Consider the following 57,671-nt stretch of genomic DNA (forward strand, 5'->3'; position numbering starts at 1 on the left):
GGAGGTCTCCACGTTGCCGCCCGCCACCGCGTGCGGCGCCTCGGCATTCACGAGACACCCCTGCGGGGCGGTCACGGAGACGGGCGCGAGGCTCCCTGCATTTCCCGGAATGTCACCCTGGGTGAGGCCCTGCACCACGTAGTAGCAGGCCGATTTCGTGATGGGGAGCACGGCGTTCAGGTTGCCGTCCACTGCGTCGCCGGTGCCGTCGAAGTCGAACGTGATCGCGTCGCCCTGCACCGTCGCGGCCACGCGGATTGTGGCGGGGGCCGCGTCGCCCACCTCCAAGTCGTCGGCAAAGGCGTAGGTGCCCGCGGGCCAGTCGGACAGCGCCGCCCGCGTCCGGCGCTCGCTGTAGGCCTGTAGGTGGCGGGCGTAGGTCGTGACCTCGTTTGCCCCGTGCGTCTCGGCCAGGGCCTGCAGGCGCTTGGCGCCGACCGTGTGGGCCGCCCGCTGCGCCGAAAGGTCGCCCCGCCGCTCCTCGGGGGTGCGCACGTTGCGGAGGAGCATGTGGAGCAGCGCGTCGTTGCGCGTGCCGCCGTCGACCAGCTTGACGGGCGGAATGATGGTGCCCTCCTGGACCAGCTCGGTGGCGAGGGGGAGCGAGCCGGGCGTCATGCCGCCGACGTCGGCGTGGTGGGCCCGGCTCGCCACGAAGAACGAGGGCGCGTCTGCGGTTCCGACGAACACGGGCGAGACCATGGTTACGTCCGGCAGGTGCGTGCCGCCCGCGTACGGGTCGTTCAGGATCACCACGTCGCCTTCGGCCCAGGTGTCCACGGCGGCCCGCGCCGCGTCGACGCTCGCGGGCATGGCGCCGAGGTGGACGGGGATGTGGGCGGCCTGCGCCACGAGGGCGCCGCCCCCGTCGAACACCGCGCAGGAGAAGTCGAGCCGCTCCTTGATGTTGGGCGAGTGGCTCGTGCGCCGGAGTGTCACGCCCATCTCGTCGGCCACCCCCGCAAAGCGGTGGCGGTAGAGCTCCAGCAGGATCGGGTCGGCGTCGGGCATGCGAATGGACCTGTACGCGTGAAAAGCGCCGCGGCGGGGCTGGAGCGCAGGGACGTAGTCTGCTTCTGCTCGTTCCATTGCGTTCCGGAGGGGACTTCTTGGCGCCCAGACACGGATTTTTGAAGAGCCCCCTACGTCACGTGCATGACGCGCCCCTGCCAAAGGGCTGGAGAAATATTCCTGAGGATCGTTCCAGCACCGTCAGCCCCGGGCGTCAGGCGAATGGGGCAGCTCGGTGCTGAAAACTCATCGGATCTGCATCTCGGTCCCTACGACTCCCCCACTCCTCATGGGCTAGAGTCTCCGACTCAAGTTCCGCCGCACGGCTGGCGTTCAGGAGGTGTTGGCGAGGCGGTGTCGGATGCGTGAGGGCGCCCATTGTGCACACGATCCGGCCATGCTCCGACTCTTCTTGGCTTCGGCGTCGGGAGGAGGGCTCGTCGATCATCGAGCCGCGGGGCAGGGAGGAGCGCCAGTCGCAAATTGCTGTAAGCCGATGAGCGTCAACGCGACGCGGGACAGGATAACGCCTGTTGAGAGTGCTTGGCCTCGGTGGGCCGCCGTGTCTCTGCTCGGCGAACCCGCCCCCTTACCCTTTCGGGGCTGTCGGGAGGTGCAGGGGGGATCCGCTTCCGGCAACCCCGCTGGACTCCCTGAACAGGGGCCGCTTGGGCCCCAGGGCGAGGAGACGTGGGGCTTAACTATTGATAAGAGCGGAGTGTTGGGCATCAGAGCATGCCCTGAGCGGCTCAGCGTGCGGAAGGGAGCGTGCATTTCGGGGGCAGATACGAACCCTGGCACAGTTGTTGGGAACCTGGCATGTACGCTCGGCGGCGTGAGGCAAAAGGCAGCTGGGACATGCAGTAGGGCTCTCGTCCTCCTTTGCCTCCGGCCGAGCCCCGTGCAAATTGTGCACGCCCGTCTGCAGGGCCCTAAGGCAACGCCCATGGAGGCCACGTGCGAGGCAGACGGTGCTCTCGCTTCAGTACCCCACCGACAGCCGATTCGACTCTGATGCGTTGCTCCCCAGTGCTGCGCCGCCTCCGAACCGCCGCCGTGCTTCTGGTGGGCATGTTCCTGTGTGCGTCGTGGTCAGGATACGGTCAGGAGACCCCAGAAATCGAAGGCACGATCACCGTGAGCACCGACGCCGGGGGATCCGAGACGCTCCCCCTTGGGATTGACCCAGGCGCGACTGAAGGAGTGGACCCGGCGTTTGGAGAATCGGAACTGCCGCCAGTGCCCCCGTCAGGAGCGTTCAACGCCCGCTGGGTCGACGACGTCGTGGAGGCCTCGTTTGGGCAAGGTCTTCCCGTCGACATCCGGCAGGGGAGCTCGAGCTCCAATGGCACCCGGCAGCATAAACTCCAGTTTCAGGCCGAAGACGCGGCCACCGCGGTCACGATCGAATGGGACCTTCCAGAGGATGTCACCGGCACGATCGAGGTTGGGGATGGACCCGTTGACATGGAGGGGACTGGCTCCGTGACAGTTGGCACGGGAGCTTCGGATGCCCTCCTCACGATCAACTACAACAGCGCGCCGACGCTCGACACGAATGCAGGCACGACGCTGGACGAGGGCGGACAGGTGCCCATTTCAACCGATTTGCTCAGTGCCTCGGACCCGGACCACGACCCCTCGAACATCACCTTCGCCGTCACGAGCGGGCCGACGGAGGGAACCCTTCGGGTCGGCGGGACGGCGGCCACGGAGTTTACGCAGCAGGACCTGATCGACGGGGCCGTCACCTACGACCACACGGCCGACATTCCGCCCGGGGACACGCCGCCGGACGACGCCTTTACGTTCGACCTGAGTGACAGCCAGGGCGAGGGCCCGACGGGCAACGTCTTCTCGGTGTCCGTACTCGCAGCGAACGACCCTCCAACGGCCGCCGCCGACGCCGACACAACGCAGCAGGGCACGCCAATTTCCATTGCTGCGCCAGGGGTGCTCGAAAACGACAGCGACCCCAACGGGGACCCGCTTTCGGTGTCGGCGATCAACGGAAGCCCGTCGGACGTCGGCCAACAGATCTCCTTGGCGTCCGGCGCGCTCCTGACGATCGAGACGAACGGGGCCTACAGCTACGCCCCAAACGGCGCATTCGACAACCTGAGCGACGGGGAGACCGCCTCGGACAGCTTCACCTACACGGCCAGTGACGGGAACGGGGGGACCCACCAGGCCGGTGTGTCCCTCACCATCGAGGGCCTCAACGGTGCGCCCGTCGCGGCGGATGAAAGTTTTGCTACGTACGAGGACAGCACGCTGACCGTCGGTGCGCCCGGGGTTCTCGGCAATGATGATGACCCGGACGGCGACCCGCTGACTCCCACAGTGGGGGCGGCCCCGAGCAACGGAACGCTCACCTTAAGCAATGACGGGTCCTTCGAGTACGTCCCGGCGCCTGGATTCACCGGCACTGACAGCTTCACCTACACCGCCGGTGACGGAAATGGAGGGACCGACCAGGCCACCGTTACGCTCGCGGTAAACGGAACGCAGGCCTTGAACTTAGACAGCGGGTGGAATTTGGTGTCGCTGCCCTACCAGCTGGAGGACCCGACCCTCGGCGCGGTCCTGCCGTCGTGCACGAGCGGATTCGGGTACGACCCGGATTCCGGCAATCAGTCCCTCTCGGGTGGGGACACGCTCACTGTCGGACAGGGGTATTGGGCAAACTGCCCGTCCGGAACGGCGCAGGTGACCGGCGTGACGGCGGACGCGCAGGCCGTCAGCGTCGCCGCGGGGTGGAACCTCGTCGGGCCGTTCGGCGACTCCACCGACACCGGAGCGATCGCGTCCGATCCGCAGGGCATCGTTGCCTCGTCCGTCTACGGCTTCGATTCGTCGGACGGCTACACGCCGGTCTCCACGCTCGCGCCGGGCGAGGGGTACTGGGTCAACGCCAGCGCGTCGGGAACGCTGACGCTAGGGGGGAGCGGGGAGGGCAGCAGCCTCACGGCCGGGACGCGTCTCCAGAACGCGGGCGAGGACGAGAAGACGGCCTCCCTCCACGTGACCGACGACGAGGGGCGCGAGGCGACGCTTTGGCTCCGGCGCGACCGGCCCCCGTCGAGGCAACAGAGGCACATGCTGCCCCCAACTCCTCCCGGGGGCACATTCGACGTCCGGTTTGCCAACGGCGGGGCCCTGGCCCCCGTGGCGTCCGGCGCCGGGCCCCCCTCCGTCCACGACGTGAAGCTGCAGGGCGTGGCGTACCCCCTGACACTCCGCCTGCAGGGCGGCTCGCGGGCCGGCGCCGTCCGCGTCCGGAAAGACCGTGGCCCCGACGCAGGCGTCACGACCTTGACCGCGGAGGCCCCGTCGGTGACCCTGCAGGACGGAGACGGGCAGCTGCAGGTGGGCCTCCAACCCGCCCCCGACCAGTTTTCTCTGCGGAACAGCGCGCCGAATCCCGCCAGCGGGCCGGCCACGATCGCGTTCAGCGTTCCCGAGCAGACACACGTAACGATCGACGTGTTCGATGTGCTGGGCAGGAGGGTCGCAACGCTCGCGGACGGGCAGAGGGCGCCGGGCCGACACGACGTTCGCCTGGATGTTGGGTCGCTTGCCAGTGGCACGTACTTCTACCGCATGTCCGCCGAAGGCTTTTCGAAGACGCGGCGCCTGGAGGTCGTCCGGTAGAAGAAGGGGGGGCTGCCGGGCGGGAAAGCGTACCGGAAAAATCCCACGCCATCCGAAGCTGAGGGCCGGCAAAGAAAAGCCCCGCCGGCCTGGTCTGGTGGAAGGGACGGCCGACGGGGGGCTCACAGCTACCACTGCAAGCGTGACAAGTAACTTTCAAAGAGGACCGTTTCGTTCCGGTATGGAAGACAATCCTTGTTACCAAAAGACTAATATATAGTGAACAGGTCTTCTTTAGGTCGGGTAGGACGTTGGCCATTCCCCGGGCGCGTGTGCTCCGGTCTGGTTCACGCGCCGGGCCTACCGATGATTTGGACCGTCGGGCCCCGTCCCCGACAAGGTGCCCCCGGTGCCGGGGCGCCGTCACTGCCGACAGGTGCAATCTGTGTCCCGGTCCGACTACCAAGGCGTAGACGAACAGACTGGGTGGGGATACGCACCGCCAACTTGCCCCCCGAATCTCATAGGTTGCCCATCGGCTTAGGGGCGCCCTCCCCGCCGCCGATAACAGGGGCGAAGCGGAAGGCACAACCAATCAAGAAACGGTGGTCATTATGTCTGGCAGTGGCTCTTCTTCGCCTGCTCAGTTTGAGTCTAGCCGTCGCCCTCTATCCTGGACAGGGTGCGAGCGGAAGGTCCGAACGCTCCACAGCGACGCGTCGGAAGACCTCGATAGGGAACAGTCCCGTCGGCTCTACTCGCTCGAACTCTCTGCGTCGCGTCATGCTGGCACGTCGCCGCGCCATCTGCTAGAGCAGGCGAAGCAGGTTCTTTAGTAGGGGATTGGTACTGGGGGCGCTTTGGGCCCGACTGGGGCTCAAAACCGGGGATCTCCTCGGCCCGTCCGCCCTTTACGGACGGGCGTGCCCCTGCCCCGGGCCCCGTGTCCGAGGGCGCCCTCACACAAACGCGCTCTGGCCCGTGATGGCGCGGCCCACAATCAGTGCGTTCATCTCGCGGGAGCCCTCGTAGGAGTACACCCCCTCCGCGTCGGCGAAGAGGCGGGCCACGTCGTGGTCCAGCAGGATGCCGTTGCCCCCCATGATGCCCCGGGCGATAGAGACGACCTCGCGCATCGTGTCGCAGGCCCAGACCTTGGCCAGGCTGGACCGCTCGTTGCCGATTGCGCCCGCGCCGGCCTCCAGTCGGCCGAGCTGCATGACGAACGTCTGCAGCGCCGTCACCTTGCCGAGCATCGTCACGAGCTTGTCCTGCACCATTTGGAATGAGGAGGTCGGCTTGCCGAACTGCGTGCGCTCGTTGCAGTAGGCCAGGGCCTTCTCGTAGGCGCCGGTGGCGAGCCCCGCAGCCTCCCAGGCTACGCTGGCGCGGCAGGTCGCGAGCTGCGCGCTCACGTCCCCGAAGTGTGACACCCCGGGCAGCCGGTTGGCCTCCGGAAGCTCGACGCCGTCCAGCTCGATGAGTCCATTCTCCACGCCCCGCTTGGCAATCTTGCCGCCGATCTGCTCGACGTGGTAGCCGGGCCGCTCCTGCTCGACGAGGAACCCCTTGATGCATCCGTCCGCCTCGTCGCGTGCCCACACGACCGTTACGTCGGCAAACGTGGCGTTGCCGGCCCACTTCTTCGCGCCGTCGAGCACCCACGTGTCCCCCTCGCGGCGGGCCGTGGTGGCCAGGCCCTGGGACACGTCGGAGCCGTGGTCCGGCTCAGTGAGCGCCCAGGAGCCGATCATGTCGAACGCCGCCATCGGCTCGAGGAATCGCTCCTTCTGCGCCTCGGAGCCGAAGAGCGCCACCGAGCCCATCGACAGGAGCGTGTGCACGCCCCAGAACGTGCAGAACGACGGCTCGACCCGCGACATCTCAAAGCTGATGAGGTTGGTCCGGATCGGATCGTCGGACGGAAACGTGTAGGCGTCCCGGCCAACGACCTCGTCGAAGAGCGTGCGGGCCTTGGGAATCAGGTCCTTCGGGAAGGTCCCGGCCTCCCACATGTCGTTGGCGACCGGCTCGACCTCCGCCTGCATGAACGACCGGACCGTCTCCCGCGTCGCCTCTTGTGCGTCGGTCAGGCCCTCGAAGACCTCGTACACGTCCGCGTTCACCGGGGGCGTGGGGGATGGACGCTGGGGCTTCTGGGGGCGAGCCCCGTCGGCCAGGCGATCCAACTCGTCTTCGTCGAGGTCGCTCAGCGCGCCGAGGAGCTGGTCGACGTTCGCCTTTTCGGACAGGCGTGCGAGCGCGTCACGGTCAATGTCGGCGGTGGCAAGGTCGTTGGGCATAGGGAGAGAGAGCGGGTGAGAGGCAGCAGTGGTGCGAAGCGCCCCGTGTGCAACGGTGGGCGCAACTCCTTGATTAAAAGAAAACAATCCAGCCTGCACACTCGCCACCGATGTCCCCCATACGATACAGAAACGTTTAGCTATGCCGGGGGGCGTGTCCATTTCCCGGCCTCGGCGCGGGGCTTTGCGGGAATGCCGGCGTGCAGGGGCCGTGCTCGGGGGGAGGGCATGTCGGTCCTCGGTGTGAGCGCGACCCTGGGGGACATAGACCGCGGCTACGTTGCCAACGAACGGGGGTGGAAGGGACGCCGCTTCGCGGCCAACGAAATGCAGGCCTCCACCGTCCGGGCATTTGCACGGCAGCGGGTCCAGTTCGGCACGCGGCGGGCAGCGACGGCGAGCATCAGCGGCATCCTGGCCCGCCACGCGATCGACGAGGCCCTCGCCTCCACGCGCAGCTCACGTACGATCACCCGGTCGGGCCTTCGGTCATGCCGGACCTGGATGCCTCAGCGGACGCCCACCGACCACGCCAACACGATCTACCAGAGCCCCTACGCCCTGCTCGGGACGCGGGCGCACTACGCAGTCGGGCCGGGTGGGTTGGACACGGGGCAGCTTGCGGTCTTCGTTGAGGCGGAGACCCTCACCGGCACAACCTACGCGAGCAGCCAGCTCGTCCGAGATCAGGTGCCCAATCCGTCCCCGGCCCCGCTCACGTCCGCAGACGTCCCCTCGTTCATGCCGGGGCAGGGACGGACGCTCCAGGTTGGGGGGACGGCCGGGGGGTAGACGGTGCGTCCCGTCCCCGTTGGCAAAACGGTTTGTCGCGGGAGCGCAACCCTGACGGTTGTGCGGCGGGAATGGACGGCCCGGAGGGAACAGGACTGACGCCGCTGTGGGAGTCGCGCCGGGCGGGCGACTGAGCAGCGTGGCGGGCCAGAACTTCCCGAAAGCGCCCGGGGCGAGGAGCAGGTGGAAGGCGATGCCTCGTCTCTGCCCATCGGTTGGGCGGCATGCCGTTGGCCCCGGCGTCACCACGAGACGGGCGATGTCCGTCCAGTCCCAGAAGCCCTCGGCCATCCAGGCCCGCTGACGACCGTGCGCCCTGCCCCCGTCGTGGAAGAATACTCCGGGCCAAGGTGGGAAAAATGTAACATTCCATTGATGCCCTGTGCCCCGGCTCTGGGGGGCGGTGGCGTATCGTGCGTACCGTTCATAGGTTAACGATCTATCAATCCCCACGGCCACGTGCAGGGCCCTTCCAGGGGCGGCAGGGCGTGCAGTCGAAAGGACGCAAGCCGGAGGGGCTGTTTGACGCGCCTGGCCGTGGGGCGCCGGTCCGCCGGGGGCCCGCAGGCACCGCCGGTGTTCGTACTGCCGCTCCGATTTGGGGCGACGGCGGGGGGGGACAGGCGCACCATCCACGTGTACCACGAACCCCCGTCGGCAACGGGAACGCAGAAAAGACGGAAGGCTCCAAGTGCCGCGTGTAAGCGCAAGCCGTCGGGCAACCATGCACCGGGACGAGGCGTCGTGTTTGGGGAGGACAGTGACCGGCCCGCTGGGCGTCCGGAACCGGGACCGGCAGCGGGGGAGGACCGTTCTGAATCTGTGTGCGACGGGTTGCGCCGGGCAACGCCACAACTGACAGAACAGACCGATGCTAAGGCAGGAAGTGGATATTGAGTTGGCCGACATGGCCGACCAACTCGGCGTCACGCTCCGCCGGCTAATGGCAGGGCTCCGGGCGGGGCGGTTCGCCGAGCACGTCACCGAGGACGATCTCGTGTACAGCGACAAGGGGGATCCCCTCTTTTTCCGCATCGAACGATCCCGTGGCTACGCAATCTGTGGAGGGGACCTGCCCGATGTGGAACAGGACATGAGCACGGTGGAGCGGATGAGCACGTCCGCGGAGACCGAGGAAGGCACGACAGAAGAGCGCGGCGTGTCAGCGACGGCGGGGTGGCCGGGCATTGGAACGGTCGCAGGGGCTGTGGCGCTCATCAAGACCGCATTCCGCGGCGGGGTTGCCCTTCTCGGCAGGCTCTTCAGCGGGTTTGGCAGGCTGCTTGAGAAATGGCCGTCCAGTGAGCGGCCGTCCAGACGTGAACTACCGGGACGGCGGTTGGGCGCGATCTATCAGGAGGGCTGGAATGCCCGGCTGGAGGGGAATCGGTCCAATCCGTACCTCGACGACCCACCGGCGCGCAACGCCTATCGACAGGGATGGTGGGATGCAGACGAGGAGATGAAACGTCTCTTGGCGTCTCACTTCGAAGTGGAGTGCCGGACGTCCGCTCGCGGATAGGAAAATGGCCGTCCATCGGCCAGACCCTCAACGCGTTGGGGCGGGCCCCGAGGGCCGTTTCATCCAAGGCACGAGTCGGACCCGGCGACCGACCCCATCAGACCTCCAGATTTCATGCTCCCTTTGTTGATCCCCCCAGGGGGAATTTTGTTATACTAGAAGTGGACATATTCCAGAAAACATCAGGGTGCATCCAAAAACCGCTCCGGTTTTTGCTTCGCAACCCAACAGGTTTTGGCCCGTCTCGGAGTTTCCTCCCCCGCCCACACTCTGAGTCGGGCCATTTCTGTGTCTCCGGCCGACATCGAAACGCCTCGGCCGGTAGGGGGGCGACACGGCCGCTGGCACAGCGCCCCTACCCGAGCTTCTCTCTGGCTCTCGCTCGGAGAATGTCCCGCTGACGCGACGGCGAGATTGGCTCCTCGATCGCCACGTCTACGAAAAACACCCTCGGAAGTGCGTGTAGCGCACCGGGAGCGTCGTCCGGCACCCGTCTCAGCTCGGAGTCCAGGATCTGCCGGCCCGCAATGCGGCCGGTGTCCCGTCTCCGGAAGCGGCGTGCCAGATCAGCCCGGCTCTGCACCACCTCGGGATGGATGCGGCCCTCCTTCAGACGACAATGGACCCGAAGCCCGCGCGGCATCTTGTCGCGAGGAACGTAATCGGTGCTCCTGCCCAGCGAACCGGCGCCCCCCGACGGACCCGCATTCTCCGAAGAACGTCCCCGTGTCGGGCGGCGGCGGGCGTAGTGAACGAAGACATCTTCCGGCTTCTCCTGACACAAGAGCCGCCAGCCGCAGCAGGCCGTCTCGGGAACGGAAAACTCCCCGACCGGATCGCGGCCGGTTTCGGCAACCCATTCCCAGTACCGTGCCCATCGCTTCCGTCTTTTCTCGGGGGAAAACCGCTCGCGGACGCTTCTGTGGCGGTCGCTTCCCCACTTTGGGGCGCGCCTCAAGGCCTGTGCCCCGTGCTCATCCACCGTGTAGAAGCGCTCGACGAGCGCCCCGTTCGTCACCGTGACCCGACTTTCGATGGACCGGCGCTCCCAGGTGCCCGACGCCTCGTGGCGCAGCGGCACTGAGATGTTTGCGATCCGGGAGCCCTCCTCGGGCCGCTCCTTCTCCCACGTGTCTCCGTCTTCCAGGGCCCTGACCGCCTTCTGCGGAAGCCTCGAAAGCACAGCCTCTCGGCGTTCAATGTCCACAGGCATGCCGGTCGCGTTCATGGCTCTAGACGGGGCCCCAAGGATTTGCGGGCCCAAGAAGCATTCCAGGGACACAATCCGGCCCCCAGATGATCCGCGAAAAGGGGCTCGTTCAGACTGGGCCGGCCCCAGGAGAGGCCATCTGTTCGCGGACGCACGGAGTAGACCGGAGAGGCGGCCTTCTCGGTGGGACACAGCAGGCCAGGACCTGGTGGGGACTTAGAGCGTGACAGAGATCGCTGATTGATTGCCATTCGAACCCAGGAGTGCCGTTGAAAAAGATCCGTCTTGACCGCACTGGTGGAAGCCGCAGCGGCAGCGTCCGCCATGGTTTGCCTGCATGGTTTGCCTGTCGGAACCCGATTTGACTCCTCTCTGCGCGCAGGGAAAAAAGAGATAACGCCTCCGTCACGCTGAGGGGGTGATCTCCTGGAGGCGTAATTCCGTATAGCATAAAAATACAGTTGCACACAGCTCTTGGCATCTACTCCCTCGTCTCCGTCGCCCCAAGCTCCACTCTCCTGCTGGAAATAGGTCCTGACACGTCTCAGGGGCTTCCCGCCTCTTTTCTGGGGCCCGTCTTTCCTGCAGGAGGGCCCGCCTGCAGTGCAAGGCAAAATGACTCCCAGTGGTTGCATGGTGCTGAACACCGGCACGACCGAGCCGAGAGCCCCCGCACAGCTGCTTCTTGACCTCTTCTCGACGCAAACGGGAACCATGCAACGGCAAACAGGGCCGGTCCAGATCATCCTCGTTTCGCTGCTCCTCCTTGCGGCCCTGCTGGGGGCGTCGGTCCTAGTCGTTTCCCCTGTGACCGAGCCGGTTCAGGCACCGGATCGGGGCGGCAGCGGTGTCGTCCCGGACACAGGATCCACCAGTCAAGAGCCGGTTGAGTCCCCGACGGTGGCACTCGATATCGAGACGCGAGGGGGGACGTCCCTGACAAAAGCGAAGGCAAGCCTCGTCGTCCTCCCGGGGACTACGGAAAGCGGGGGCCCCAAGCTCTCTCTGTTGACGGTGTCGACGTCTCCGGACAGTGCGTTTGACGCCGGGCGGCTCTCTCTCGTCTTCGCCAACGGGGAGCGCGAGACGCAGGATCTGAAGCAGATTGTCGCCAAAAACGAAGGGGGCGCGGCCGTGCGGCTGCACTGGATGGGCCTTTCGGACGAGCGGCTCCGCCGAATTGCGGGTTCCAGGGCGCTTCGCCTGGAGGGTGGGGGAGCCGTGCTCGACCTCTCGGAGAGTTCGATTCCGGCGCAGGCACGGGCCCTGCTGAAAACGCGCTGACCGGCCCCGCTTGTATTCGAGGCGGTCGTTGCCTCCCGGACCCCGAGGCCACAACGGTCGCGGTGCGCCGTCCCGGCGTGGACGCCGACGGCGAGGGGGCGAGCCCTCCCCCTCAACGGTCCCGCGGCTGCACGGAAGACGTCGAGCCGGCCCCCGCACGACCCGGTGCCGAGCCCCCAGTGAAGGGGCGTCGTGGACTGCAAGCGAAGAGCCCCCCTCCGGGCCGGTCCGCGCAGTGCAGGCGGGTGGACATCTGGGGCCGGGACCGAGTATCCAATCCCGTGGCAATGCGTTTCTGTGTCTTCACAGCCTCACACAGCCGATGTTTGACGAAGAGCACTTTCCCCGAGAGTACGAGTGCGAAGGCTGCTCCACAACCGCCACGGTTACGCACGAGGACGTGCAGGACGTGCCGTCCTTCCTTGCGGCCACGACCGTGGCGGAGGCGGTCGAGTACGTGATGACTGAACGCCGTCGGTGGTCGCTCCAGTCGTTCGAAGGGGCGTTCTGCCCCGCCTGTACGGAGGAGACAGACTGAGGCAAACGGACCGGCCTGTCCGGTTCGATCTACTGGGAGAGGCGGAGGCGTTGACCGGGAACGGGGGTTCTGTGCTGGCAGGGGGACTGGGGACCCGAACGGCCAGGGGCTGCTTGCGCCCCCATTTCCCGCTTGTCGCTCCTCCATTCATCGCACAACCCGGCCGGTTCGTCGACGCTTCCTGAACGCTCCGGCGGGCCCTGCGTGCGTCTTCACGTGACGACATGACGTTGGGAACGACATTGAATCGACACTCGCTTTCTGCTCCATGCACCGACGTAGGTCTTCTCGATCCCGTGGCTCACAAATCCGCCTCCTGCTTGCCTCTCTTCTCTTGCTCGGTGCAGGGGCGCTGTTCACTGCCCCGCCCGCAGCTGGGCAGGAGGGGCTGGCCCGCCCGCCCGCGGCCGACTCGGTACCGGCCGTCTCCGGCCAGGTGAATCTACGGGGCACGGTCGGCATTCCGCGGGGAGGCCTCCGCAACAACATTAGCGGTGTGGGCGGGGGACTCCACGGCTACATCGGCGGCTGGATCGGCCGGCGTCCTCTTCTGGTCGGGCTGGACCTCGGCATCCTCAACTATGGGCGCACCACCGATCAGGTGCCGTTCAGCCGCACGGTCGGCCCGCGCGTGCCGGTGGAGGTTTCCACGAACAACAACGTGGTGGAAACGCACCTTTCGCTGCGGCTTCAGCCCCGGACGGGACGCTTTCGGCCCTACGTGGAAGGGCTGGCGGGCTTCAAGTACCTGTTTACCCGCACCACCGTCGGGGACGATGACTTCGGCGATGATGAGCTCGGGGATGACATTGCCGGGTCCACCAACTACGACGACTTCGCCCTCAGCGGCGGGGCCGGGGCCGGAATCGACGTCCGCGTTTACCAGCAGCGGGAGCCGGGGAAAACCCTGAGGGCCGTAGACGTGCACCTCGGCGTGCAGTACCTGCTGGGCCAGGAGGCGGAGTACCTCGCAGAGGGAGAGCTCACCGACGAGAACGAGAATGGCCAGCTCGACCGGAGCGAGCTGGACGTCCGCCGCTCACGGACAACCTTCCTACAGCCCCAGTTCGGCGTGACCTTCCGGCTGGCGGACACCGATTAGGAGTCGCGTCCGGATTGAAGGGAACGACCGGAGTAGGGGGGCCGGGGAGCAAGCCGTCCCCACGTCGAACGTTGCGTCTGCCGCTCCCGCCGGCTTTTACCCCTGTGGGCTCGGCACCCATCGAAGCGACGCCGGGGCCGTGGTGCAACGTCTTCCGTAGACGTGCGGGAGCGGGGGCGGCGACGTTGGGGCATGGCGGGACGACCAAATAAGTCGACAGGCCCAACGAAGACAGCCAGCAGAGCCATGCGTGCAGACGACATGCCGGCAACGTACCGCACCTCAAGGCTTCAGCGAGGTCTTTCCGTCCTGTCCGTTGGGGCCCTCCTCCTTCTCGCGGTGCTGGAGGCAACCGACGGGGGCCCGCTTCTGGAACTCTCCCTGGTCAACGTGATGCTCACGGGCGCTACGCTTCTCGCGGCGGCCGGCTATGGGCTTCGGGCCACCGTCCAGGTATCGGAAACGGCGGTTCGAAAAACACGGCCCCTCTGGACGGACAATGTCCTTCGCTTCGAGGACATCCAACGGCTCCACCTGCCCGTAACCACCGAGGCGCTCTGGCTCTACACCGAGCCGAACGGAAGCCCGGATCTGAGCATCGAGGCGCAGTCGTTTGGGCGGTTCGGGTCCCTGGCCCGCCGGGTGCTCCGGCGGTTGCCCCAGCACACAGAGAGCCAAGATCCGGCCGGTCGAGTCGAGGGGTACCGGCGGGGCGGAGACGCCACAGGGGAAAACCAGACGGACGACGGATAGGCGGGGCGACCGCTAGACGTAGGTGGGGAAGAAGACGCCGACAGGGAAGAGGACGCGGACGGTCTGGTCGGATGGCCTGTCACGCCGGCGTCCTGCGTTCTCGCCCGTTGGTTGTCCCCTTGGAATGCAGACACGTCCGACACGCGCAGTCTCCTTCCCTCGCGGACGGGGCCTCTGTCTCGTCGGGGCCGTCCTGCTCGTGTCCGTCGGCGGACCTGTCCCCGTGGCGGAACGGCCTCCCACAGGCCCGGCGCCCCTTCGGAGAGACGATCCCCGAAGGTGTCGAATCGGCTGAGTCCGAATTCGCCACGCACAGTCAGGGGAAGCCGTTACCGTCCCTCGTGGTCCTCTGCCATCAGGTATCCTTCGAGCCAGGCTTCGATCTCCGCCGGGCCGTCGAATTGGCACTCGTCCGGTGGGGGCTGATCTTCTCGAAACGCGTGCCATCCGCTGTCGAAGGCCTCGCGCAAGTTCGGGCGGTCGTAAGGATTTGACTCTTCGTGGAGGCTTGATTCTTCGATGCGACTGCCTTCAGGCTTGGCGTAGAACGACGCGGATTGCGGTCTCTCCCTGAGCAACCCGGCCACCGGAAAGCAGGGGTGGGAAGGGGAGCAGAGCCGATCTCCCTTCCTGCCGCATGGGCCTCGCCGAGCGTCGCTGCCGGATCAGGAAGCCACTGCATAGACGCGTGTGGGCCAACAGTCTAACGTCTTTTGGGCACGTTCATATTTTCTTTACTTGTAGCGAGTCCCCTCCGGAGTGGTGGGGCATGGGTCGTGTCTAGGGGGGCGATCGGTAGGCCTCTTGAAGCGGGCTGGAGGTCCCCAAGCGCACCGCTCCCGCAGGTCCCCGCAGTGGACGCCGCCCTGCTCCCCCATCGAAATTCGCGCTCAGCGCACGAAGCGCTGCCCCTGCGGGCACGGGGGCGCCTGCACGCGGGGGCCTGCTCACAGCGTGCACTCGCTCTCGCCAGGCCGGGCCGGACCCTGATCCGGCCGAAGGTAGCGCTGGGCTGCCTCCAGCATGAGGGGCACGTCAAAGTAAAAGGGGCTGGAGGACCCGTCCCGTCGACGCTTCAGTTCAGGCACAATTTCCCGGCCCACGAAGTCCTGCAGGAACGCCGCCCCGAGTGAGTCGCGGACCCTCGTCGCCAGCAGCAGAACGAGTGCCTTTTCGCTCAACCCGTACGTCTGCTCCGACGTCTCGGCCAGTGGCGCGATGGCCTCGGAGCGGGGGTTGTAGTAGTAGATGGAGGACACGTCCGGGTGCGACGCACGAACAAACCTGATGACCTCTCGTGCGGGCGCCGGGGTGAATGGCAGCAGCGCCTTGGCAATCTCCAGGGAAGACTGCAGCTTGAGGAGGCCGTTTGGGGAGTAGTACCCGTCGGCCCCGCCGAAGACCGTCTCGATGCCCTTGTCGTACATCTCGCGCGAGAAGCCCTTCTTCAGGTACGCCCCTTCTGCGAACCGGGCCATGGCGTTGGCCCGACGGAACAGCGAGGCGTCCTGGGTGCCGCAGGCAATCTTGCGGACGGTATGCGGCATCTGGTTCAAGACCCACGTGTTTTCGGAGAGCGTCTGGGTGCCGTAGTTGTAGTAGTTCTTGACGACAAATCGGCGGTCGGTTGCCCAGTACCCGTGCCTGAGGTACGCGTCGAGCACTTTGGTGGCCATCCTGCGGTGCTCGGGGTTGCCCCACCGCTCGTACGCCTCCCAGAGCGCGTCGGCGAGGAGGCCCGTCTCTTTCGACCCGGACGCGTCGGGGGCAGTGCCGGGCTTGTAGCGCCACAGGACCGTGTGGCGCGCCCGCGGGTCCCCCGTGTCGACGCGAAGGAAGTGCGCCCGGATCATGCCGTAGGCGCGGTCGAACAACGAGCGATTGCCGAGGGCCACGGCCGCGCCCATCGTGTTGCCCAGGTCCACGGCGTACGCAAAGCCGTCGTCGCGGACCGGCAATCCCGTCTTGAGGCCGTCGGCGAGGCGGGCTTCGTAGCTGCTGACAAGCTGCTCCAGCTCTTCCGAGGCCGTTTCTCCATCCGAAGCGGTAGACGTGCAGCCGCCCAGGAGCCCCGCCGCACACAGCAGGACCGTTGCGGCGAGCGTCGAGGGGGGGCACGGCACGGAGGGGGCAGGCCACATGGGAAGCGAATGGCGTCAGGAAATGAAGTTGGGGGCCGATCGGTGGGGACGGTCCCCGCTGTCAGTGGACTAGACGCCACTCGCACCTGACGACCGGTTTCGTCAAGGGCGTTCGTCAAGGGCGAAGGGGACGGAGGCGGTACTGGCCGCTTGGACGTGTGCCAGCACACGCGGGGCCCCGCCTGGGAAGCGAGGCGATCGGGGTGGTGTGGAAAGAGCGACACCACGCCGCGGCCACTGCCTGCGAGAGCCCCCACTTCACAAACGGGCCCCATCGTCCCCCGGAGGCCATCCAGGCCCGACCGGGAGGGGGATGGGCACTAAAGAGGCGACCGGGCTATTTCTCCGCCGCCGCGTTCGCGTCCTCCTTACGCCCGTCGGCAGGGGCCTCGTGTGCAGTACGGACCGATTGCCTCCGTGCTGGCTTCCACATGTGCCACTGGCTCTTGATGCTGCGCATCTTTCGTAGCTTTGGGGTAAATCGGCTTAGGAATCCGTCCATGGAAGAGTGTAGTTTATGAACAGCTATGTGCCTGAGGGCTCCATCCCGGGAGGGGCCGTTCCGCAGCGCATCGCCGGTTGCGACGGCACTGGGCCCGGGACAAATCGACCCCGCCGAACGCGGGGGCACGACGGGAAGGGCGGAGGGACGGCGTCAGACCACGGCCGCCACGGCCCCCTCCTGCCGCTACGTGGAACTGCCCCGAGCACGCCTCCGCCGCGATGTCGTGTCTCCTCTGCTCTTTTGCGGGGGGGTGATCCCGCCGGACTCTCGTCCGCCCGGCGTTCCTGACCGCCAGCGGCGCTCGATGCTGTGGACCGTTTCTGGGGCAGGGGCGCTTGGCGAGAGGGCCTGTCGTGGCGAAAGGGCCCGCAGCGACCGGGAGAGTCCGCCCAGAAACTCGTTCATGTAGGCGGGCCGAGGGCGAGAAGCCTCGGGCCGCGAAGGCCGGGACGCAGAACGGGGAGACTGTCGGGGCTCGGAAATAGGCACGCGGGAGGGAAGGGAAAAGTGTGAGGAAAGGGTCCCCTGTTGAGGACCGTCGCTTGGTTCCGTCTATGTGACGACAGGCGCCCCTTCACCGTTGTCACCACCTTGTGAGAAAAGGGCTTTCGGGACCGGAGTTACCGCGGGATCCATGCTCTCTTGTTGCGTTCTCCGTCTGCTGCGCGTCCTCGATGGGCGCGTGCGATTCCGGCGGGGGCCGGACGCCCGCGAACCCCTCACGGGGGCTGCCGCTTCAAAGCACCCCGTGCCTGTGTCCGCGCCCACGCTGCCGCCCTCCGATGTCTGACTACCGCCGTGGCTTCGAGAGCCTCCGCCAAGAACTCCACGAGCCGTCCCTGCCGGTGGAGGGGGCGTGGCCGGACTGGCTGGAGGGCACCCTCATCCGCAACGGGCCGGCGCAATTCGAGGTGGGGGACGAGGACTACAACCACTGGTTCGACGGCCACGCAATGCTGCACGCATTTCGGATGCGGGACGGGATCGTGGCGTACCGCAACCGCTTCGTGCGGTCACAGAGCCGCACGGAGGCGCTGGAGCAAGGGCGAATCGCGCGGTCCGAGTTCGCGACGGACCCCTGCATGTCGCTCTTCGGGCGGGTGATGAGCGTATTCAACCCCACCCCCACGGACAACGCCAGCATCAACGTCGCCCGCCTGGACGACCAGTACGTCGCGCTGACGGCCACGCCCCTCCCCGTCGCCTTCGACCCGGAGACGCTAGAGACCGCAGGGGTGGTGGAGTACGACGACGACGTGGACGTGGACATGTCGACGCCGCACCCGCAGGTCGAACCGGACACGGGGCGCATGCTCTTCCACACGTTGTCCTTCGGGCGCCAGTGCCAGTACGGGATCTACGGCACGGCGGCAAAAAGCAAGACACGCCGCCCGGTCGCGACGCTGGACGTGGACCGGCCGAGCTACATGCACAGCTTCGGCATGTCGGAGCGTTACGTCATCCTGTCGGAGTGGCCGCTCGTGGTGAACCCGACGGACCTGCTGCTCCGGGGGCGGCCGTTCATCGAGAACTTTGCGTGGCAGCCGGAGCGGGGGACCCGGTTCCGCGTGCTCCGGAAGGCGGATGGCGCCGAGGTGGCGACCTGTGAGGCGGAGGCGGCGTTTGGCTTCCACCACGTCAATGCCTTCGAGCGGGACGGGGCGGTGGTCTGCGACATCGTCACGTACCCGGACGCGTCGGTCGTTGAGGAGCTCGCCCTCGACCGGCTGCGCAGCGACGCCCCGTCGCGCGGCAGTGGGCACCTGCGCCGTTATCGCCTGCCCCTCGACGGCGGGGCGGCCGCCTCTACGCTCCGAGGGGAGGAGCGCATCGAGCTGCCGCGCATCCACGACGGCCCGGCGACGGGCCGCCCCTACCAGTACGTCTACGGCGTGGGGACGCGGGCGGCGGGGCAGTTTACGGATCAGCTCGTGAAGACCGACGTGCCGGCGGGCACGGCGCAGACCTGGCACGAAGAGGGCACGTACCCCGGCGAGCCGGTCTTTGTAGCCGCGCCGGACGGGGCACGCGAAGACGACGGGGTGGTGCTGTCCGTGGTGCTGGACCCGGACGCCCAGCAGTCGTTCCTGCTCGTCCTCGACGCGTCCTCGTTCACGGAGCGGGCGCGGGCCGCCGTGCCCCACCCCATCCCGTTCGGGTTCCACGGGCAGTTCTTCGACTGAATGGTTTGGGGCCGAGGCCTCCAGGGCATGCGTCGGCGCACCCCTCGGTGGAACAGGCCGCGGGGGCGACGGGGACGGCCGGTCCTCGGAGAACCCCTTCCGGCCCCGTGCAGGTTTCCACCAGTCCACGTGTCCGTTGCGACCAATCTGTCCCCGGCGCCCATGGCCGACCCGCCCGACACCCTGAAGTACTTCCACAAAGAACCGGCGGTCCTGGAGCCCGTCGTGCCGGGCCGCGACCCCGACGCCCGGCGCCGGCAGGAGCGGTCCGACGTCCCGCCCGACGAGGCCATTCTGCACGGCGATCCCTTCGAGACAGAGCGAACCGAAAGCGCGACCGTCTATCGCGGGTACCTGGCGGGCACAAACCACGCGCAGGGCCGGGTCGGCCTCACTGCGCTCCGCCGCCCCGTCGAGGCGTTTGTTGGGCCGATTCTGGAGGCCCTCGGGGGCCCCTGGTGGGGGCGGAGCGGCCCGGACGAGCAGGTGGAGGCCCTCCCCCCCGACAAGGCCCGGCGCGTGCTCCAGGAGCCGGGGGCCACGCGGGTGCTCGTGACGGCGGAGTCGCCAGTGCCGGACGACGTCATCGCCGAGGCGGCCGTGCAGGAGCCGGATCGGGCCCGTCCCGCCCTGTCCGCCCTGCTGGGAGCGGCTCAGGTGGCCCTTTTCCCGGCGCCGGCCCACGACGGGCACGACTGGCGCCTCTGGTCGGCGGCCCCGATGCGCCGGCGGCTCGCGGGCGCATTTCGGAACCGCCCCGTTTCGGGAGCGCGGCGGTTTGTGATCCCCGCCGCGAAGGCGCGGTCCGAGTCCAAGTTTTACTTCGACATGTGGCGCCCCGCCGACGCCAACCTCCCGGGGTACGTCGAGGAGGTCTGAAAACGTGGGGCGAGCGCCTCCGCCCCTCAGCAGGCAGGCGCAAGAAGCGGCAGGACCGAGAGGGAGACGCGAAGGGGCAGGGCGTGAGGACGAACCCCCGTTTTCTTAGGGCACCACCATGCTGTCCCAAACGTCCCGCTCCACTTATGGAAGACGAAACGCCGGCCCCGAGTTCGATCGAGTTTGCACTGACGCTCTTCTTCGCGATCGTGACGGCCGTGGCGATTGGGGTCCAGACCCGTCCCCTTCTTGGTGGGACCGTGACGCAGGACCTCACGCGGATGTGTCTGTCCGGAGTGGCGGGAGGACTGATTGCATGGTTTCTGTGGCGGTACCGGAAGGGGGACTACACGCCGGGCCGTTGACATCTGTCGCCGGGCGCCCGTGGCACGAGAAAGCGTTTCGGGGGGCGAAGTGCGGGCCCTGGTGATCCGTGACTGGAGGGCGAACACCGCATCGGTGTCAGAAGGCCCGCCTACGGAGGCGGCTCAAGACCCGGCCGTGTCAACACCGGTGACCTCGAAGCGGGCGCCCCCGCTCTCGCTCGCAGATACCGACAGGGACCAGCCGTGGGCCTTCGCAACCTCCTGGACGATGACGAGCCCCAGTCCCGTTCCGCCGTCACGGGTGCTGTGCCCCGCTTCGAAAATCGTCTCGCGCCGGTCCGGGGGAATGCCAGGCCCGTCATCCGCGACGAAGAATCCGTCCTCGGTTCTGCCGGCCGTCACGGTCGCCGCCGCCCCGGCGTGATCGATCGCATTGCGGAGGAGGTTCTCCAGAAGCTGCTGCAGGCGGCCCTCGTGGGCCAGGAAGGCTGAAGCGCACCGGGGCGAGGAGCCGGCCTCCGTCTCGGCTGTGTTCGCAATCCTGAGGGTCGCCTCCGCCGTCCCGGCCTGCTCCCACGATGCCCGGACGGCATCCCTAAATCGAATCGCCGTCAGGTCGTCCGGCCCGAGGGTCTGTGCGCCGTGGGCCAAGGCCAGGGTGTCGGTGATGATGCCCTCCATCCGGTCCAGGGCGCGTCTGGAGATCCGCAGGTGCCTTTGCAACTTTTCCGACGTGGGCTTCTCCGGCCCGGCCCCGTCATCACCGGCCTCCTCGTCGCCAGCCTCGGGCGACGCCCCCGCCGCGTGCGCCCCTTCGTCGCCGAGAAGGCGCTGGGCCATGTGCAGGTTCATTTGGGCCGCGTTGAGTGGGTTGCGCAGGTCGTGGGTCACCAGCTCGGCAAACTGCTCGGTCCGCTCCCGAGACCGCTGCCGCTCAAGCTCGTAGCGGGCCCAGCGGGTCAGAAGCTCCACCAGCGCCTCCTCCTCGTCGCTGAACGGCTGGGCCCGAGGGGTTCGGGACGCAAAGCAAAACGTGCCGTACAGCTCGCCCTCCACCTCAATCCGAGACCCGATGTACGCCCCAAGCCCGAAGCGGTCGTAGGCCGGCTCCGCCGCCCGCCCGTCGGTGGGGGCGTTCTGGATCGACAGCAGCTCCTCCCGACGGATGGTCCGCTGGCAGTAGGCTTCCGAGAGCGGACAGGTCTTTCCGGACTGAAGAAGCGGGTGGTCTCCGGAGGCGTACAGAATTTTTTGAGTGGCTTCTTCCGGGCCTGATCCCTCCTCCGACGACGCCGGGGACACGTCTCGTCCCTCATGGGCGGCGGTGTTCGCCCCCTCGATTCGGCTTAAAAATCCGAAGGGCAGGTCCAGGTGCCGCCGGCCGAGGTCGATCAGGCGGCGGGTTTTTTCCTCAAAGGTGGCCTCTCCGTCGGCAGTAATCCGGTACATGCGTCGGAACACCGATGGCCCCTCCGGGGAGGCGTCCTCGCGTGAAGGCCGTTGCGTCTCGCCGTCTGGCATTGCGGACGTATCAGTGCGGGCAGGAAGCAGAGAGGGACGGCCGGGCCCTGGCCGTTCCACAGTATGTTAAGGAGGCGCCCGCCTGAATTCAATTGCTTCGCGTGCGTGCGGTCGCAGGGGGCGTCTTCCTGGTGTCTGTCCTTGCATTTCTCCATCATAGAAACTACCGTGGGCATACATGTTGTGAACACCCCGTCCTCCTGAAGGCCGCGCTGTCGTGGCGTGGCGGCAGGTGCGGTGCCCGTGCGCACCGCCCTGCGTCTCGGGGGAAGCCCGGTGAAATTCCGGCACTGTCGCGCAACGGTCAAAGTCCGAATGCCCGCTTGAGGAGCGACCCGACACTCAGCCCAGCCGAGATGGCCGGGCTGACCTCAGTGTCCGCCCTACGCGTCATAGGGCCGCGGTCCGCGACGTGGAGTGTATGTGACTGGCTCTGGTGGCCCGCCCCTACCGTAGCGCGGATGCGCTCGCGGTGCCGGCCTGCCGATCCACTGCACTTCTCTTGCGCTCTGCCGCCTTCGTGACGCGTCCCGGCGTCCGAAGGCTTTTTCTATGTCTCAGAGCGCGCTGTGTCGTCCCCCGTTCCGCCCTCCGGTTGTCCCGTGCGAGGCCCCCGCCGGGAGCCCCACCGTGCCCCTGCAGCCCAGCTCCGGACGTGCGGTCGTCCTCCGGCCTGCCTGTCCGGCGCCTCCCGCCCAAGCAGGGAGGCCCCACAGACGAAAGGGGGAGCGATGCCCTCTCGTAGCGCCCCGACTGTGCCGCACGGCGACGCCTTCGGCCCCCAACGCGGAGCTCCTAACTCCCCGCTGTTTTCTCTATCCAGACTGTTCTTCCCATGAGCATCTTCGACGAGCGTGTCAACCTGAAGCCCTACGAGTACCCGCACCTGCTGGAGTTTAAGACGGCCATACGGCAGTCCTACTGGGTCCACGACGAGTTTAGCTTCGAAGGGGACGTGCAGGACTTCCGCGTCAACTGCACCGACGCCGAGCGCAGTGTCATCAAGAAAACGATGCTCGCGATTGCCCAGGTCGAGGTGGCGGTTAAGACCTTCTGGGCCGACATCTACGACCGCCTGCCGGTGCCGGAGGTCGGGGCCGTGGGGATGACCTTTGCCGAAAGCGAGGTGCGCCACCTGGATGCCTACTCGCACCTCTTGGAGCTGCTGGGCCTGAATGACGCGTTCGAGCGAATCGAGGAGATTCCGGCCCTCATCGACCGCGTCGAGTACCTGAACAGCGCCCTGGAGGGGACGGGCAGCCGCGACGAACGGGCCTTTGCCCACTCCATCCTGCTCTTCTCGATCTTCATCGAGCATGTCAGCCTCTTCAGCCAGTTTCTCATCATGCTCTCGTTCGACAAGCATGAGAAGCGGTTCAAGGGCGTGGCCAATGCCGTGGAGGCCACCTCGAAGGAGGAGCAGATCCACGGGCTCTTCGGCGTGGAGCTAATGAACATCATCCGCGAGGAGCACCCGGAGTGGTTCGGCCCGGCGTTCGAACAGGAGGTGCGGGCGGCCTGCGAGGAGGCATACGACGCCGAGCAGAAGGTGCTCGATTGGATCTTCGCGGACGGGGAGCTCGACTTCCTCCCGCGGCCGGTCGTGGATGCGTTCCTGCGCGACAAGTTCAACGAGTCGCTGAAGAACGTGGACGTCGACCCGATCTTCGAGGTCGACCCCGAGCACCTCGGCGAGACCCGCTGGTTCTACGAGGAGATCCTGCTCACGAAGGGCAACGACTTCTTCTCGAAGCGCTCGACCAGCTACTCGAAGATGACGCAGAGCGTGAGCGGAGACGATCTCTTCTAGGGCCCCGGTCCATCCCGTCTGTCCCGCACGCGAACTGCCCCATGGGCTCGTCCTGTGGGGGCTCCTCGAAGGCGCTTCCCTTTTTCCAACCCGAACGACTCCATGTCCACCACGACCCGTTCCCGCTCCTCAACCTCCGCGGACTTCGGCTGGCTCAACGACGAGGCCCGCACCTTCCTCCGACGGGGGTATCTCCTGGAGGGCACCGGCCCGGAGGACCGCGTGCGAGAGATTGCCGAGCACGCCGAAGGCCTCCTCGAGATGGACGGCTTCGCCGACCGGTTCTACGAATACATGGCGCGCGGCTACTACTCGCTCGCATCGCCGGTCTGGGCGAACTTTGGGCTCGACCGCGGCCTGCCGATCTCCTGCTTCGGCTCCTACATCGACGACTCGATGGAGGCGATCCTCGACACCCACGCCGAGGTCGGCATGATGACCAAGGTGGGCGGGGGGACGAGCGGGTACTTCGGCGACGTCCGCCCGCGCGGCGCCTCCATCACGAACAACGGCACGTCGAACGGCACCTACCCGTTTGCCCAGCTCTTCGACAAAATCATCAACGTGGTGAGCCAGGGCGAGACGCGGCGCGGCCACTTCGCCGGGTACATCGACATCGAGCACCCCGACGTGGAGGAGTGGCTCAACATTCAGACCGAGGGCGACGCCATCCAGACGATGATGTACGGCGTTGTCGTGGGGGACGACTGGATGGAAGCGATGATTGATGGCGACTCGGACAAGCGGGCCCTCTGGGCAAAAGTGGTGGAGAGCCGAATGAACCTCGGCATCCCCTACATCCTCTTCCGCGGCAACGTGCAGGACGGGCGCCCGCAGGTCTACAAGGACAAGGGCTACGACGTCCACGCGAGTAACTTGTGTAGTGAGGTTCTACTTCCGAGCGGGCCGGACGAGAGCTTCGTGTGCTGCCTCTCCTCGATGAACGCCCTGCACTACGACGACTGGAAGGACACCGACGCGGTCGAGACGCTGACGCAGTTCCTCGACGCGGTGATGCAGGAGTTTATCGACGGGGCCAAGGGGATGGCGCACATGGACCGGGCCGTGCGCTTTGCGGAGCGCCACCGGGCGATCGGGATCGGCATCCTGGGCTGGCACTCCTACCTGCAGTCGAACAGGATTCCGTTCGAGTCGGCGGAGGCCAGCCTGACCGGGGCCGAGATCGCGAAAACGATCAAGGAACGCTCCTACGCGGCGTCCGCCGAGCTCGCCGACCGCTTCGGCGAGCCGCCGGTCCTGGAGGGCTACGGGCGACGCAACGCCACCACGATGGCCGTGGCGCCGACCAAGTCCAGCAGCTTCATCCTCGGGCAGGTGAGCCCGTCCATCGAGCCGATCAAGAGCAACTACTTCGTGCAGGACCGGGCGAAGATGAAGGTCACGTACAAGAACCCCCACCTGAAAGCGCTCCTGCAGGAAAAGGGCCGCGACACCGACGCGGTGTGGGACGAGATCGCGCTGCGCGACGGGTCGGTGCAGCACCTCGACTTCCTGTCCGACGAGGAGAAGGACGTCTTCAAAACCTTCAGCGAGATCAGTCAGATGGCAATTATCGACCAGGCCGCCGGGCGGCAGAAGCACATCGACCAGTCGCAGTCCCTCAACCTGGCGATTGACCCGGGCTCCACGCCGGTCAAGGACATCAACCGGCTCTACGTCGAGGCCTGGAAGAAGGGCGTCAAGTCCCTCTACTACCAGCACGGCGTGAACGCGGCGCAGAGCTTCTCGCGCGACCTGCTGGCCTGCAAGGCGTGCGAGGCGTAGGACCAGCAGATCTGAACTCCCTCTTTTGAGAAGCACACTCCTCCTCGATCATGGCCCCTTCCCCTTCGCCGGATTCGCGTCCCGCCGCCGTCCTCGACGAGGCAGCGGAGACGCGCATCGTCCACGCCGTGTTTCCCGGTGACACGAACCACTACCACACGCTCTTCGGCGGCACGGCCCTGGAATGGATGGACCAGGCCGCGTTCATCTGCGCGACGCGCTGGTGCCGGACGAAGGTCGTGACGGTCCGCACGAGCGAGATCGACTACAAGCATCCCGTCCCCGAGGGCACGATCGTCGAGCTCATCGCCCGGATCGCGGACACGGGCACGACGTCCCTCACCGTCCGCGTCGACATGTTCATCGAGCCGATGGACGAGCACGACCGGACGCTCGCCTGCACCGGCCAATTTACCCTCGTGGCCCTGGACGACCAGGACAACCCGACGCCGGTGCCCGGCCCCGCGTCCGCAACGCAGGACGAGCCGCAGGCGTGACCACGGGACGGCGTCGGCCCCGGGAGGCGGCCGTGACGGCCCGGGCCCCGGCCCGCGCAGGGCGGCATGTGTTCTCCCTTACCTGCCCGGACGGATCTGGCCGGGCCGCCCCGCACGCAGGCCCACGGCCGTCTTTGCCACGAGGGCAAACGCCAGGAGGGCGAGGGGGGCCGCCCACCCACCCGTGAGGTCGTGCAGCAAGCCAAAGACCGCCGGCCCGGCCGCCGCCACGAGGTAGCCGACCGACTGCGCCATGCCCGACAGCTCGGTTGCCGTCTCGGCATCGGCGGCCCGCAGGACGAGCAGGAGCAGCGCCAGCCCGAACGTACCGCCCAGGACGAAGCCGAGGACCGAGACCCACAGGGAGGCCAGCGGCGCCCCGGGCCACGCCAGCCCGGCCAGCGCGGTCCCCTCCACGAGCGCGAGCAGGCAGATGGTGCGCCGCTGGTCCGCCCGTCGCGCGGCCCACGTCGGCACGACCGCCGAGCCGGCCACCCCCATCACCTGCGAGAGCGCAAGCAGCCCGCCCGCGGCGGCCGGATCGAAGCCACGCGCCTGCAGGAAGCCCGGCAGCCAGGCGAGGGCGATGTAAAACGTGAGCGACTGCAGGCCCATGAAGAGGGCGACCTGCCACGCCAGCGACGAGCGTGCAAGGGCCCGAAGCGAGTCACCGATGTCGTAGGACGCACGGGCGGGCGCACCGGCTCGGAGCTGGGGCAGCCACACCAGGAGGGCGGCGACCGCGGGCACGGCCCACGCCCCCAAAGCGCCCCGCCAGCCGAGCGCCCCGGCCAGCGGGACGGTCGTCCCCGCCCCAATCGCCGCGCCCGCCCCGATCCCGCTCGAATAAAGGCTGGTCATCACGCCGGAGTGCTCCGGAAAGTCCCGCTTGACGAGCGAGGGCAGGAGCACGTTGCCCAGCGCGATGCCCACCCCAAAGAGCACCGTGCCCCCGAAGAGGGGCGCCGTTGAGGGGGCCGCTCGCGCAAGCGTCCCGACCGCGACGAGCGAGAGCGCCGCGGCCAGTGCCCCCTCGGTGCCCAGCCGCCGCGTCGCCAACGGCGTGAGCGCCGAGACAAGCCCAAAGGCCAAAAGCGGCAGCGTCGTGAGCAGACCGAGGGCCGCGTTGGAGAGGCCCGTGGCCCCGCGAATGTTCTCCACGAGCGGGCCCACGCTCGCAAGCGCCGGGCGCAGGTTGAGCGAAATCAGCAGGATGCCCAGAATCAGAAGGCCGCGCTGCAACCGAGACTCCGATTCGCGGCGGGGACGGGTAATTTGGCGAATGATGCGAAGTGCCTAGTGGTACAAGTAGTGGAAGCGCCAAAAACTCGGAGGGCCCGCCAGGTCCCCCAGTCCGGGATGGAGCCGACGGACGAGAGCAGAAGCGGCGTCAGCCGCGTCCGGGCCGCTCCCCTCATGCTCCGAGTTGCCCCCAATGGACCGGTCCGCTCGGGCGCCCGGCGTTCTCGGCTCAACTTTTGCCCAGCGGCTTTAAGGATTTAGACGACCAACCGGACAGAAGCCGAAAAGTGCCCTTCAGCACGATGAACGTAGGGCTAAGGCGGAGCATCTGGAGCGTCGTGTCCCGGACTGATCCGAATATGAGAGCACGAGAGTGCAACAACGCCGATGTATCACATTGCCATTGCCTGGATGTCTTCTGCAAACCATTGGGACAGGATTCCTAGCAACAGTAGGGCAAGCAGAATCGATGTCATGGGCTCACCGATGATGGCCGGTCTGCCCTGCTACATATCTCGAATGTACCTGTTGCGGGGAGCGTCTGCAGGCACCTCTTCTGGATGCCGTATGCATCGCTCCTGGCTATTTTGCCCCACGAGACCTGTCCCGATCAGAAGGGTTCTCCAACAGAAGGATGGCGTGACGGCCCGTTCCTGGAACGCAACCTCCCAGGCCAGTCTGTCGCCTGCGCCCGATCCACTCCACCTGTAAACCGACTAGAGCTGTCCTCGTCGGAAAAACGAGTGGAGACGGGCACCCGCTGATACTCCGGTCCCTGACACGAGTGAGGCAAACTTCATTCAGGCCCTCGGCGGTGACGTGCTGACAGGAAATGCCTCCGTTTCCGAGCCTTCCGGCCGCGTCGGGCGGTCAGAAACGGCCGTCAGGCGTGACCGCCGGTGGTACAGTTCCCGGTGACCCGTTTCCTCTTGCCTGGAGTGAGTTCTTCGCCAGGGGGTAAAAGCCTCATGTGAAAGCCTCATGTGAATGGTATGGCCTGATTCCAGAGGGGGCTAACTGCTTCTCAAGGCTTGTCGGCACGGCTCAAAAGCCGTCTCTCAGATCGTCCGGACGATCTCCCCAAACGGGCTTTGACAAACGATGACTGCGTGTCTCGCCTCGACATCAGTCGATGGGGCTTTCCGATGAGCTCAGACGAGGGGTATTATCTCCGTGTAGGTGCCTCCTCCGTGCGCTCCTCCACGTGAGAATGTCGCCCACATGAAACCACCCACCACGTACGACCAGCCGCACACCCAGCAGCGTGCAAATAGAGTACAGCAGCGGGCTGCAGCAGCTTTCAGGACAGCTTCGAGAAGAAAACAGGCGCACGCGTCGGCCGGGGGGGCGTGCGTGCTGCCCCACCGTCTTCACTTCTGGTCAGCTCTCTGTCGTCAACGCTGATGGGAGCACACTTTCTCTAGCGTAAAACTGCGCATCTCCTGTGCGCTAAAAAGTAAAACAAAGTTTTGTATAAGTGTATGGGCACCCCAAGGCCTCACCTCTTTTGTAGACATGTGGGATCCTCAGAACAGCTTTAGAGAGGAAGAAACGGCTCTGTAACTCTTTCTTCACTATGAAGCGCGACCAACTCCAGGGCGTAGTGGTGTCATGTAAGCACTAAAAAACAAAAGTTATTTTGTTTTAAGGTGGGAAAAAGCCCGAACCTGATCAACAAACTGCTTTCGGGTCCCCTGGTGCTGGTCTCTGAATCCTGGAGGGCAGATCGATCGGGATTCTGAAGCGAGATTCAGCGGGTTTCGGAGCCCAAAAAGAGCACTTTTGCTACTCGATATCTCTCAGAATGACGCCACACACCAACGATGCACACCGATATGTTTACATTTTCGCGCGCCTTTGCTGCGCTGCTTCTGGCGGGCCTCCTGGTTCTGGCCGGCTGTGACAGCAGCGACTCCGGGATGGACGATCAGCAGACACAGAAGCCGTCCGTCGAACGAAGTGTGACGTTTAACACGCAAGCCCTTGACCTGATGGCGGGGGACACTGAGCTCCGGCTCGCCAACGTGACGGCCAGCGAAGGAGACACGCTCGTCGTGACGACCGACAATGGCGACGGTGCCTTTGGCGATGAGACTGTCGTTGCTACCCGACCGGTCACCTCGGACCTTGATGGAGACGAGGTTCTGGTCGATGTCGGGCAGGACGCCGGTCCAGTGGACCACGCCGCTCACGTCTCGACCGACGGGACGATCTCCGGCGTAGAGGCAAGCAGCCAGACGGCGGCCGTCTACGCAATCAATCAGTTCCAATGGGCCGACGAGGCCTACGATGGGCCCGTGGGGGCAGTCACGGTCGACGCGATTGAGGTTCTCTATCAGGGGAACGTCGGCGCGAAGACGCTCTCAATCGACCTCCACACCGGAAACAGCTCGTCCGGTCAGGTAGGGGCGTTCATCGGCATCAGCGAGAGGGACCTAGCCGTCAATGAGGTCCATGAGAACGTGGCGCTCGATGTCCTCGAGCCGGTCGACCCGAACGACGACTCTCCCCAGCAGGTCTTCGACACGATTGAGGAGACCGGCGACTTCTTCGCGATGATCCACCGCGGCCCGGCGGGCCTTGCGCCGAATCCGAACCTCGCAGGTCCAGGCGCGGCGACGGGCACGCCTCCCTTCCTCGGTGATGCGGATGGCTACCGCGTTCCGGCCCAGCAGCCCGCCCTCGCGACGACTACTGGTCCGGGGACCGGCGGCGACTTCGCGAATGTTGAAGTCAACGTGCCGGACGTAAGACTATCGGACCTCCCAACGACCACCTACGAGGCGACAATCGAGGGCTCGCAAATCACCGACGATGCACGAGGTTCTGCACCGGGTGCAATTCCGACGAGTGAAACGTCAACTGGAAGTGGGTCCGCGGAGCTCGAATTTGTCGTGCGTGACGGGGAGATCCAGCTCGACTACACGATTACCCTTCAGGGCTTGAACTTCGATAAGGTCCTTCGAGGCACGAAGAACGCCAACGCCTCCAGCCAAGACCTAAACAAGCTGATTGGGCTTCACCTCCACACCAACGTCCGTGGGCGGCTCGGCCCGGTGTCCTTTGCGGTCGTGGGACAGGGCGACCCGCAAACTACCGTGACTCGTGGCGTGGAGCTTTCCAACGGCGACCTGGTGAATACGTCTCATCTAATCGCATCCAACGTGCCGGCCAGCCGCCCGAATCGGGCCATTGGCTTCAATCCCGGCATCGCGGCGGAGGGGCTCACCGGCGATTCGGACCGGACGTTGACCTACGATTCTGCGAACAACGAGCTCACGATTGAAGGCACCTGGACCCGAGAGGAAGGAGACGCTGAGGGCCTTTCCTCAGCCCGCGCGCCAGCCGGGGATGCCTCGATCGAGCCGGCCGGTGGGATCGAGTTCGTGACGACGCCGGCGCAGATGGCCCAACGGATCGTGGACCAGAACATCCAGCCCGGTGGGGACACGCCGTTCTCCCTCAACCACCACACCGCCGAGAACCTTAACGGCGAGATGCGCGGCCAGATTGTCGCGACGCAGTAGGACCTCTGCTGTACGGCCGAGCAGTGCGCAGAGAAGTTCCCCTTGCCAAGCGCCCACGCCAAGAAAGCCCCCATCGGCACGAGGCCGGTGGGGGGCTTTTCGGAGCGCAGCTTTTTGGAGAGCAGCTTTCAAAAAGGTGGCACGCCGCAACCAATCGCCTTAGATACTTCCTCTTGGGCGCGTCCCCAAGGGTCTCCCACTCTACTCTTTACACAAACCACCAAGCTCATGAGTATCACCCGTTCTACCGTCGTGAAGACATGGGGCCTGGCCGTTCTTATCGGCTGGGTTGGGTCCCAAGTCATCACCTCACTTTCCTCTACCTTCTCGAACGTGCCGTTTGCGATCACTGCCCTGTGGCTGGTCGGGGCCTTGCTTCCGATCACGGTGTCCTTTTTCTGGGACCGACCAGAGCCTAGCGACCAGACCCTCTCCCTCCTGTGGCCGGCGCTGGGCGTGACTGGGATTCTGATCAATTTTGGGGTCTCACTTGGGGCCATTCCCGCCGGCGAGACGATTGAGGTGCTGGCCTATGGAGTGCTCTGGTTCGCGGGCCCCGGGATCGGATTTGCGGCAACCGCCGCCCTCACGGCCGGGCCGAATGCCTCGGTGTACGGATGGGCCGCCGTTGCAAACTTCGCCGGAGCGGTCGCAGCCCTTGTCGCGCCGATGGCACTCCTTCCGGCCTACTTCCTCGGGGCTGCCGTGCTTCAGGCCACACCGATGCTCTACGATGGGTTCAGCGGATAACCCCGGGTCCCCGTTCTCCCTGCTCATCCTCCCACGTCACACGTTCCAATCCTGCCATGGCTTCCGACACGCTAGAGACCACACTTACCTCCATCCACGAAATGACCCCTCGGGTCAAGCAATTCGTGCTGGAGGCAAACGGACACACCTTCTCGTACGAACCAGGCCAGCACATCGTCATCGAATTTGAGCAGGATGGGGACACGGTGCAGCGCCCCTACACGCCGGTCAACCTGCCGGGCACCGGGGCCCTAGCCCTCGGCATCAAGCGCTACGAGGACGGCACGGCCTCGACCTGGATGCACGACCGGTCGGTAGGGGAGGAGATCACAATTACCAAGCCCAGCGGCAACCTGCATCTGCGCGACTTGGACCGAGATGTCGTGTTCCTCTCGACCGGGACGGGCATCACCCCAATGATCGCGATGCTCAAGCAGTACTTTAGCGAGGGCAGCGGCCGGGCGGCGTTCCTCTACGGGGAGCGGACGCAGGAGGACATCATGTACCGGGAGACCCTTGACCACCTGTCCGCGGGCCGCGACAATCTGGAGGTGCTCTACTCCCTGTCCGACGAGGACTGGGACGGGCCGACCGGGCACGTACAGACCCACCTGGGCGATGTGGTGGACGGGCGCTTCGAGGACCCGCACTACTACATCTGCGGGATCCCCCCGATGGTGGTCGACAGCGAAGAGATGCTGCAGGAGGAGGGCGTCGACGACGGCCGCATCTTCACCGAGGGCTGGGAAAGCGACGCGGTATAAGCGACGCAGTGTAGCAGCCACAGCGTAGATCCCTGCCTGCTGCCGTTGCTTCTGCACGCACAGTTGGCCAACTGCCTGCAGAGGACCGGCTGTCTCCGAGGAAGAAAAGCTTTCTCTTTTCGAGGGGCTGTACTGGAGTTCCGTCCCGCTTCGAAGACCGCTTGTATGCGCCATCCCCCCAGCAGCTGTGCTCGACGTGGTTCTGTTTTCCCTGCCACCTGTCCTCCGTGGCAGCCATTCCAGGGGGGTGGATTTCCCCTCATCTTTTTTGTCCACTACGCTCTTGGTCTCATCCACTCGCCCATGTTGATGCCTGATTCGGGTCAAGATTCTGCACCGCTCCCGACTGGAGGAGACCGTGAAGCCCTCTGCGACTGAAAAGAAACCAAATGTCTGTTTCAGGTATTCCAGACAGCTATGAAGCGCAAACGTTGAGTCTCATTGTCCTTCACCTCCGATCAACCCTCAATGGACGAGCCCCCGCTTCTGCAAGCCCTCCTTGGTGGAACCCGTCGCCAGATCGTTCAGCTGCTTCGGCCGGAGGACCGCACGGTTCGAGAACTGGCCGACCACCTGGGGCTTACGCGAAATGCCGTCCGAGCACAGCTCTCGAATCTGAAGTCCGACGGCATCGTGGAGGTTACAGGCCGGCGCCCCACTGAGCGGAAGCCGGAGCACGTCTACGGGCTCACCCGGAAGGCGGAAGATCTCTTTCCGAAGCCGTACGATACGCTTTTGAACACCCTCCTCTCCGTTCTTCAGAAGACGGAATGGGTGAATGCAGACCCAATCCTTGAGGAAACCGGGCGGCGGCTCGGGCAGATGGAAAAACCGGATGTGCTGGTTTCGGAAGCTTCCGTGCGGGTCGGCCACGCCCGCGACGTGCTTGAAGAGATGGGCGGTCTTCCGCAAGTGCATGAGGAAGGACAACAGTACCGCCTGGAGGGCAGCAGCTGCCCCCTGTCCGCCAGCGTGCGGGCTCACGGAGAGGTAGCCTGTGACCTGGCACGGGCAATGATTGAGGAGCTGACCGAGCTCCCCGTTGAGCGGCGCTGCGACGCTGATGGGGAGTGTCCTCAGTGCGAGTTTGTCGTCGATGCGACGTAGAACGTTTGCCCGCCTTCCGGCAGCATTGCCCCTCACCACGGGGACTTCGCCGTGGGGCACCGTCTACCGTTGGGCACCGCATTCCGTGTCGGGTAACCTTCTTCATCAAAGGGAAAAGAAAGAGCAATCTCCGCTCCTCCGACCGATGCAGGCTGCGATTTGGAAAGCGACGTGTAGGCCGAGGGCCGCGGAATTGAAGTCCCCTTTGTCTCCGCGAGCGTACTGATCTGTCGGACGCCGCGGGCGGGTGGTTTGCACCAGAAGAAGCTCTCTCCTCGGGCCTAGGACTCGAAAGAGCACACCGCCAGTCCGGCCGAGGCCGAGGTCATAGCTAATCGAAACGAGAAGGCTACTGCCAGTAGCCTTCCGGCTCTCCAACAACCTGAGATGTTCGGAGACGCCACAGGGAGAACCGCGAGGGCCGCCCCCGGCACGCCCCCCTGTCGGCGACCCGGAAGCAGGCGCTACCGGGCAGACGTTCCACGTCTGTATGATCTTTTAGAATCAGTTTGCAGAGCCTCGTATTCCAAAAAGTGGGTTTTACCCCGTGGCCTCCGTCACCCTGAGGCAAACCGGTTGCCCGACGATCCCCCACCAGGAGTCGTCAGGCGCCTGCAAGGGAGCCGAGGGGAGACCGTGACGGGAGGCAGGGCCCGCGCAACGACATCCATCGACCAATAGTCCTCAATGGGTCAACAGCAACTTCTTCTGCTCGCACTTTCTGCGGTAATCGTTGGCCTCTCCGTCGTCGCCGGGATCGAGGCGTTCGGCGAGGGCCAGCGGCAGGCCACCCAGGACGCCCTCGCTCAACGGTCCGTCTTGATCGGCACCGACATCGTCGTGGCCCACAAAAAGCCCTCTCAGCTTGGGGGCATCGACGTGAGCCATCCCTACCCGAGCGACGAAGCAATTGCCAGCGCGGTGGCGCCCGAGAGCTCCGGCCGGTACGGAAGTGGGATTTTGGCGATCGGGGCCGGGGAAACCGCCACCTGCGACATCGACCACTCCGACGGGGGCACTGTGGTGTACGTCGACTGTGGAAGCGAGCAGACCGGCCAGGGATACCCGGACGGGCAAATTGTGAAGGCAAAGGTCGAGCCGGGGGCCGAGGACCCGGTGAAGGTCGTCGACACCGACGCCGACGGGCACAGCAACTGAAGCAGAGCGCCAGGCGGGGCACGAGGCACGTCGAAGGGAAGCGGGGCCGCCAGCCCATCCCCGCGCGATTTGTGGATTCCAGCACCCCCCCGACGAAATGTGGACTGAAATCGCCATTGCACTGGTCGTGATCGCCGCCGCCGGCACGGCGTTCCTGGTCCTCAGGGGAGGCGCCTCCCCACGACCGTCGAGCCGCCACCGCCAGACTGAAACCCACCGGCGACGAAGACGACAGGCCCGGACGAAAGACGCCAGCCAGGACGACGGGATCGGGGAGGCAAACCCCACTGAGGACAGGCGCCCCGGGACAGATGCGATCTCGCGGTGGTCAGACTCGGCGTGAGGCGACAGTGAGTCGGGGGCGATCCGCGTCCTCGTACGTCGGAAGCGGGGACCAGAGGGCCCGGTCGTTCCGTTGGGGCGCCCCGAATGTCCACAGTCCGAACCGAGAAGCTGAAGCTTGATCCAGGCACGCGTGCTCGGAGGGGCTGGGGGCCGCCGGCGTGGGACTGCGCCTACCACGGGCGCGGGGACCTGAATGGCAGCCAGTGCAGGGGACGCGTGCCGGGGGGCGAGGCGCCGTGCCGTCGGTCAAGATGGGGCCGTTGGTCAAGATGGGCGTGGAGGGAGCGAACCGACGGGCGGGGCCGGTCCATGGAGCCGAGTTGACTGTGGGGCCTTGGCAGGCCGGAGCGGCGGGAAGAGGCGCCTGGAGGCCCAACCGGCCCGTCTGCATTGTGGGGCCCGGTCCCGGATGCCGTTCTGTAGGGGCCGGAGACACGCGGGGGAGGACCGTCCCAAGCGGGGAGCCGGGTTGGCCCTTCGTGTTCCGTCGGGGCGAAAGAAGAGATCAGAAGCGTCAGCGTGCCTGCCGCCCAGATTGCGGCTGCGCCCCAGACGACCACCGACCCAAACAGCACGCCGGACGTCCCAAACATGGCAGAGAAAGCTAGGGGAGGTTCAGATCGAGTGGCGCCTGGGCCCGGTGTGTTGGACCCGAGCGCCAGACGGAGCACCTGCGCTTCCGCTCGGTCACAGCGTTCGCTCTGCCGCGGTGACAGCCCATCCACGGCCCCCGCTTGGCCGCCCTGACCCTGAGCTCCGATGTTCGGGCTGTGCGGGATGGACTGCCCGGCAGGGGCGGGTCCTCCGTTCAGACAGCGAGGCAGAGAAACCACAGGGCCAGTCCGGCCCGGCAGGGTCTTCTCTCGGAGGCAACGCCTGCTGCGCCTGTAGGGGCTGCAGCCGGTGGCCCGCCCCTCCCAGCGGCGTTCAGGTTATCGGGCGCCCCTCCCCCTTTTTATCGATTCAGCACGTCAAGGGCACACACATCGAGCGTGGAAGGGCTTTTTTAGATGGCGTGAAGAGACTTTAAGTTTTCAGTCTCCACATGGACGCACTCTAGGAGCGGAAACCGTGACGCGATTTTCCCTCTTTGGGAGAACTCATGCGGGCCGTTCCAGATCACTACGTCTGGACTCAAGTGGCCTCCTTGCCAAAGTGGAATTCCAGTCCGGTGCCGGGAAGAAGCCTTTTCGCATGGGGAGGATGCGCGCATTGTCTGGTGGCCGTGTGAGCAGATCCCTCAACGCACTGGCGCACAGTCTCGGGCCCGTGGCGGCCGGGCCCGCCCGGGTCGGACCTGTTCCGACGGAAAGCGGGTTCCGTTGACCGGCAGCCCTCTGGTTTGCCTCTTCCCCGACCGATGGACAACGTCGAGCTTCCCAGCGTGATTGAAAACGATTCCGACTTGCAGGTGCCCCCGCTTCCCTGGGCGCTTCCTGAAGTTCTGGGGCCTCTCCACGAGTCAGGCTTCGCCGGCGCGGAGGCCGTTTCTGCGGCGGTAGACTGCGACCCCCGGCTTGAGAGCGGGATCCTACGCCGCATCAACAGCCATCTTCGACGGCCGATCGGCGAGCTGGGCCCGGCCGTTCAAATGATCGGTCCGGTCACGGCGGCGGGGCTGGTCGTTGAGCTGAGCATGCGAAGGTGGCGCCCCCTTCGAGACGGGCCGGCCGGCCCGCAACTGACCCGCCTCATCTACCACAGCGAAGCGACGGCCGCTCTCACCCAACGGCTGTTGCGCGGGTCGTCGGGCGGGGGCGAGCCGCCGGACGGGGACGACCCGTCGAAGGAGGCGCCCGACCCCTCCCGGGACCACCCGCCTCGGAACCAGCCGGAGCCCTCCGCGGAGGAGGCCGCCCCGACGCAATCCGCCCCGATGTGGGCCTCCTTCGAGTGGAAGGGATTCGCCCAGGGACTCATCTGCGACCTGGGCAAACTCGTGCTTCTCCACAGCTACCCGGAGAAAGCGGCCGCCCTCTACAGCCAGGACCGAACGGACCGGGGATACGGGAACGCGGATCCGCAGGTCATGGAGCAGGCGGCCTTCGGGTGCGATCACGTCGAGGCCGCAGCGTGGGCGGCCGAGACGCTGCATCTCCCTGAGCCCCTGGCCGATGCCGCGACGCAGCGCCGCGGCAGCACCGTGGGGGGGAATCAGGGCGTGCATGCGGCCCGAGTGGCGAATCTGTTGACGAAAACGATGGCCCCGGAGCTCGCAGGGATCAGCGCAACCAGTGCGACGCGCGACTGGGAGACGTGCGCCGAGCATCCGGCCTGGAAGGCCTGGGTGGAAGACGCTTCGAGGCCGAGCCTGGAGGCCGTGACGGAGGAGTTTTCGAAGGAGACGGTCCTCTACACCCGGTTCCTTCTGGACCTGCCGGTGGCGGAGTCGTTCTCGGATTGATCAATCTCAGGTTGTCGAGGCGGCTCTCTCGGGCCCTCTTTTCGAGGCACAGAGCCTGCACGCTTCTGCCCATTCATTCAGAGTCTTCTGCATTCCTCTCACAAAGACACCTGTTCCGACCGGTGCCCATCGCCTCCGTGGTTCTGCGGCGCTGACCTGCCCGGGCCTTTTCGGGGGGATTCGGCCTCCTTATCAAGATCGAACCGCTGGACCGCGCCGCGAAGGCGCTCGGTGAGGGCGTCGAGCTCATCGGCCGAATCGGCCACCTGGGTTACGCCGGCCGCCGACCCCTGAGCCGCCGTCGAGATCGACTGGACGCTCTGTGCAATTTGCTCGCTGGTGGCGCTTTGCTGCTCAGAGGCGGTCGCGATCTCCTCCGCCTGCTCCTCCACCGTACCGATGGAGGTGATCACTTCCTCGATGGCCCCACCAGTCCGGTCGGCAAGCTCCATTCCCTCTTCGGCCTTCTGGCTGCTTCGGCGTGCTGCCTCGACCGCGCCGCTGGTTTCTCGTTGAACCTGCTCGATCATCTCAGCGATTTCATCAGTCGCCGTGTCGGCCTCCTCGGCGAGCTCGCGCACCTCTTCGGCAACGACGGCAAACCCCTGGCCGGTGCCCGCCCCGTCTTCTCCGGCCCGGGCGGCCTCGATTGCCGCGTTCAGCGCAAGCAGGTTTGTCTGGTTGGCAATCTCATCGATCTGATCGACAACCCGGCCGATCTTTTCGCTAGAGGTGGCAAGCCCCTCGATGACCGAAGCGGTCTCTTGGGCCGCGCTCACAATTTCTTCCATCTTCTCGGTCGTCTTTTCGACGACCTCGCCGCCCTCTCGCGCCTTCTGGCCACCGGCCTCGGCGGCCTCGGCGACCGACTGGACACTACGGGCGTTTTCGTCGATCGTCTGGTTGAGCTCCTCCACCGCCGCGGCCACCTCCTCTGCCTGTGCAGACTGCTCCTCGGTCGAGGCGGCCATCTGATCCGACGACGAGCTGATCTGACCGGCCGACGCCATGGTCGATTGGGCCACCTCTCGGATTTGCTCGACCATCCGCTGGAGGTTGTCCACCGATCGGTTGAAGCCGTCGTAGAGGCGCCCGATGTCTCCGTCCGCCTCCGCATCGATCCGTACGGTCAGGTCCCCATCCGCGAACCGGTCCATCGCGCCCAAGAGGATCTCCACCTGCTCGGTGAGGGTGTCCCGCTTGTTTTCGGCCTCGACCCGATCGGTGATGTCGTTTGCGATTTTGACGATCCTCCGGACCTCCTCCCCCTCCCCAAACACCGGAACGTATGTGCCCTGAAGCCACAGCACGCGACCGTCCTTGTCGACTCGTTTCAGGCGGCCTTCGTGCGGCTCCCCGCGCCGAAGCTTCTCCCAGAAGGCGCGGTACTCCTCCGACCGGGCATATTCGTCCTCCACAAAGATGCGGTGATGCTCGCCCTTGATCTCCCCGAGCTCGTACCCGATGAGATCGAGGAAATTTTCGTTGGCGGCCTCAACGGTCCCGTCGGGGCGAAATTCGATGACACCCATCGACCGGTGGACGCCCTCAATGAGGGCGGCCTCGGTCACTCCTGAGCTGCCCTCGTCGTCCTGGATGGGGCTGCCGTCGGCGTCGTGTCCAGCGTTGCCCACAGGTGATTGTGCGTCCGTCCGTGTAGAGTCTCCAGATCCGAAGAGTTGGGTAAGCATGGCACTTGTCTCTGACCGTGAAGGGAGGCCAAGCTCGGAACGTGTTCTAGATTATCGGACCGTGTTACAAAAAATTAAACTCAGTACTACGGTAATGTTACAGAACGGCCGAAATATACGGGGACACATCGCAGAAACAAGGACGTTGGGGTAACAAATGGATGTTAGATGATGGCTTCGCCGCGCTGCTCCCCGAAGAGCTTCGTCATCAGATGGCTTTGCCGTCAGATGATCCGCCCGCTCTGGCTTGTAAGCCGCTCAGGTCTGCCCAGCTTTCCGATTCCGCTGTCGGCGTGGCTTGAAGGATACAGCGCAGCGCACCGGCACGAGCAGAACGATTGAACCGGAGCACGTCCCGTCACCCTTGACGTTAGACCGTCGGGGTCACATGTGCCTATCCGAATCCGTTCCCCGAAGGTAGCCCCGCACTCGGTCCACCACTTGCTCAGGGCCACGAAGGAAAAATGGATGAGCCTATAAAGGATGAGCCTAAGAACATGGACGAGACTTTGAATGCCGAGGTCCGGCAAACGGATCTGATTCTTACCCTCGTTTCTGGTGCTATCGTTGGACTTGCAGTTGGCGGGTTCGGGAGTTGGTTGCTTTTCATCCCGGACATGGGAGTGGTGGAGTTCCTAGCGGCTACATTCGTGATCGGTGGAGTTGGGGTATCACCTTTTCTCGGCGTGATGTACATGAACCGCCGGGGGTTCGTCCCGACCGAGGTGTGGGCCGAGGAGGACCGATTGGTCGTCCAGAGCCCGAGCGAGTGGTGGTTTAAACCCGAGAAGCAGTTCCATCTGGAGGTCGAATCTGCCGAGCAGGCCGAGGCCGGTCTGGTGATCACAGGGACTCTTAGCAGGTGGTGGGATTGGGGACGGCATGAGGTCCGAGTGGAGCCGGAAGAAGCCGACGCCCTGGACGCCTGGCTAGGCACTGTCTGATAAAAAGGCCGTATGAACGGTTCGCATAAATTTTAGGACCAAGCGAGCCGTTCTGACATGCCTCGACGCCGCTGTGAACTCACCGACGAGCAATACGAACGTATCGAGCCTCTTCTTCCAGAAGTCGAAAGCATTTGCGGAGCGCATTCTGTCCGTGCCCAATGTCACTGTTACAAAAGGTGCAAGGCCACTTCCCTCTTTGTACAGGGCCCTCGTGCCAAATGGATTTGCTCCCGGGACAGGCCGGCTAGGGGGGACAGGCTCGATGCCTCTGAAGTAGTGGGGGCGGTCCTACCGGAGAGGCCCCAAATGTCCGATCCGGTGGAACGCGCCGCTCGCGGGCGCCGACGGGCAGTGGGGGCGCCCTGGCCCTACTCGTCCGCCGAAGACGCCCCGTGGGCGGAGGCGGGCACCGCCAGAACGGGCCCGTCGGACGCCCGGATGACGGCCTCGGTCACGCTCCCGAGCATGACGCGGCGCAGTCCAGACAGGCCTTTCGTTCCCATTACGGTCAGGGTGTCCCGGTGGCCCGTGGCCTCCACGACGGTGCTGGTGGTCTGCCCTCGGTGGACGAGATAGGACACCGACACGCCCGTTTCTTCGATCGGCGCCCCCAGCGATTGAAGCGCCTCCTCTGCCCGTTGCTCGGCCGCGCGGGCCCGCACCGCGGAGGCGTTCACCTCGTAGACGGACGGCATGGTCGGGTCCTCCACGACGTGCACGAGCGTCACCGGGACGTCGTAGAGGGGCGCAAGCTGGGCCACGTGCCGCAGGGCCACCTCCGTGAGATCGGAAAAGTCGACCGGTGCGACGATCTGCTCCACCGCAAAGCGGGGGTCCTCATCCGCAGAGCCGGAGGCGTCATCCGCCTCGCCCGTGGACCCGGACGCCCCGCCGGCCTCTCGCTGTCGGACCGTCAGGACCGGGCAGGGCGCCGTGCGGAGCACCTCCTCCGCCACGCTGCCGACGATGAGCCGCCGGGCGCCGCGGCGTCCCTCGGTCCCGGTCACGATGAGGTCGGCGTCGATCTCTTCGGCCTTCTCCACGAGCAGGGGCGCCGGGGACACGCCCCGCACCGCGTGGCACACGACTCGGTCCTCGGCTGGGGAACGGTCGTGCGGGGCAAGCGACGCGTGGCACCGTTCCTCGAACCGGTCCTGCAGCTCGTCGTCCGGGGGCGCCTTTCCGCCCTCAAACAGCACGCCCTCGGCCGTTCGGTCCACGTACATCAGATGGAGGGTGGCTCCGGTCCGGGCGGCAAGGTCCACCGCGTGGGCCAGGGCGCGGCTGGAGGAGGGGGAGAAGTCATGGGCAACCAGAAGCGTTTGAAACACGGGCTCGGAAGCGGTGACGACTGAGAACGACGGAGGGTCGCGAGGGCCCCTGCGGCGGCCTTGGGGCGCCTGCATCAGGACGCGTGCGGGGGGCTGCCCGCTGCCGGACCGACCGATGGCGGGACGGCCGGCGATGGGGCCCGTTGAGTGCTGCATTCGGGCGGTACGGTTGCAGCGCGTGGCGACCGCCTCGTTCCCCTCCGGACATTTCTCCAACGTGAACGTTGCCGTCTGGTGCGAAAATGTCCTCCTCAGATCGAATGGGTTCTGCCCCTTGCGCGTGACGCGACGAGAGACGCCGATGGTGCAGAGAAGAGCCGCAGGAGCGGTGCCTGTCCAGCGTCCGGCGGCCCCCGAAAGAAAGGCGGGCCGACGGGGCGGGGGGCTGGCGCAGGGCGTTCCCGGGGCCCTCCCCGCATGCCGGGCATGCGCCCCCGTCCGGTTTTCCCGCCCCGGTCTCGTTCTCGTGCAGCGGGCATCTAAAAACGACTCGTGCCGGACGGACCCGCTCCCGTCACGGGGCGGCGACGATGGCGTCCCCGCAGTGGCCAGAAGGTCACTCTCGCATGATTATTGCACCTATGACGGCAGCACCTTCGGCGTGACGGTCTTTTCGACACGACGGTGCCCTCTGCGTGATGCGACATCCCGAGCACATGGCGTGTAGTGCCCTTGGCGGATTGAGGGCAACAGGGCCGGCGGAGAGCGCAAATGCGCACGCTTTTCCGCTTGGGGGCCGTCCCGCCCGGAGAGGCCGCTCGTTCGATAGCACATGCCTCCCCTGACAGATTTTTGTCATGAGCGACCTGGCCTGGCCCCCGTTCTCAATCCTTCGGCCCGAGGGGGAGGAGCTGTCCGGCGAGCAGCAGTCGGACGTGCAGGCCTACCGCCTGCTCGGTCTTCTGGGGGCCGTGGTGGTGCCAGTGTTTGGCGTCCTTCTCGCGGCCCCCGATCCCCAGGCGACCGACCCAATGTGGGCCCGCCTCGGGCTGTCGGCCCTTCTCGTCGGACTGGTCGGGGCGTCCTACGCGTCAGGTGCGGTCCGGCGCCGGTTTGCGGTGTGGGCAAGGGGCGCATGCTATATTCTCATGGCGTGGTACTGCTCGGTGGCCACGCTCAACGGGTTTGCCGGGAGCTACGACATGGGACTTGTGCTCCTCTACGGCATTCTTCCGTTTGCCGTAGCCATCGGGGCCCCGTCCATGAGGCCCGTCTGGTGGTTTTTGGGGGGTGGGCTTCTGGCCGGCACGGCGGGGGCGGCGTTCGGCCCCGTCCGTGCCGCCGAGGCGCTGCCCACGGTCGGGGGACTGGCGACGGTCGCCTTCGTGGAAGGGGTGGTTATTTGGAGCCAACTCGACGCCCGCGAGCGGCTGGAGCGCCAGAACGATCTGTTCAGGCGGGCCCAGAAGCTCGCCAACATCGGCGCGTGGGAGTATGAGGTCTCGTCCGGGGAGGTCTTCTGGACCCGGCAGGTGCGGGAGATCCACGGCCTCCCGCAAGGCTACGAGCCGACCGCAGAGGAGGCGATCGCGGCGTACCATCCCGAAGACCAGCCTGTCATTCAAGGGATGATCGAGCGTGCCGTTGAGGAGGAAGTGCCCTTCGACCGAGAGTTGCGGCTCGGCGGGGAGGCGTTGCCGGTCGGGCACGAGCAGAGAGAGGGGCGGTGGGTGCGGGCCCGCGGGACGCCCCAGATCGAAGCGGGAGAAGTCACCAGCGTCCGGGGCACGTTTCAGGACATCACCGAGCGAAAGGCGCGGGAGCACGTCCTAGAAAACGAGCGGGAGGCGCTGCGGTCGATGTACCGCATCACGGCCGATCGGGAGGCAGGCTTCGAAGAGAAGGCACGGCGCCTCATCGACCTGGGGCGGGAGCACCTGGGGCTTCCGTACGGCTTTCTGACGCGCATTACGGACGAGACGCAGGAGATCGTTTTTGCCTCGGGCACCCATCCACTTCTTCAGCCGGGGGAGAGCTGCCCGTTGTCCCGGTCGTACTGCCGGAACACGATTCAAAAAGAACGCTCGCTGGTCGTGCAGGACGCCGTCGCCGAGGGCTGGGCCGGCGACCCGGCGCATCAGACGTTTGAACTCGGGGCGTACGTTGGGGCGCAGATCATTATGGAGGGGGAGCTCTACGGCACGTTTTGCTTCGCGGCCGAGGAACCTCGAGAACAGGCATTTGCCGGGCGCGAGCGCGTCTTTGTGGAGCTGATGGCGCAGTGGGCCAGCTACGAGCTGGGGCAGCGCCGCGCCAAGGCCCAACTCAAGCGCCAGAACGCCCGGCTCGATAGCTTCGCGGGCCTGGTGGCCCACGACCTCCGGAACCCGCTGAACGTGGCGACGGGACGCCTCCGTCTGGCCCGTGAGGAGCGGGCCCCGGAGAAGACCCGGAGTCACCTGGCGGCGGTGGACCGATCCCTAAGCCGCATGGACGAGATTATCGAGGACGTGCTGACCCTGACCTGGGGCGGGCAGGACATCGGCCCGGAGGAGCTATCGACGCATGGCCTGGCGGCCATGGCCGAGGCGAGCTGGGACCAGGTCGGTACGGACCAGGTCGGTACGGACCAGGTCGGTACGGACCAGGACGGTGCAGACCAGGGCAGCGCCGAAGGGGCAACCCTCCAGTTCGAGGGGGCGTGCCGGCTACGGTGCAGCGCGGAGCGGGTCCGGCGACTGTTGGAGAATCTGTTCCGCAACGCCATTGAGCACGGAGGGGACACCGTAACCGTGCGGGTCGGGGCACTGAGTGATGGGTTTTACGTGGAGGACGACGGGGCGGGCTTTTCCGGGGACGACCCCGAGGCGGTTTTCGAGGCGGGCTATTCCTCCAGCGACGAGGGGACGGGGCTGGGCCTTTCCATCGTGGAGTCCATCGCGAAGGCGCACGGGTGGAGCCTCTCGGCCACCCAAAGCGAGGCGGGGGGCGCGCGGTTCGAGGTCACAGGGGTCGACGTTGAGGCCGTAGGCAGTGCGCACTCGTAGAGAGCGCACCCGCAGAAACCGCACCCGCAGAAACCGCACCCGCCGGGGCAGGCCTGCTTTCGGATCTGGTCGTTTCTGCCTGTCCAACTGGTCCCATCCGCTCCGGCCGAAGGTTCGGCTGGGCCCCGAGGGTTCGTTGTGCCGTACTGGTTTGATTTACACGCCGAGACAAAAGTAAAACGACAAAGCAAGAGACGAATCCTACATTCGCGAAGGAGGTTTGGGTTGAAAACAGCGTAATGCTTCGCCGGAGGAAAATATGACATGTTTATGTGGCCACCGCCTCTTGGTAAACCCGTCTATTTAATATACATCTCGGTGTTCGGGGGGGCGGCCCTGTCCTGCCTGCTCGGGGCGTGGCGGGCCCAGCGGATTGCGGGTTCGGACGTACGCCGCGGGTTGGTTGCCCTGCTGTCCACGAGCGGCCTCTGGGCCGTTGCGCACGTCGGAATGCTTCTCGCCCCGGGCCTGCAGTGGAAAACCGTCTTTTACGAGGCCGGGCTCGTCGTCGGGTTCGGCACGGTCTGGGCCTGGGGCTGGCTCTGCTCCGCCTACAGCGGGCGCAGGCTGCACCGGCGCCGAATGGTTCAAGGAATTGCTCTCGTCGTGTTTGTGGTGGTGACGCTCACAAAGTTGACCAACGCCTGGCACGGGCTGTACTTCGCGGCCGGGTGGCACACCACCCCGTTTGCTCATCTCCAGATCGACCACCGAACGCTTTACTGGATCACCGCCGCTCTGTCTTACACCTTGGCGGCAGTCGGCTTCTTCATGGTCGCCGAGCCGTTGCGGCGCGTTCAGGTTGGGGCCGGGCAGCTGGCGGGCCTGTTCGGGCTGACGGCCCTTCCGCTCATCGCGAACGGGCTGGGGTACCTTAGCCCCGCACTGCTGGACGTGAGTCACGAGCCGGTCGGCGTGGCGGCGTTTGCGATCGGCGTGCTGTTTGTTTACCAGGATCGGTTTGAAGAGACGGGCCGGACGGGCACTCAGGCAAATCCGGCCTTAGTGCTCTCCAAGGGGGGACGGCTGCGAAACTACAACGAGGCGGCCGCCACGCTCTTTCCGGCCTTGGCGGAAGAGAGCGCCGTCGGCCGACGCCTTTCGGATCTCCTTCCGGAGGTGGCGGAGGCGATTGCGGAGGGGGCGGAGCCCCTCCAGGTCGACGAGAGCGGGACCGCCCGATACTTCCGCCTGTCCCAAAGCAGGTACGGGCGGGGCGGAGGGCGGCAGGTGGTCCTAAAAGACGTGACCGAGCGTGTGCTGCGGCGCCGGGTCCGGGAGCAGGAGCACCGCTTTCTGGCCGAGGCGGTGGGGCAGGCCCGGGAGGCCGTACTGGTCACGGAGGCCGGGCCGCTCGACGAGCCCGGGCCCCGGATTGTCTACGCCAACGAGGCCTTCGAGGCGATGACCGGCTACCGGGAGGCAGAGGTGCTCGGCCGAACGCCCCGCGTCTTGCAGGGCCCAGAGACCGACGAGGCAGTGCTCGGCTCGCTCCGCGCAGCCCTGGAGGCGGGGGAGCACTGGCAGGGGGAGACGGTCAACTACCGGAAGGACGGAACGCCGTACGTGGTGCAGTGGAACGTGGCCCCAGTGACAGGGGAAGGGGGAGAGATTCAGCACTGGGTCTCCGTCCAGCGGGACGTGACCGAGGAGCGAGAGCAAGAGGAACAGCTCCGCAGGCAGAAGGGCCTCCTGGAGCAAACCCAGCGGCTGGCGGGGGCGTGGGAGGTTGATGTGGAGACCGGAGAAGGGACCGGGTCGGAGGCGTTCTACCAAATCTTGGAGATGGAGGGCGAACCGGCACTCACCGCGGAGAAGGGATTCCAGTTTTTTGCTCCCGAGGCGCGCCCGCAGGTCAGGGAGGCGTTTGAGCGCTGTGTGGAGACGGGAACGCCCTATGACCTGGAGCTCCCGGTCGTCACCGCGGAGGGACACCGCCGGTGGGTCCGCACCGTGGGGGGCCCGTCCGAGACGTCCGAGGGGGAGGTGACAAAAGTAGCCGGGGCCCTCCAGGACATTACCCCGCGGAAGGAAACCGAGGAGAAGCTTCGGCGCAGCCGCGAGCAGCTGTCGATGGCCGTGGAGGGGGGCAACGTGGGCACTTGGAACTGGGACCTGGAGACCGACGAGGTGATTTTTAACCGGCGGTGGGCCGAAATGCTGGGCTACTCCCGTGAGGAGTTGGACTTCGATTTCAGCACCTGGGAGGCGCTAGTGCATCCGGAGGACCTGCCCCGTGCCCTCCAGATGCTGGAGACCTACATCGAGGGAGATGCCGGCACCTACGACCCGGAAATCCGAATGCGAACGAAGTCCGGCGGCTGGAAGTGGATCCAGACGATCGGCAGGGTGGTCGAGCGGGATGGGGAGGGCGCCGTCACCCGCGCCGCGGGCATCCACCTCGACATCGACGAGCGCAAGCGGGCCGAGGCCGAGCTCCAGCGCAGCCGCGAGCGCTACCGGTCGCTGTTCGAAGACTCCTCCAGCGCCATCCTGGTCCACGACCTGGAGGGCCGGATCCAGGAGGCCAACCCGCAGGCCGAGTCGCTCTTCGGTCGCAGTACAGGCGCGCTTGAGGGCCTGTCGGTACGCGACCTCCACCCGTCAGGAGAAAGCGAGGTCGCCACGGAAAAACGGGCTGCCCTCCGGGACGGAGCGGCGTACCAGGCCGTTGCCCGGTACGAACGGGCCGACGGATCGGCGTTTTGGGGCGAGGTCTCCGCCAGCGTAACCGAAATTGGGGGCCGGGCCGTGGCGCGCACCCTGATCCAAGACGTGACCGAGCGGGTACGGAGCCGCAAAAAGCTTGAGCACTACCGGGAGTACACCGATCGCCTGCTCGACGCGATCGACGATCTGTTCCTCGTGTTCGACGAGGAGGCCAAGCTTACGCGCTGGAACGACCGCGTTGTGGAGGTCACCGGCTACGCCGATGAAGCCCTTGGGGGCATGGAGGCCCTCGGCTTCGTCCCCGAAGAGGAGCGGGAGCGGGTCGCATCCCAGATTGCCGACGGGTTCATGACCGGCCATGCAAAGATGGACATCCCGCTCCGCCGCGCGGACGGGACCACGGTGCCCTACGAGATTGCGGGAAACCTGGTCGACCGCCCCGGGGAGGGGTTCCGGGTGGTGTGTATCGGCCGGGACATCACTGCGCGAAGGCGACGAAAGCAGCGCCTGGAGCGGCAAAACGACCTCTTTGAGCGGGCGCAGGAGATTGCCAATGTGGGCGCCTGGGAGTACGACGTGCGGAAGGAGAGAAGCGTGCTGACGGACCAGGCATGCCGCATCCACGGGATTTCGCCGGACCGCGACCTGACCCCGGAGCAAAGTCTGGCGTTTTACCACCCGGACGACCGGGATGCGGTCGCAGCGGCGTTCCGGAGGGCCGTCGAGGAGGGCGTGCCCTACGACATGGAGGTTCGCCTGATGACCCAGGAAGGGGAGGAGCGGTGGGTCCGCACCCGCGGGGAGCCGCAACTCGACACCAGTGCGGCCGAGGCCGCGAATGGAGATGCCTCGAAGGGGCAGGACAGCTCGCAGGGCGAGATCGTCCGGGTGCGGGGGACGGTCCAGGACATCACCGAGCGCAGGGAGCGCCGCCGGGAGCTGGAGCAGGCCGACACGATGTTTCGGGGCGCCCAGGATGCTCTGTTCCTGATCGACGTCGACCACGCCGGCGGCGAGCCGTCGTTTGCGATTGAGAAGCTCAATCCCGCCTACGAGGAGGCCACCGGGATGTCCGCAGCGTCCGTTCGGGGGAAAACGCCAGTGGAAGCCATTGGAGACGAGGCCGGCCGGTTTCGGAAGGCACGGTACCAGAAGTGCCTCGACCAGGAGAAGCCCCTCGAATACGAAGAAGAGATTCCCCTGGAGGGGGAAATGACCTACTGGGAGACCCGAATCACGCCGGTCTTGGTGGGGGGAACGGCCGAGAAAATCGTCGGCTCTACCCGCGAGGTGACCGGCCGCAAGCAGCGGGAGCAGTTTCGCCGCCAGCGGCGCCAGAAGGTCGAGGCCCTCTACGAGGCCACCAACCAGTTGCTTCGGGCCGAGGGCAAGGAGGCCGTGGGGGCGCTGCTCGTGGACCTCGTCGACGAAACGTTCGACTTCGCGGGCACGGCCGTCCGCTTCGCGAAAGACGGCCGGCTGGTCCCCACCAGCGTCTCCCCTGCGCTCCAGGCGCACATGCCGGAGCGCCAGTCCTATAATTTTGACGAAGAGACGCCCGTGGCCGAATCGTACCGGACGGGTCAGACCCAGGTCTACCACAACCTCCGAGAGGGAGACAGCGCAGTGAACCGGGGGGATATTCGGGCGGCGGCCTACGTGCCGATGGGCCGCCACGGCACCCTCTCGGTGGGCAGTCGCCGGGTTGGAGGAATTGACTCTTTTGACCGCCGCCTCGTCGAAGTGATAGCCGACTACGCCACCCTGGTGCTCGGTCGCGTGGATCGGGAAGCGGTTCTCCGCGGGGCGAAAGAGGAGGCCGAACGGGCCCGCCAAGAGGCGGAGGCGGCAAGCCAGGCGAAGTCCGTCTTCCTGGCGAACATGAGCCACGAGATCCGCACGCCGCTGACCTCCATCCTCGGCTTTGCGGAGGCCATCGGGGAGGAGGTCGGCGGGGACGACCAGACCGAGAAGACCGACCGGTCGGACGTGGACCTGCCGGCGCTCCGTCAGTTTGCCGCCCTGATCGAAAGCAGCGGAGAGCGCCTCATGAACACGCTCACCGGTGTGCTCAACCTTTCGAAGCTGGAGGCCGGTGAGATGAACCTTGCCCCCGAGCCGGTTGACCTGGCCGCGGAGGCCGAGAAGGCCGTTCAGGAGTTCGACCCGCAGGCGCGAGACGCCGGGGTTGACCTGGCGGCGGAGGGAGGCCAAGACGCAGTCTGGGCCCGGGCCGACGAGGGCGGCGTGCAGATCGTGCTCCGCAATCTCTTGAGCAACGCCGTTAAGTACACGGGAGAGGGCGGTGCGGTGCGAGTTTCTGCCCGGACGGACGGGAAACAGGACGCCGTGCTGGAGGTGGTGGACACCGGCATTGGGATGGACCCGGCCCAGGTGGAGGATCTGTTCGAGCCGTTCCGTCAGGAGTCCGAGGGCCTGGCCCGGGAGTACGAGGGCACTGGGCTGGGCCTGGCGGTGACCTGGAAGGCCCTCCAGCAGATGGAGGGGGGCGTCGAGGTGGAGACCGAAAAGGGCGAGGGCACCTGCTTCACGGTCCGGCTTCCGGCGGCACGTGTGGAGAACGGCCTAGACGAGCCCTGAGTCGTGCGCCGGACACAGAACAGCGCACACAGAACAGCGCACACAGAACAGCGCACACAGAACAGCGCACACAGAACAGTGCGCGGAGGGCGTCGCATGGTGCACCGTTGCGGACGGCCGTCCAGAGGGGGTGGCACAGGAGACACGCCCATCGGCAACATCCGGGACGTCGCTCCTCCTCGACCAGGCCTTCGGGCCCGCCTCCAGGCCCCAGCGGGGCAGGCCCGGGCCTCGGGGATTACTCTGAATCCGTCTCTCCGGATGCCGTGCCTGCAAACTGAGACGGGAGTTGAGAGTAGAACACATCGTCCCGCTTCTCCTCTTCTTTGTGCACCGACGCCATGACCATTGCGCTGATTGTTGTCTTGGGAGGGATTGTGGCCGTCCTCTTCTTCCTGGTGATGATTGCCCGGCTCAGTACCGAGGAGGAAAAGAGAGCGCCTCGGAAACGCGACGAGGGGATTCTGAGGGAGGTGCTCACCGGATTTGTCGTTGGCATTGCGCTGCCCGCAATCGTCTTCCTCTCCTTTTTCCTGTTCTTCGCCGGGTGATTTTCGATGCCCGGGCCGACGACGGGGGCTCACGTAGGGACCGGGGCCTCCAGCGGCGCGGCCGCCGACGCCGTGCTGCCGACGCGGTGCCGGGCGGAGGCGCCGGGCAATCCATCTTCGCAAACGCACTGCCCGGCCGACGCGTCCCGGGCGGGAGCGCAGCGCCCGAGGGGGGGTGATTACGCGGTGCGGGGCGCCGTCACCGCACCGACGAGAAGCACCGCGGCGGCAAGGCCATAGCCGACGAGCGTGCCCGGCGGGGCGTGCGCGACGCCCCCGAAATCGAGCGCGGCCTGCCGGCTGGCGAGCCCAACGTACCAGAGCACGAGGTAGACGATTTCGAAGAGGCGGGGCGTGCCGGACAGGCGCCCGGCGGCGAGGCCGAGCGCGGGGACGAACAAGACCCCCACCAGCGCCCGCCAATGGCCGCCCAGCAAAAGCGGGCCGGCCAGTAGCGCCAGGGGCACCGCGGCCCCCACCGCCCACGCCGCCACGCGCTGGGCACGGGGATAGGGCGAGGAGGCCACCAGCGGCGCGGTGCGCGTGGCCGTCTCGCGCACCCCGAGGTCCGACCAGAGCGGCAGGGGCCAGAGCCACGCGACGACGAGGAGGCCGGTGCTTCCCGGGACCCACAGCCCCGCCCCGACCAGGACCAGGGCGCCCACCTGCCAGGTCCCGGACCGCCGCCGCAGGGCCCGCCGACACTCCACCGCGAAGAGGCCGAACGGCCGGAGGGCAACAAGGGCCGAGAGGGACCCAAGCAGGGACCAAGGGGCCGACTCCGCAGGGCCCGGTGCATCGGGGCGTCCCTCAGGCCCCGAAGAATGTCCTGCGGTCGGAGGCCCGGCCGTAGCAGGGGGCTCAGTAGAGGTCGCTTCGGTTTTCGGCGTGGACGTGTTGGGGCCGGGCAATGCTGATCGCAGGGTCGCCCGCCAGCTTGGGCTCGGGTCGAAGCGGTCAAACGGGAGCGCGGCCCCTGCAGCCAGCGCTCCGCCGGCCAGGACGAGTCCGGCGCGGCGCGCAAGGAGGTCGGCCGTAACGGCGACGCCGTCCCACTGAACGGTCTTTAGCTGCTCGGCGGGGGCCCGGTAGTATCCGAAACTAAACATTGCCCCCGGGTCGGCCTCCGGATACTGCGCAAGCACGGCCTGGCTCATGCTGTCGTGAATCACGCCCATGCCCAGCAGGTCCACCGGTGCGGCGCCGAGGACCGGTGCGACGGTCGCCGCCACGGCGCCGAAGAAGTAGAGAATGCCGCCCACGGTCCCCCCAAGACCGGGCAGGCACTCAAAGGCGAGCGCAACGGCCGTCACGACGGCCGCCGTGGGCACCACGAACAGAAGGAACGGCGTTAGGAGCGGGGCAGGGGCGGGGAGGCCCTCGCCTCGTAGCACGAACAGGACCGCCAGGCTCACGGCCATGCTGCCGGCCAGAACCAGGAGAAACAACGTGCCGCTCGTCCATTTGCCGAGCAGATACGTCACCGAGCGAACGGGAGACGCGGCCACGAGCGGCGCCGTGCGCCCCTGCCGCTCGCGGGAGAGGGCGCCGCGGACGAGGTAGAAGCCGAAGAGAGTGAGGAGAAAGGCCGCCGTAAGCGACAAGACCGTGCCCATCCAGGCGGCATTCGCGGCCCCTCGGTACGAGCGATCCACGAGGGTGAGCTCGATCCGGCCGGCCAGAACCAGGTGGCCGAGATAAACGCAGGCCGCCACCATCATCAGGAGGCGGCGGTCCCGGAGGCGCGTCCGCAGGTCGGACAGGGCGGTGTGGAGCCAGGCGCGAAGGGCACTACTCATCGAGGCGAGGTGGGGCCGCTCAAAAGCGAGAGATAGGCGTCTTCGAGGGTCGGCTCGGCGGGGGTGGCCTCCGCGCTCGGGGGCTGCTCGGCCACCGCGTGGACGCGGACGCCGCCTGGGCCGCGAGTCGCCTTCGTCACCCGATACGCGTCGCGGACACGGCCCAGCTCATCGTGCCCGACGACCCACTCCCAGACGCGGTCGCGCACCCGGTCGATGAGCGCCTCCGGGGCGGCGGTGGCGGCGAGGCGGCCGTCGTGCATGATGGCAAGGCGGCTGGCCGTGGCTTCCACGTCCGACACGATGTGGGTGGAGAGGAGCACCACGCGCTCCTCGGCCAGGTCGGTCAGCAGGGCGCGGAAGCGGGCCCGTTCCTCCGGATCGAGGCCGACCGTCGGCTCGTCGGCCACCAGCAGGTCGGGGTCGTTCAGCAGGGCGCAGGCAATGCCCACCCGCTGGATCATGCCCCCCGAGAACCCGCCCAGCCGGCGGCCTCGGGCCTCCTCCAACCTGGCGGTCTCCAGAAGCGCGTCGATCCGGGGGCGTGCGGCGCCGCTCGGCACGCCCTTCAGGGCAGCCATGTGGTGCAGAAACTCCTCGGCGGTCAGCTCGGGGTAGACCCCAAAGTCCTGAGGCAGGTAGCCCAGCGTCCGCCGCATGGCGACGGGCCGGTCCACGATGTCGGTGCCGTTCCAACGGAGGGTGCCCGCCGTGGGCGTCGTGATCGTCGCTATGAGCCGCATGAGTGTCGACTTGCCGGCCCCGTTGGGGCCCAGCAGCCCGATGAGGCCCTCCGACACCGTGAGGGAGACGTCCCGGACGGCCTCGGTGCCGTCGCCGTAGGTCTTCGACACGTCGTCGATCTGGAGCTCCATGCGGAACGGGGGGCTGAGAAAGAGAGGGAAACCAGGGCCCGGTTCGCGCACCCAACCGGCGACGGGAGTCACTCGGCGGGGGAACCCCTCCGCCACGATCCCCCGGTGCACCCCAATGCAGGCGCGTCAGCTCAGAATTGTCGGTCTAGCGGCATCGCGTAGAGGGGCACGCGCGGTCCGCCGGAGCGTTCGGGGGGCGTCGCTGAGCCGGTTGGACTGTGCGACGAGTGGGGCCGAGGGGGGATCCTTCGGACACGGATCCCGAACGAAAGGGGGGCTTCGGCCTAGAGATGAAACGCGCCGGCCTGCTTGAGATCGAGACCGAAAGGGAACCCGTCCCCTCTGAGTGCCTGCGGTCGCCATTCAAGGCCGAACGACTCTCTGCCCCTCGGCATATGGGACACGAAGACCAACAAAAGAGCCCGCCCCAACGCGTTGAGGGCCGACCGGTCGCCCCAGTGACTTCGATGCGTCGGATACGTCTACGGGCGTGTCCGCACCCGTCGGTCCATCGACGCCCGTCTACCGGTGTCCGCCCGATCCGCCGGCACCTGGTTACTGGAGCCCATCGACATCGGATTGACTTCTCCCCCGGCTGAAGCGCGGGGGATTCTTCCTCACGGAAAAGAATTTCTGTTTCAAAAGACCAGCCTTGACCATTCGCTTGCTCCCACCGACAGTTTTCCGGTTTAGCAGAGGCGGACCAAGGTGTTACGTGTCCTCCGCAGACATTAGCACCTTCCGGTGCTCCCGTCAGCCCGACGGTACAGATGCTCTTTAGCTGTGTTGCCCTTGGTTATCGGTACAACATTAGGTGGGACTTGAAGGCGACTCTGCTGTTTCGCTAGGCTTGCGAGAGAGTCCCCGAACCGACAGGTTCATATCTCCCAAGGAGCGACAGCTCCATAAATCCAGGAGTTTTACTGCTCTCTCGCGCTCACTCAATACTATAAATCCACGCTTGCATGAACGAGCAGGAGACAACCCTTCGGCGCGCCTGGTCTTGGGCCTCAAGAATAGGGGGCGCGGCCCTGATGCTCTTTCTGATTGGGGTCCTGGCCTGGGTGTTCGCTCCTCCGGGCGGAGGGTGGCTTCCGGCCGGCGGAGCGGCGATCGGCGGGCTCATCGGATGGAAAAGCCCCACGTCCGGATCAGACGTCACGTCCGGCTCAGGCAGGATCGACGCTGGGCTCACCTACGCCGTGCGGGGAGCCGCGCTGGGCCTGCTTGTCCTGTTCCTCTACCAGAGCGTGTGCATGTCCCCCCCGAAGGAGCCGGACGGGCAAGAGCCGGAGCGGGAGACCCTCGCCCCGGCCCGGCCGTTGCCCTCCACTGAGAGCGCCCGGCCCCTGGGGGCCGGTCGGGGCCCCACCGAGACCGACAGTGTGGGGCCGGGCCCCCGCCTGAAGGAGATTCGGCTTGGAGGGGCCTCAGATTAGAGGGGGTCCACCTCGCCGAGCCAAGCCCTTTACTCCGCCGCCCGGCGCGCATCCGCTGCGCCATCGGCCGTGGTGCGCAGGTGGGCGATGTGCCCCGGCCTCACCTCGCAGCACCCGCCGACGATGTCGGCACCGGCGCTCAGCCAGTCTTCGACGTGCCTGCCGTAGGCCTCGGGAGCAAAGTCCTCGCGCCGGTCGGGCCCGGCATCCGAGTCCAGCGCGTCCGCGCGCTCGTCGAAGCCGTCCGGAATGTGGGTGAACGCGTTGGCGTAAGCGCCGACTGCCCGGTCGGTCAGCTGGCGGAGGACCGGCACGGCCGCCGAGATGCTTTCGGGATGGGAGCAGTTCAGCAGCACGCCCGCCACCGGAAGCCCCGACAGCGCCTCGACCGCCTCCTCAAGGGACTCGCCGTTGCGAAGGCGCGGCTCGGCGTCCTCCGGCGACGACGGGTCTGCAATTGTGTACGAGACCAGCACCGGAAGGCCGGTCGACGCGGCCCCTCGGGCCGCCGCCCGGGCCTCGCCCGGGGTCGACATGGTCTCACAGAGGAAGAGGTCGACGTGGGGGGCCAGGTAGCCGGCCTGCTCGCGGTACTGGGGTTCGATCTCGCCCGCCTCGCCCACCAGGTCGGGCCGGTAACTCCCCCGAATCGGGGGCAGCGATCCCGCAATGAGGGCGTCGCGGCCGACCGCCGCCCGTGCGCGCTCCGCCAGGCGGCCCGCCTCTCGGTTGAGCGCCTCCGCCCGCCCGTCTAGTCCAGCCTCCGAGAGGCGCTCCGGGGGCGTGGCGTAGGTGTTGGTGGTGATCACGTCTGCGCCTGCACGCAGGTACTCTTCGTGCACCTCCTGCACCAGGTCGGGGGCTTCGGTCAGGGCATTGGCGGACCAGAGTGACGGCTCTGTGCTTGGCATGCCCCGGCGGATGAGCTCCTGGCCCAGGCCGCCGTCGAGCAGCACGGGGCCGCCGGAGAGTCGCGTCGAAAGATCGCGCATGACGAGAGACGGTCCGTATCGAAAGATTGGTCACCCGGTCGGGAAAAGGCCGTCCGGGCAGGCGCGTTCGGAGGGGTCGCGGTCCCTGAGGCCACCGCATCGTTCGGTTGATCGAACCTCGGGCGGCCCCACGAAGGGCGGTCGCTCCGGCGCGATTTCCACCGTGGAGCCTATCTGTGTCTTGCCCCCAGGGCGCTTGTTGCGATTTGCCTTGGAGCAGGCGAAGGCTGGCCTGCAGGTCCAATGTCGTTTATCCCCGCTGTGCTGCAGGGCGTGGAATTACGCTTCAGAAGTCCGGAGATGGATTCCTGAATTCCCGGGCACTGGTGTTTTCCAAGGAAAGGTACTTGCAGTGGATGCGGAAAGACAGGCGCTCCTTCAGAGGACCGGCGTCTTCGCAATCCCTGTCTTTTAGTTTCCGTATTTCTCGTCCGCGTATTCTCCGTCTACGTACTGATCATCCGTGTACTGATTGTCCGTGTGTTGACCGCTTGCGTGTCTCTTGACTTGTCCTGGGTCCGCTGGAGGTCCTCCATCCCCCGGATTGCCTTCTCCTGGCGTTTCTTCTGGAGGACCGTGGCATTCGGGTCCTCTTTTAGGAGGATTGCATGAGGAAGAAGGCGCGCCTTCAGCAAATCTCGGCACGCTGCCGATGGTCATGATTGCCGGCGCGGCGTAGGCACTCTTCTTGAGCATGTCCCGCCTTGACATTGACGGCCCTTCGCTCTCGTTTTCGTGGGCGGGCGGGGATTGGTCGGGCTTCTCGTTCGTGTTTTCAGGGCGTTCGGGGGCGTCGCGTCCGCGGGGCATGGCGTCGAATGGGTGGCTTCGGGGGTGGGGGATGCGGCAAGAGCCACATGGTACTACTTAAGACCTTCGGAAAAGATAATTGTTCTTTCTGACGGTCTTCCTGAAGTCCATATCCCGATACGTATTTTGATCACCCCAGCACGGGCGCCAACAGCCCGCCAATGTCGGTCTGCCCGTCGTGGCGCAGCCGAAAGGAGGAGACTCGGCCGGCCAGCCGAGACAGTTCCCGCACCGCCTCTCCCCGGTGGCGGCTTGCGTTTTGGCAGCTTTCTACGAGTGATACCGCGGCTTCGGGGGCGGCTTGCTCTTCGACCCCCGCCGGGCGGTCCGCCTCGAAAGCCGGAAAGAAAACGGCCTCCGGCCGGACGGGCGCGTTTTGAAGACGGCCGGCCTCCAGGTCCACGTGCGTCTTTGGAAGCCCGGACGGCCCTTCCTCCAGGGACTGGTTCTCGCCGGGCTGGCGGTACGCGATCGTCACTGGAAGGGGGACGACCCGGCCCGTGTCGGGGTCGTACGGCGTGAGGTCGTCGGACACGTGCGTCCATCCGGAGCGACAGAGGTCCGCAATCGTCGTGCTTTTTCCACCGCCGGATGGCCCGGCCACCAGGACGGCGGTTCCGTTTCGGGCTGCCGCCCCGGCGTGAAGCCAGATCAGGTCCCGGCGCGCTTCCATGAACCGGAGTAGAACCGTGCGCTTCAGGTGCTGCACTGCGGCTGTGAGCGGGCGTGCCTCGCCGCCCCGTGCCTGCGGGGACCGGACGGAGACCCCGTCGCCCGCCTCCTCCGCGGTAAGCACGTCGACGGTCTCGGCGCCCGTCTCCCTGCCGATCAGGCCGTGGAACAGGCGGCGCACGGCTCGCTCGAATCTCGGCGTGGTGGTCTTCACTTTCACCTGGTGGCTCCCAAACACAACGTTCAGCGTCGTTGCCCCCGGTCCATCGGCCTGGTCGCCGCGGCTCACCGCCGTGCCGCCGTCGGCGGTCGGATCAGGGCGATGGACGAACAGGAGGTCCTGGTCGCTCAAATGAGAAACGACTTGTCGTAGACCGTCGGGGGACGTGGGCGAGGGGATGTCGGCACGATCACTGACCCTCCGGTCGATCTTTTGGAGGGGCGTGTTGCCGTCACAGTGCTCCCAGACCTCTCGTGCGAGGGCGGTTACCGCAAAGACCTGGTCCCGCCCCAAGTCGTGCAGGACGGCACCGCCTGTGACGCGGTGGGCCTCCACCGACGGATTGCGGAGGAGAATGTCTTCGTCTCGTATCATGTCGTCGTTCAGGGGCTTTTGCGTCTTGATGCCCGCCTGCGGGCCGCCCAACTGACACGAGGCGTGGCGGCCGGCGTTCTCCTCCCCGGTGAAGTGCTGAGTGCCCGCGGCCCTGCTGGGGCCAGACCGAACCGGGGGGAAGACATCGACACGGAAGGGGCCCCAGAATGGGGCAGAGAAGAGGCCCACGACCTGCCTCGCGTGGGCGGGAGGCCGTCCCTCGTGTGGGGGAACCGGCAGCCGGGCCCTTCCCGCACGGCCTGGCGGCGAAGGCCAGGGCACTGGTCCCCAGCTCAGCTGCTCATAACGACCGCCGTCCCCAGGTCGCCCCGCCGAACATCGGATGGCACATTGAATGGCGATCGCCGCGGGCGTGAACGAGCCGCTTCCGCTCAACGCGCCCCCTTCTCTCGTTGAAATTCCGTTGCATCCCTCGGTTTCAAGGAAGAGGGTGTAACAACCGACCGGTGCCAAGCCGCTTGGGCCATGCACGTTCTGCGCAAAACCTCACACATCTCGCCAATGCTCCGCTTCTTCTCGTCCGTCTGGTCGCGCTCGCTTCTGTGCCTCTTTCTGCTGGCCGCCGTTGCGTCGACATGCGGCATCGCTCCTGCTCTCGCCCAGGAAAACGGAGCCCCCCGTGACGAAACGCTCTTTG

At 66.3% G+C, this 57,671-nt stretch carries 37 protein-coding genes and 1 riboswitch (2 of these 38 running past the window's edge); of the genes, 25 read left to right on the forward strand and 12 right to left on the reverse strand.

The window, feature by feature from the left end:
- Positions 1 to 1,011 carry the 5' portion of a hydantoinase B/oxoprolinase family protein gene (locus OJA40_RS08635; protein ID WP_263810336.1) on the reverse strand. It extends 597 nt beyond the left edge of the window, so only the first 1,011 of its 1,608 coding nucleotides appear in the window; its start codon is at positions 1,009 to 1,011; the stop codon falls past the left edge of the window.
- Positions 1,012 to 2,025: 1,014 nt separating this feature from the next.
- Between OJA40_RS08635 and OJA40_RS08640 the strand changes: the two genes are divergently transcribed.
- The gene (locus OJA40_RS08640; protein WP_263810337.1) at positions 2,026 to 4,665 is read left to right on the forward strand and encodes an Ig-like domain-containing protein; all 2,640 of its coding nucleotides are present in this window, start codon (positions 2,026 to 2,028) and stop codon (positions 4,663 to 4,665) included.
- A gap of 899 nt (positions 4,666 to 5,564) precedes the next feature.
- On the opposite strand, the gene OJA40_RS08645 is transcribed toward OJA40_RS08640, so the two are convergent.
- Positions 5,565 to 6,908, reverse strand: coding sequence for an acyl-CoA dehydrogenase family protein (locus OJA40_RS08645; RefSeq protein WP_263810338.1), 1,344 nt, complete (start codon positions 6,906 to 6,908; stop codon positions 5,565 to 5,567).
- A gap of 228 nt (positions 6,909 to 7,136) precedes the next feature.
- On the opposite strand from OJA40_RS08645, the gene OJA40_RS08650 reads away from it, so the two are divergent.
- Both OJA40_RS08650 and OJA40_RS08655 read left to right on the forward strand, forming a co-directional pair.
- Entirely contained in the window at positions 7,137 to 7,700 is a 564-nt protein-coding gene (locus OJA40_RS08650; RefSeq protein WP_263810339.1) for a hypothetical protein, read from the forward strand.
- An 871-nt stretch (positions 7,701 to 8,571) separates the two neighbouring features.
- Positions 8,572 to 9,222 carry a hypothetical protein gene (locus tag OJA40_RS08655; protein WP_208426219.1) on the forward strand — a complete coding sequence of 217 codons (651 nt, stop codon included), beginning with the start codon at positions 8,572 to 8,574 and terminating at the stop codon, positions 9,220 to 9,222.
- 355 nt (positions 9,223 to 9,577) lie between these two features.
- Here OJA40_RS08655 and OJA40_RS08660 read toward each other — a convergent pair whose 3' ends face one another.
- Positions 9,578 to 10,435 (reverse strand): hypothetical protein, encoded by an 858-nt coding sequence (locus OJA40_RS08660; RefSeq protein ID WP_263810340.1) that lies wholly within the window; start codon positions 10,433 to 10,435, stop codon positions 9,578 to 9,580.
- Between the two features lie 630 nt (positions 10,436 to 11,065).
- Here OJA40_RS08660 and OJA40_RS08665 point away from each other — a divergent pair.
- The 4 genes from OJA40_RS08665 to OJA40_RS08680 all read left to right on the forward strand — a co-directional run bounded on the left by OJA40_RS08665 (position 11,066) and on the right by OJA40_RS08680 (position 14,109).
- Positions 11,066 to 11,716: a hypothetical protein gene (locus tag OJA40_RS08665; protein ID WP_263810343.1), complete on the forward strand. Its 651-nt coding sequence runs from the start codon at positions 11,066 to 11,068 to the stop codon at positions 11,714 to 11,716.
- Between the two features lie 322 nt (positions 11,717 to 12,038).
- Complete coding sequence (locus OJA40_RS08670) at positions 12,039 to 12,254, forward strand: hypothetical protein (protein WP_183990476.1); 216 nt, start codon at positions 12,039 to 12,041, stop codon at positions 12,252 to 12,254.
- A 268-nt stretch (positions 12,255 to 12,522) separates the two neighbouring features.
- Complete coding sequence (locus OJA40_RS08675; protein WP_263809374.1) at positions 12,523 to 13,356, forward strand: hypothetical protein; 834 nt, start codon at positions 12,523 to 12,525, stop codon at positions 13,354 to 13,356.
- Between the two features lie 246 nt (positions 13,357 to 13,602).
- Complete coding sequence (locus OJA40_RS08680) at positions 13,603 to 14,109, forward strand: hypothetical protein (RefSeq protein ID WP_263810344.1); 507 nt, start codon at positions 13,603 to 13,605, stop codon at positions 14,107 to 14,109.
- 947 nt (positions 14,110 to 15,056) lie between these two features.
- On the opposite strand, the gene OJA40_RS08685 is transcribed toward OJA40_RS08680, so the two are convergent.
- Entirely contained in the window at positions 15,057 to 16,250 is a 1,194-nt protein-coding gene (locus OJA40_RS08685; protein ID WP_208426217.1) for a hypothetical protein, read from the reverse strand.
- A 1,287-nt stretch (positions 16,251 to 17,537) separates the two neighbouring features.
- On the opposite strand from OJA40_RS08685, the gene OJA40_RS08690 reads away from it, so the two are divergent.
- The 3 genes from OJA40_RS08690 to OJA40_RS08700 all read left to right on the forward strand — a co-directional run bounded on the left by OJA40_RS08690 (position 17,538) and on the right by OJA40_RS08700 (position 20,182).
- The gene (locus OJA40_RS08690; RefSeq protein WP_263810347.1) at positions 17,538 to 18,938 is read left to right on the forward strand and encodes a carotenoid oxygenase family protein; all 1,401 of its coding nucleotides are present in this window, start codon (positions 17,538 to 17,540) and stop codon (positions 18,936 to 18,938) included.
- Positions 18,939 to 19,100: 162 nt separating this feature from the next.
- Entirely contained in the window at positions 19,101 to 19,817 is a 717-nt protein-coding gene (locus tag OJA40_RS08695) for a hypothetical protein (RefSeq protein ID WP_263810348.1), read from the forward strand.
- A 146-nt stretch (positions 19,818 to 19,963) separates the two neighbouring features.
- Complete coding sequence (locus tag OJA40_RS08700) at positions 19,964 to 20,182, forward strand: hypothetical protein (RefSeq protein ID WP_208426215.1); 219 nt, start codon at positions 19,964 to 19,966, stop codon at positions 20,180 to 20,182.
- 123 nt (positions 20,183 to 20,305) lie between these two features.
- On the opposite strand, the gene OJA40_RS08705 is transcribed toward OJA40_RS08700, so the two are convergent.
- Complete coding sequence (locus OJA40_RS08705) at positions 20,306 to 21,592, reverse strand: sensor histidine kinase (RefSeq protein ID WP_263810350.1); 1,287 nt, start codon at positions 21,590 to 21,592, stop codon at positions 20,306 to 20,308.
- Positions 21,593 to 21,927: 335 nt separating this feature from the next.
- Positions 21,928 to 21,986: riboswitch (adenosylcobalamin-variant (AdoCbl-variant) riboswitch) on the forward strand.
- A 513-nt stretch (positions 21,987 to 22,499) separates the two neighbouring features.
- Between OJA40_RS08705 and OJA40_RS08710 the strand changes: the two genes are divergently transcribed.
- The 3 genes from OJA40_RS08710 (at position 22,500) to OJA40_RS08720 (ending at position 25,756) form a co-directional block, all read left to right on the forward strand.
- Positions 22,500 to 23,474 (forward strand): ribonucleotide-diphosphate reductase subunit beta, encoded by a 975-nt coding sequence (locus tag OJA40_RS08710; protein WP_013060642.1) that lies wholly within the window; start codon positions 22,500 to 22,502, stop codon positions 23,472 to 23,474.
- 102 nt (positions 23,475 to 23,576) lie between these two features.
- Complete coding sequence (locus OJA40_RS08715) at positions 23,577 to 25,259, forward strand: ribonucleoside-diphosphate reductase subunit alpha (RefSeq protein WP_251922812.1); 1,683 nt, start codon at positions 23,577 to 23,579, stop codon at positions 25,257 to 25,259.
- A 50-nt stretch (positions 25,260 to 25,309) separates the two neighbouring features.
- Positions 25,310 to 25,756 (forward strand): acyl-CoA thioesterase, encoded by a 447-nt coding sequence (locus tag OJA40_RS08720; RefSeq protein WP_013060644.1) that lies wholly within the window; start codon positions 25,310 to 25,312, stop codon positions 25,754 to 25,756.
- A gap of 78 nt (positions 25,757 to 25,834) precedes the next feature.
- Here the strand turns inward: OJA40_RS08720 and OJA40_RS08725 are convergent, their stop codons facing one another.
- Complete coding sequence (locus OJA40_RS08725; protein WP_118840510.1) at positions 25,835 to 26,998, reverse strand: MFS transporter; 1,164 nt, start codon at positions 26,996 to 26,998, stop codon at positions 25,835 to 25,837.
- A 1,835-nt stretch (positions 26,999 to 28,833) separates the two neighbouring features.
- Here OJA40_RS08725 and OJA40_RS08730 point away from each other — a divergent pair.
- The 6 genes from OJA40_RS08730 (at position 28,834) to OJA40_RS08755 (ending at position 37,053) form a co-directional block, all read left to right on the forward strand.
- On the forward strand, positions 28,834 to 30,525 hold the full coding sequence (locus OJA40_RS08730; protein ID WP_259105224.1) for a CHRD domain-containing protein: 1,692 nt from the start codon (positions 28,834 to 28,836) through the stop codon (positions 30,523 to 30,525).
- Between the two features lie 228 nt (positions 30,526 to 30,753).
- Complete coding sequence (locus OJA40_RS08735) at positions 30,754 to 31,275, forward strand: hypothetical protein (protein ID WP_118825842.1); 522 nt, start codon at positions 30,754 to 30,756, stop codon at positions 31,273 to 31,275.
- 56 nt (positions 31,276 to 31,331) lie between these two features.
- The gene (locus OJA40_RS08740) at positions 31,332 to 32,039 is read left to right on the forward strand and encodes a ferredoxin--NADP reductase (protein ID WP_259059852.1); all 708 of its coding nucleotides are present in this window, start codon (positions 31,332 to 31,334) and stop codon (positions 32,037 to 32,039) included.
- 468 nt (positions 32,040 to 32,507) lie between these two features.
- The gene (locus tag OJA40_RS08745) at positions 32,508 to 33,146 is read left to right on the forward strand and encodes a helix-turn-helix transcriptional regulator (RefSeq protein ID WP_231847248.1); all 639 of its coding nucleotides are present in this window, start codon (positions 32,508 to 32,510) and stop codon (positions 33,144 to 33,146) included.
- 687 nt (positions 33,147 to 33,833) lie between these two features.
- Positions 33,834 to 34,304 (forward strand): hypothetical protein, encoded by a 471-nt coding sequence (locus OJA40_RS08750; protein WP_011402925.1) that lies wholly within the window; start codon positions 33,834 to 33,836, stop codon positions 34,302 to 34,304.
- A gap of 1,729 nt (positions 34,305 to 36,033) precedes the next feature.
- Positions 36,034 to 37,053 carry an HDOD domain-containing protein gene (locus OJA40_RS08755; RefSeq protein ID WP_263810354.1) on the forward strand — a complete coding sequence of 340 codons (1,020 nt, stop codon included), beginning with the start codon at positions 36,034 to 36,036 and terminating at the stop codon, positions 37,051 to 37,053.
- Between the two features lie 98 nt (positions 37,054 to 37,151).
- Here the strand turns inward: OJA40_RS08755 and OJA40_RS08760 are convergent, their stop codons facing one another.
- Positions 37,152 to 38,744, reverse strand: coding sequence for a methyl-accepting chemotaxis protein (locus OJA40_RS08760; RefSeq protein ID WP_118840517.1), 1,593 nt, complete (start codon positions 38,742 to 38,744; stop codon positions 37,152 to 37,154).
- A gap of 464 nt (positions 38,745 to 39,208) precedes the next feature.
- On the opposite strand from OJA40_RS08760, the gene OJA40_RS08765 reads away from it, so the two are divergent.
- The gene (locus OJA40_RS08765; RefSeq protein ID WP_013060655.1) at positions 39,209 to 39,688 is read left to right on the forward strand and encodes a hypothetical protein; all 480 of its coding nucleotides are present in this window, start codon (positions 39,209 to 39,211) and stop codon (positions 39,686 to 39,688) included.
- Positions 39,689 to 40,059: 371 nt separating this feature from the next.
- On the opposite strand, the gene OJA40_RS08770 is transcribed toward OJA40_RS08765, so the two are convergent.
- Positions 40,060 to 41,022 (reverse strand): universal stress protein, encoded by a 963-nt coding sequence (locus OJA40_RS08770; protein WP_240332924.1) that lies wholly within the window; start codon positions 41,020 to 41,022, stop codon positions 40,060 to 40,062.
- A 797-nt stretch (positions 41,023 to 41,819) separates the two neighbouring features.
- On the opposite strand from OJA40_RS08770, the gene OJA40_RS08775 reads away from it, so the two are divergent.
- From OJA40_RS08775 to OJA40_RS08785, 3 genes are all read left to right on the forward strand, one after another.
- Positions 41,820 to 44,009, forward strand: a complete 2,190-nt coding sequence (locus OJA40_RS08775) for a sensor histidine kinase (RefSeq protein WP_263810356.1) — start codon at positions 41,820 to 41,822, stop codon at positions 44,007 to 44,009.
- Positions 44,010 to 44,279: 270 nt separating this feature from the next.
- The gene (locus OJA40_RS08780; protein WP_263810357.1) at positions 44,280 to 49,280 is read left to right on the forward strand and encodes a PAS domain S-box protein; all 5,001 of its coding nucleotides are present in this window, start codon (positions 44,280 to 44,282) and stop codon (positions 49,278 to 49,280) included.
- A 341-nt stretch (positions 49,281 to 49,621) separates the two neighbouring features.
- Positions 49,622 to 49,831, forward strand: coding sequence for a hypothetical protein (locus OJA40_RS08785; protein ID WP_112902739.1), 210 nt, complete (start codon positions 49,622 to 49,624; stop codon positions 49,829 to 49,831).
- 179 nt (positions 49,832 to 50,010) lie between these two features.
- Here the strand turns inward: OJA40_RS08785 and OJA40_RS08790 are convergent, their stop codons facing one another.
- On the reverse strand, positions 50,011 to 51,630 hold the full coding sequence (locus OJA40_RS08790) for an ABC transporter permease (RefSeq protein WP_263810358.1): 1,620 nt from the start codon (positions 51,628 to 51,630) through the stop codon (positions 50,011 to 50,013).
- A complete protein-coding gene (locus OJA40_RS08795; protein WP_263810359.1) occupies positions 51,627 to 52,505 on the reverse strand; it encodes an ABC transporter ATP-binding protein in 879 nt (292 codons plus the stop codon). The genes OJA40_RS08790 and OJA40_RS08795 overlap by 4 nt, the downstream gene beginning before the upstream one ends.
- Positions 52,506 to 53,539: 1,034 nt before the next feature.
- Here OJA40_RS08795 and OJA40_RS08800 point away from each other — a divergent pair.
- Positions 53,540 to 53,944, forward strand: a complete 405-nt coding sequence (locus OJA40_RS08800) for a hypothetical protein (RefSeq protein WP_263810360.1) — start codon at positions 53,540 to 53,542, stop codon at positions 53,942 to 53,944.
- 29 nt (positions 53,945 to 53,973) lie between these two features.
- On the opposite strand, the gene OJA40_RS08805 is transcribed toward OJA40_RS08800, so the two are convergent.
- Positions 53,974 to 54,936 (reverse strand): homocysteine S-methyltransferase family protein, encoded by a 963-nt coding sequence (locus tag OJA40_RS08805; protein ID WP_263810361.1) that lies wholly within the window; start codon positions 54,934 to 54,936, stop codon positions 53,974 to 53,976.
- Positions 54,937 to 55,876: 940 nt separating this feature from the next.
- Positions 55,877 to 57,013 (reverse strand): hypothetical protein, encoded by a 1,137-nt coding sequence (locus OJA40_RS08810; protein WP_263810362.1) that lies wholly within the window; start codon positions 57,011 to 57,013, stop codon positions 55,877 to 55,879.
- Between the two features lie 522 nt (positions 57,014 to 57,535).
- Between OJA40_RS08810 and OJA40_RS08815 the strand changes: the two genes are divergently transcribed.
- Positions 57,536 to 57,671, forward strand: partial view of a hypothetical protein gene (locus tag OJA40_RS08815; RefSeq protein WP_259129234.1) — the 5' end (the start) only. 548 nt of this gene lie beyond the right edge of the window; only the first 136 of its 684 coding nucleotides appear in the window; it begins with the start codon at positions 57,536 to 57,538; its stop codon lies off the right edge, out of view.

Origin of the sequence: Salinibacter pepae (genome assembly GCF_947077775.1) — a bacterium.
Taxonomy (GTDB): Bacteria; Bacteroidota; Rhodothermia; order Rhodothermales; family Salinibacteraceae; genus Salinibacter; species Salinibacter pepae.

What these genes read in the sequence shown, in the direction of transcription:
- OJA40_RS08730 (WP_259105224.1), top strand. Translation starts at nt 28,834, where the DNA reads ATGTTTACATTTTCGCGCGCCTTTGCTGCGCTGCTTCTGGCGGGCCTC.
- OJA40_RS08705 (WP_263810350.1), bottom strand. Translation starts at nt 21,592, where the DNA reads ATGTACCGGATTACTGCCGACGGAGAGGCCACCTTTGAGGAAAAAACC.
- OJA40_RS08790 (WP_263810358.1), bottom strand. Translation starts at nt 51,630, where the DNA reads ATGAGTAGTGCCCTTCGCGCCTGGCTCCACACCGCCCTGTCCGACCTG.
- OJA40_RS08645 (WP_263810338.1), bottom strand. Translation starts at nt 6,908, where the DNA reads ATGCCCAACGACCTTGCCACCGCCGACATTGACCGTGACGCGCTCGCA.
- OJA40_RS08695 (WP_263810348.1), top strand. Translation starts at nt 19,101, where the DNA reads ATGGCCGACCCGCCCGACACCCTGAAGTACTTCCACAAAGAACCGGCG.
- OJA40_RS08700 (WP_208426215.1), top strand. Translation starts at nt 19,964, where the DNA reads ATGGAAGACGAAACGCCGGCCCCGAGTTCGATCGAGTTTGCACTGACG.
- OJA40_RS08765 (WP_013060655.1), top strand. Translation starts at nt 39,209, where the DNA reads ATGGATGAGCCTATAAAGGATGAGCCTAAGAACATGGACGAGACTTTG.
- OJA40_RS08785 (WP_112902739.1), top strand. Translation starts at nt 49,622, where the DNA reads ATGACCATTGCGCTGATTGTTGTCTTGGGAGGGATTGTGGCCGTCCTC.
- OJA40_RS08800 (WP_263810360.1), top strand. Translation starts at nt 53,540, where the DNA reads ATGCTCTTTCTGATTGGGGTCCTGGCCTGGGTGTTCGCTCCTCCGGGC.
- OJA40_RS08745 (WP_231847248.1), top strand. Translation starts at nt 32,508, where the DNA reads ATGGACGAGCCCCCGCTTCTGCAAGCCCTCCTTGGTGGAACCCGTCGC.
- OJA40_RS08750 (WP_011402925.1), top strand. Translation starts at nt 33,834, where the DNA reads ATGGGTCAACAGCAACTTCTTCTGCTCGCACTTTCTGCGGTAATCGTT.
- OJA40_RS08680 (WP_263810344.1), top strand. Translation starts at nt 13,603, where the DNA reads ATGCGTGCAGACGACATGCCGGCAACGTACCGCACCTCAAGGCTTCAG.
- OJA40_RS08675 (WP_263809374.1), top strand. Translation starts at nt 12,523, where the DNA reads ATGCACCGACGTAGGTCTTCTCGATCCCGTGGCTCACAAATCCGCCTC.
- OJA40_RS08650 (WP_263810339.1), top strand. Translation starts at nt 7,137, where the DNA reads ATGTCGGTCCTCGGTGTGAGCGCGACCCTGGGGGACATAGACCGCGGC.
- OJA40_RS08720 (WP_013060644.1), top strand. Translation starts at nt 25,310, where the DNA reads ATGGCCCCTTCCCCTTCGCCGGATTCGCGTCCCGCCGCCGTCCTCGAC.
- OJA40_RS08805 (WP_263810361.1), bottom strand. Translation starts at nt 54,936, where the DNA reads ATGCGCGATCTTTCGACGCGACTCTCCGGCGGCCCCGTGCTGCTCGAC.
- OJA40_RS08780 (WP_263810357.1), top strand. Translation starts at nt 44,280, where the DNA reads ATGTGGCCACCGCCTCTTGGTAAACCCGTCTATTTAATATACATCTCG.
- OJA40_RS08665 (WP_263810343.1), top strand. Translation starts at nt 11,066, where the DNA reads ATGGTGCTGAACACCGGCACGACCGAGCCGAGAGCCCCCGCACAGCTG.
- OJA40_RS08760 (WP_118840517.1), bottom strand. Translation starts at nt 38,744, where the DNA reads ATGCTTACCCAACTCTTCGGATCTGGAGACTCTACACGGACGGACGCA.
- OJA40_RS08735 (WP_118825842.1), top strand. Translation starts at nt 30,754, where the DNA reads ATGAGTATCACCCGTTCTACCGTCGTGAAGACATGGGGCCTGGCCGTT.
- OJA40_RS08715 (WP_251922812.1), top strand. Translation starts at nt 23,577, where the DNA reads ATGTCCACCACGACCCGTTCCCGCTCCTCAACCTCCGCGGACTTCGGC.
- OJA40_RS08660 (WP_263810340.1), bottom strand. Translation starts at nt 10,435, where the DNA reads ATGCCTGTGGACATTGAACGCCGAGAGGCTGTGCTTTCGAGGCTTCCG.
- OJA40_RS08710 (WP_013060642.1), top strand. Translation starts at nt 22,500, where the DNA reads ATGAGCATCTTCGACGAGCGTGTCAACCTGAAGCCCTACGAGTACCCG.
- OJA40_RS08740 (WP_259059852.1), top strand. Translation starts at nt 31,332, where the DNA reads ATGGCTTCCGACACGCTAGAGACCACACTTACCTCCATCCACGAAATG.
- OJA40_RS08670 (WP_183990476.1), top strand. Translation starts at nt 12,039, where the DNA reads ATGTTTGACGAAGAGCACTTTCCCCGAGAGTACGAGTGCGAAGGCTGC.
- OJA40_RS08640 (WP_263810337.1), top strand. Translation starts at nt 2,026, where the DNA reads ATGCGTTGCTCCCCAGTGCTGCGCCGCCTCCGAACCGCCGCCGTGCTT.
- OJA40_RS08795 (WP_263810359.1), bottom strand. Translation starts at nt 52,505, where the DNA reads ATGGAGCTCCAGATCGACGACGTGTCGAAGACCTACGGCGACGGCACC.
- OJA40_RS08810 (WP_263810362.1), bottom strand. Translation starts at nt 57,013, where the DNA reads ATGATACGAGACGAAGACATTCTCCTCCGCAATCCGTCGGTGGAGGCC.
- OJA40_RS08775 (WP_263810356.1), top strand. Translation starts at nt 41,820, where the DNA reads ATGAGCGACCTGGCCTGGCCCCCGTTCTCAATCCTTCGGCCCGAGGGG.
- OJA40_RS08685 (WP_208426217.1), bottom strand. Translation starts at nt 16,250, where the DNA reads ATGTGGCCTGCCCCCTCCGTGCCGTGCCCCCCCTCGACGCTCGCCGCA.
- OJA40_RS08690 (WP_263810347.1), top strand. Translation starts at nt 17,538, where the DNA reads ATGTCTGACTACCGCCGTGGCTTCGAGAGCCTCCGCCAAGAACTCCAC.
- OJA40_RS08655 (WP_208426219.1), top strand. Translation starts at nt 8,572, where the DNA reads ATGCTAAGGCAGGAAGTGGATATTGAGTTGGCCGACATGGCCGACCAA.